We start from the raw sequence: 55207 nt of genomic DNA on the forward strand, positions 1-55207 counted from the left end.
CGGACGGCAGCGCACCGCCGGACCCGGGGCCGACCGATTCCGCGCCCGCGCTGCTCGCCGCGCGGCAGCTCGTCGCGGGGCACCGGCACCGGGGGCGCAACGCGGAGACGCTGCACGGGGTCACCCTCGACGTGCGACCCCGGGAGCGCATCGCGCTCGTAGGACGTTCCGGTAGCGGGAAGACGACGCTCGCGCGCTGCCTCGCGGGCCTGCACCCGCCGCGCAGCGGTTCGATCGCGCTCGACGGCGTGCGGCTCCCGGGCCTCTTCCGGCGACGGAGCGCGGAGCAGATCGCGGCCGTGCAGTACGTCTTCCAGGACGCGCGGGCCTCGTTCAACGAGTTCGTGACCGTTCGTGAACAGGTCGCCCGCACCGCGACCCGGCTTCGCGGGCTCGATGCGCGGCAGGCGGCTCTGCGGGCGGATGACTGGTTCGAGCGCGTCGGGCTCGATCGGGAGATCACTCACCGCCGCCCCGAATCGTTGTCCGGGGGCGAGCTCCAACGCGCCGCGCTCGTGCGGGCGCTGCTCGCCGAACCGCGGCTGCTCATCTGCGACGAGATCACCTCCGGCCTGGACACCATCACCCAGGCCGGGCTGCTCGCGCTGTTGCGACAACTCCAAGGCGATGCCGCGTGCGCACTGGTCCTGATCACGCACGACCTGGGCGTGGTGGCGGACCTGGCAGACCGGGTCGCGATCGTCGAGAACGGGCGCGTCGTCGAGCAGGGAGCGGTCGCGGAAGTGTTGCGCGCTCCGAAGCATCCGATGACGCGCGCGCTGCTGGAGGCCGCGACGGACCGGATCGGTCGGCCGTAGTCCGTTCGGTCCGAACCGGAGGTATCGGGTGGTGGCGTTCGGCGAGGTGACCATGAATCCATGCTCACCCCTCGAACGCTAGTTCGTCACCACTGGAACGGGTGGAGCTCACTTCGCTCGATTTCGCGCGATCTTTTCACCCCGCGTAGTCGGCGCTCGCGAGGGCGGCGCTCGTGGCGTCATCCCGGCCCGGGATCGGGATCTCGAAGTGGACGCTCGGGCTGTACCGGGAGTCCTCGCGCGCGTCGTAGATCTCCGTGGCCGCGCTGTGCCAGAACGGTGCCGCGCCCTCGACGGCCGGGTTCGTGTGCAGGTAGATCGTCGAGTACTCGGGGATGGTCGAGACGAAGTCGCACGCCAGCGAGACCAGGGCGCTCGCGAGGCCGTGCCTGCGGTGCTCGCGGTCCACGTACACGCGGAAAAACTGCGCCGTCCGCCCGTCGCCGTAGCGGGCCGCGAGCCACTCGGGGTGCGGAGGGCACCGGGGGCCGCCCGGGCGGATCGCCGTCGTCGCGGTCACCTGTTCGTCGCGAACCGCCACGAACAGGGCGTGCCGCGGCTGCGCAAGGTAGGTGCCCTCGATGTCGACCACGTCGGCGTGCCAGCGGGCGTGGTAGCCGTGGCCGAACTCCTTGTAGAAGGTGTCGAGCATGACCCTGCGGGCACCCTCGACGTCCTCGGGGCGGGCCCGGCGCACGACGTACTCGCCGACGCGGTGCTCTTCTCGATGATCCATGTGCTCTCCATCGGGCTCTCGCGCCTGCTCCGCGAGCGACGCGGGCGGAAACGCGTCTCGAGAACCTTACAATGACTCCCATTTTCAATAAGTGCCGGGTGAAGCGGTGCGTGATGCGAGGAAGGGAACCTTTCTGCCACCGGTGACAGAAAGGTTCCCTTGCTCCTGCGGCCGGGCGTGGGGTGCGAGTGTCGGGGGTCGGCGGGAGAGTGCGGTCATGGTGTGTCTGGTGACTGGTGCTAGCGGGTACGTCGGCGGGCGGCTCGTGCCGCGGCTGCTGGAGGACGGGCAGCAGGTTCGCTGCCTGGTGCGGAACCCGGAGAAGCTCCGGGACGTCCCCTGGAGGGACCGCGTGGAGGTGATGGCCGGCGACCTGCTCTCCGAGCGGGACGTCGCTGCCGCGTGCGAGGGAGTGGAGACCATCTACTACCTGGTGCACTCGATGGCCCAGGCCGGTTTCGCGGCGCTCGACCGCCGAGCCGCCCTGATCGTCTCGCAGGCCGCACGGGAGGCTTCGGTTCACCGCATCGTGTACCTGGGTGGTGTGCATCCACCGGATGCCGAGCTCTCGGAGCACATGGGCTCGCGGGCCGAGGTCGGCGAAATCCTGCTGCGCAGCGGAGTGCCGACGGTCGTGTTGCGGGCCGCGGTCATCATCGGTTCCGGCTCGGCGAGCTTCGAGATGCTGCGTTACCTGACCGAGCGGTTGCCGGTGATGGTGACCCCGCGCTGGGTGCGCAACCGGGTGCAGCCGATCGCGGTGCGCGACGTGCTGCACTACCTGGTCGCGGCCGCGCGGCTGCCGCGCGGGACTAATCGCACGTTCGACGTGGGGGGACCGGACGTGCTGACCTACGGCGAGATGATGCGGCGCTACGCCGCGGTCGCCGGGTTGTCGCGCCGGCGGATGCTCCCGGTGGGAGTGCTGAGCCTTTGGCTCAGCGCGCAGTGGATCAATGTGGTGACCCCGGTCCCGAAATCAGTCGGCAAACCTCTGATCGAGTCGTTGGTTCACGACGCGGTGTGCACGGAGCACGACATCGACCAGCTGGTGTCGCCGCCTCCCGGGGGGCTCACCGGTTACGACCGCGCGGTCGAGCTGGCGCTGCAGAAGATCCGCAACGGCGAGGTCGAGACGCGGTGGTCGGATGCCGCCCCCTCCGATGCCCCGTCCGATCCGCTGCCCTCGGATCCGTCCTGGTCCGGGGGAGCTGTCTACTCGGATGTGCGAGAGGGGCGCAGCGCGGCACCGCCGGAGCGGCTCTGGCACGTCGTCGAGGGCATGGGTGGCGAACGCGGCTGGTACTCCATTCCGCTGCTGTGGGCGGTGCGCGGAGCGTGGGACAAGCTCGTCGGCGGAGTGGGCCTGCGTCGCGGACGGCGGGACGCGCAGCGCCTGCGCGTGGGCGAAGCGCTCGACTGGTGGCGAGTGGAGGAGGTCATCGAGGGGCGTCTGCTGCGGTTGCGCGCGGAGATGCGGCTGCCGGGACGGGCGTGGCTGGAGTTCACCGTGACGCCTGATGAATCGGGTGGATCCCACTACCGTCAGCGTGCGGTGTTCCTGCCGCGCGGTTTGGCGGGGCACGCGTACTGGAGGTTGATCGCGCCGTTCCACGGCGCGGTTTTCGGCACGATGCAGCGCAACGTGCTGCGCGCCGCGTCCGAAGGCTGACGTCACCGGGGAAGGCCGGAAAAGCGAAGCGGGGCGAGAAACCTTTCGGTTTCTCGCCCCGTCCGTACGTTCCCGGATCGGCTGAACGACGTGGCCGATCGGATGGATGCTGCGGTGCGTGCCTCGAATGTGCCCCACGAGTGATCTTGCAGGGGCTCGGTAAGGCTGTGAGCTGGGCGCCCTCGGCAGGACTCGAACCTGCGACACCTGCCTCCGGAGGGCAGTGCTCTATCCGCTGAGCTACGAGGGCTTGCTGTTGTTGACGTAGTCAGCTTAGCGCACGTCTCAGCGTGATCCGGAGGGGGGTGAGGGGTGGGATGGGCGCACGGGGTGTACTCATGCGCATATCGCTATATATCATCGAGGGCATGTGGATGGGAGGTTCCTGATGGGCCACGGGCACGGCCACGGATCGGCGGCGGCGGTACCTGCCAGCGCCTCCGGTCGGTACTCGCGACGGTTGGCGATGGCGTTCGGCGTGCTGCTGGCGTTCTTCGTCCTGGAAGCCGTCGTCGGCTACCTCACGTCCTCGCTGGCGCTGCTGTCCGACGCGGGACACATGCTGACCGACGTGCTGGGGGTGGGCATGGCGCTGGCCGCGATCACCGCGGCGCGGCGTCCCGCTTCGGAGAAGCGCACCTTCGGCTGGTATCGCGTCGAGGTGCTCGCCGCGCTGGCCAACGCGGTGCTCCTGTTCGGGGTCGCCGCTTACATCCTCGTCGAGGCCGTGCGGCGCTTTCAGGATCCGCCCGAGGTGGCGGGCCTGCCGATGATGCTCACCGCCGCGGCGGGGCTGGCGGCGAACGTGGTGGCGTTCCTGCTGCTGCGCGAGGGGGCCGCGGAGAGCCTCAACCTGCGCGGGGCGTACCTGGAGGTCCTCGCCGACACCATCGGGTCGGTGGGCGTGCTCATCGGCGGAGCCCTGGCCTGGGCCTTCGGCTGGTACCTGGTCGACCCGCTCGTCGCCGTCGCGGTCGGGTTGTTCGTGCTGCCCCGGACCTGGAAGCTCGCCCGGCAGGCGCTGCGGATCCTGGTGCAGCAGGCACCGGAGGGCGTGGACGTGCCCGCGATGCGGGAGGACCTCGCCGCGCTGCCCGCGGTGCGGGAGGTGCACGACCTGCACGTGTGGACGTTGACCTCGGGCATGGAGGTCGCCTCGGCGCATCTGACCATCCTGGACGAGGCCGACCACGGCGACGTGCTCGTCGCCGCGCAGCGGTTGCTGGCCGAGCGGTACCAGATCGAGCACGCGACCTTGCAGGTCGAGCCGGCCGAGTGCGCCCGACGCTGCCGCGCGCTGACGTGGTGATGAAGGGAACCTTCCTGCCACCGGTGGCAGGAAGGTTCCCTTCATCGCATCGGAACCGGGTGCAGCAGAACGGCCCGCGCCCCGGGTGGGGTGCGGGCCGTTCAGCAGGCGGGGACGGTCAGTCGTCGTCCTTGCCGCCGGGGGTGTTCTTGGCGACCTGCATCAGGAACTCGATGTTGGTGCGCGACTTGCGCAGCCGGTCCTGCAGGAGCTCCAGCGACTGCTGGGCGTCGAGCGCGGAGAGCACCCGGCGCAGCTTGTGCGTGACGGCGAGCTCGTCGGGCGAGAGCAGGATCTCGTCCTTGCGCGTGCTGGAGGCGTCGACGTCGACAGCGGGGAACAACCGCTTGTCGGCGAGCTTGCGGTCCAGCTTGAGCTCGGCGTTGCCGGTGCCCTTGAACTCCTCGAAGATCACCGTGTCCATCGTGGAGCCGGTCTCGACCAGCGCCGTGGCGAAGATGGTGAGCGAGCCGCCGTTCTCGATGTTGCGGGCGGCGCCGAGGAAGCGCTTCGGCGGGTACAGCGCCGTGGAGTCGACACCACCGGAGAGGATCCGGCCGGACGCCGGGGCGGCCAGGTTGTAGGCGCGCCCGAGTCGGGTGATCGAGTCGAGCAGCACGACCACGTCGTGTCCCATCTCGACGAGCCGCTTGGCCCGCTCGATGGACAGCTCGGCCACCGTGGTGTGGTCCGACGGCGGGCGGTCGAAGGTGGAGGCGATGACCTCGCCCTTGACCGAGCGCTGCATGTCGGTGACCTCTTCGGGGCGCTCGTCGGCGAGCACCACCATGAGGTGGCATTCCGGGTTGTTCGTGGTGATCGCGTTGGCGATCGCCTGCAGCACCATCGTCTTGCCCGCCTTCGGCGGCGAGACGATCAGTGCGCGCTGCCCCTTGCCGACCGGCATGACGAGGTCGATGATCCGGCCGGTGAGGTTCTGCGGTTCGGTCTCCAGCCGCAGGCGCTCGTTCGGGTACAGCGGCGTCAGCTTGTGGAACTCCGAGCGGTTCTTCGCCGCCTCCGGCTCGAGGCCGTTGATGGCGTCCACGCGCACCATCGGGTTGAACTTCTGGCGCTGCTGCTCGTTGTCCCGGGGCTGGCGGATGGCGCCCTTGATCGCGTCACCGCGGCGCAGCCCGTACTTGCGGACCAGCGAGAGCGAGACGTAGACGTCGTTCGGGCCCGCGAGGTAACCGGAGGTGCGGACGAACGCGTAGTTCTCCAGCACGTCGAGGATGCCCGCGACGGGCAGCAGGACGTCGTCCTCGCGCACCTCGGGCTCGCTTCCGCCGCCGCCGCCCTCGCCGCGGCCGCGGTTGCGCCTGCGGTCGCGGAAGCGGCGTCCGCGCCTGCGGCCGCCGTCCTCGTCGGAGTCGTCCTGCGGCCGGTTGTCCTGCTTGTCCTGCTGCTGGCGGGAGTTCTGCCGGTCGCCCCGGTCCCGGTCGTTGCGGTCCTGACCGCCCCGCTCCCGGTCGCCGCGGTCCCCGCGGTCCCGGTCGTTGCGGTCCCGGTCGCCCCGGTTCCCGTCGCGGTTGTCCTGGCCGCGCTCCTCGCCTTGCTCCTGGCCACCGCCGGAGCGGTTGCCGGAGGAGCGGCGGCGGCGGTTGTTCCCGCGGCGGCCCTCGTCCTCCCCGCCCTGCTCGGCGGCCTGCTGGCGGCGGGAGCGCCCGCGGCCCGGCGCGGAGCCGTTGGAGCCCGCGTCGGTCCCGGTCGCCTCCTGCTGCTGGGGCGCGGCATCGGACTCGTCGAGCGAGGGCTGGTGGGCCTTGCCTCGGCTCGTCGAGGCGTCCTGGGCCGCACCACCCTCCTGGGCCGGCTGCTTGGCCGCGCGGGAACGGGTGGGCGCGCCGCCCTGCCGCTCCTTGATCGCGGCGATCAGGTCGCCCTTGCGCAGCCCGCTGGTGTCGATCCCCAGTTCTCCGGCGAGTTGCCGCAGCTCGGCGAGGACCATGCCGGACAGGCCGCCCCGACGGCGCGGAGCGCCGTTCTCGGTGCCCGCGGACGGCTGCTCAGACTCCTGCTGGCCAGCCTGGGAGACGCCGTTGGTCGTCTCGCTGCTCAACAGTTCGGTGTTGCTCACGAATGTCCTTCCTGACCGGACCGCGCCTCCTACGCGACCCAGCGGATTGCCCGCCCGCTCTTGTCAGCGGACGGCCTTTTTGTGCTACCAGCCCCATGCCGGTCGAGTTCAACACGCACGCGCGGCTCGATCGACTCAGGCGATCAGGCGGAACCAGCAGCACCGGGCGGTCGGAGGTGCCCGGTTCGTGTGCTCGTCCGAATGCCGTTGCGCGGTGCGGTTTTCACGCTTCTGCGCGTCAGAACCACGGTGCACGTGCGACGCATCCACTCCGATCCACACTCGCCGATGCACGCCCTGCTGCCGCCTCGTTCAGGCGTTGTCGTTCACGGGGAAAGCCGTGATTTCCGGCCTGTCCCGATGTGCCGCCGCGCGGAATCGGGACGACAGGAACCGGGGTGCGCCGAACCGGCATCGATCGCGTTTGGAGCGTGGCCATCACGGTCAGGCCCCCACGCAGCGTCGGCCGGGACTCACAGGTCGGCAGCCCCGCGCGAACCCCATTGAGTTGACAACTCCTGCCTCTGCCACCGCGACTGGGAACCCGCTGATCCTGATCTTCACCTGCGTGAGGTGGAGCCAATTCACTAGCGGGAGATGTGCCCCGGAGAACGATGCCCCGGCTACGGCACCGCCGCCCAAGCGCGCGGTGACTGATTGACCTTGAGGGTAGACGCCCCGCCATCGAGGTGCAACAACCTCCAGCGGCGCGGCCCGCCCTCATTCGATCACGGTGTCCGCGGAATCGGCCGTACCTCGGCACTTCGCCGAATCGGAACACCTGCCGGGCAGTACTCGCGTGCTGCCGACACGTCCTTTGTACCACCACGCCGCCCGGAATGGTCGGCGTGGTCCGCTCACCGGGGAGATGCGGGCTCGGACGTCACCTGAACGCCGCGCCGATCCACCGGAAGGCGCAGCGCGGTGAACCCCGCGGTGTCCACCACTTCGGGCAGCGCGCCGTCGGCGGGCAGCGCGAGCACCGTCGGTCCCGCCCCGGAGACGGCGGCGGGCACGCCCGCGTCGCGCAGCGCCCGCACCAGCTCCACGGTCCGCGGCCAGGCCGGCTCGCGGTAGTCCTGGTGCAACCGATCGTCCGTGGCGGCCAGCAGCAGCGCGGGATCGGAGGTGAGCGCGTGCACCGCCAGCGCGGCCCGTCCGGCCGCGAACGCGGCGTCGGCGTGCGGAACGGTCGCGGGCAGCAGGCCGCGCGTGGTGTGCGTGGCCGACTCGGAGGCGGGCACCAGCGCGATCGGGTGCAGGTCCTGGTGCGCGGGCAGCGCCGCCGCCCGGAACCGGCCCCGCTCGTGCCAGGCGATCACCAGGCCGCCGAGCAGGCTCGCCGCGACGTTGTCCGCGTGGCCCTCCCGGACGGCCGCCAGGTGCAGTGCCGCGTCCCGGTTCGCCGGCTCGTGCAGCGGGACCCCGGCGAGCTCGTGGGCGGCCGCGACGCCCGCGACGATGGCGGCGGCGGAGGAGCCCAGTCCCCGCGAGTGCGGGATGGCGTTGCGGCAGCTCAGCCGCACCGCTGGGGCGCTCGCGCCGAGCTCGGCCCAGGTCTGGTGCAACACCCGCACCACGAGGTGCTCGTGGTCGGTGGGCACCGCTCCAGCGCCCTCCCCGGAGACCTCGACCAGGGCGCTGCCCGGCGGCCCGTCGACGACCTCCACCAACACCTCGTCGTGCAGGCCGAGCGCCATGCCGAGGGCGTCGAAACCGGAACCGAGGTTGGCGGTGGAGGCGGGCACCACGACCCGCGCCCCACCGCCCGTGCGCAGCGTCACACCAGCTCCAGCGCGGTGGCCACGGCGCTGGGGTCGACGGGCAGCGGTTCGACCTCGACCATCCCGGACAGCGCGGTGTCCGGGTCCTTGAGTCCGTGCCCGGTGACGGTGCACACCACGCGGGAGCCGCGCGGCAGCCGCCCGTCCTCGGCGGTGGCCAGCAAACCGGCCACGCTGGAGGCGGAGGCGGGCTCCACGAACACGCCTTCCCGGGAGGAGAGCAGCCGGTAGGCGTGCAGGATCCGCTCGTCGGTGACCGCCGCGAACAGCCCGCCGGAGGCGTTCTTCGCAGCCTCGGCGAGGTGCCAGGAGGCGGGGCTGCCGACGCGGATCGCGGTGGCGATGGTCTCCGGGTCCGCGACGGGGGCGCCGTGCACCAGCGGCGCGGCACCGGCGGCCTGGAAGCCGAACATGCGCGGGGTGGCGGAGATGATGCCGTCCTCGGCGTACTCCGCGTAGCCCTTCCAGTAGGCGGTGATGTTGCCCGCGTTGCCCACCGGCAGGCAGTGCACGTCCGGCGCGGTGCCGAGCACGTCGCAGATCTCGAACGAGGCGGTCTTCTGCCCCTCCAGCCGCACCGGGTTCACCGAGTTGACCAAGGTCACCGGGTGTTCGGCGGAGGTCTTGCGGGCCAGTTCCAGGCAGTCGTCGAAGTTGCCCTGGACCTGCAGGATCTTCGCGCCGTGCGCCACCGCCTGCGCCAGCTTGCCCATCGCGATCTTGCCCTGCGGCACCAGCACCGCCGAGGTCAGCCCGGCGCGCGAGGCGTAGGCCGCCGCGGAGGCGGAGGTGTTGCCGGTGGAGGCGCAGATGACGGCCTTGCTGCCCGCGGCCAGCGCGTGCGTGATCGCGACCGTCATGCCGCGGTCCTTGAAGGAGCCGGTCGGGTTCGCGCCCTCGACCTTGAGGTGCACCTCGCAGCCGGTGAGCTCGGAGAGGTGGTGCGCGGGCACCAGCGGGGTGCCGCCCTCCTGCAGGGTGACCACGCGGGCGCCCTCCGGGATGGACACCCGGTCCCGGTACGCCTCGATGAGGCCGGGCCAACCCGCCCTCGCCCGCGCACCCTGGATGTTCGAAGTCACGACGGTTCACCTTCCACGCGCATCACGCTCACGACCTCGCGCACCGAGGCCAACCGGGCAATCTTGTCCACTGTGGACTTCAGGGCGGCGTCGGTGGCCGTGTGGGTGACGACGACGAGGCTGGCCTCCTCGCCGCGGCCCGCCTGGCGCACCACGGAAATGCTCACGTCGTTGTCCGTGAACGTCGCCGCGACCTGCGAGAGCACGCCCGGTTTGTCGTCCACGTCGAGGCTGATGTGGTACCGGGTCGGGGTGTCACCCATCGGGCGCGCGGGCAGCTGCGCGTGCGCCGACTCGCGCGGCCCCTTCCCGGACACCACCAGGTTGCGGGCCACCGCCACCAGGTCGCCCAGCACGGCGCTCGCGCTCGGCGCCCCGCCGGCGCCCTGGCCGTAGAACATCAGGCTCCCGGCCGCCTCGGCTTCCACGAACACGGCGTTGAACGCCCCGCCCACGCTCGCCAGCGGGTGATCGCGGGGAATCATCGCCGGGTGCACCCGGGCCGACACCGACTCGGTGCCGTCCTCGTCCACGACGCGCTCGCAGATCGCCAGCAGCTTCACCACGCGGTCCAGCGACTTCGCCGCCGCGATGTCCCCCGGGCTGACCGCCGAGATGCCCTCGCGGTGCACGTCGGTGGCCGCGACCCGGGTGTGGAACGCCAGGGAGGCCAGGATGGTCGCCTTCGCCGCCGCGTCGAAACCGTCCACGTCGGCCGTCGGATCCGCCTCGGCGTAACCGAGCCGGCCCGCCTCGTCCAGCGTCTCCGAGTAACCCGCGCCGGTCGCGTCCATCGCGGACAGGATGTAGTTCGTGGTGCCGTTGACGATGCCCATCACGCGGTTGATCCGGTCGCCCGCCAGCGACTCGCGCAGCGGGCGCAGCAGCGGGATGGCCCCGGCGACGGCGGCCTCGAAGTAGATGTCCACCCCGGCCTCGTCGGCCGCCGAGTACAGCTCGGAGCCGTGCTCGGCCAGCAGCGCCTTGTTGCCGGTCACCACCGACTTGCCCCCGCGCAGCGCGCGCAGCAGCAGCGACCGGGCGGGCTCGATGCCGCCGATGAGCTCCACGACCACGTCCACGTCGCCGTCGACCAGCGCGGCCGCGTCCGTGGTCAGCAGGTGCTCGGGCACCTCGGGATGCTTGTGCGGGCGCCGCACGGCGACCCCGGTGACCTCCACCGGGGCGCCCGTCCGCGCGGCGAACTCCTCGGGGCGCCCCCGCAGCAGGCGCAGTACCTCGGTACCGACCGTGCCGCAGCCCAGCAGCGCGACCCGGATCGGTTCACGGTCCTCGATCACACGGACACCTCCAGCCGGAGCAGGTCGTCCTCGGTCTCCCTGCGCAGCAGCAATCGGGGCCGGCCGTCGCGCACGGCGACCACCGGCGGCTTGGGAAGGCGGTTGTAGTTGCTCGCCATCACGTAGCAGTAGGCGCCGGTCGCGGCGACGGCCAGCAGGTCTCCCGGAGCGATGTCCTCCGGCAACCAGCAGTCTCGCACCACGACGTCGCCGGACTCACAGTGCTTGCCCACGATTCGGGACAGCACCGGGGCGGCCTCGGCGGCGCGGGAGACCAGCCGGCAGTCGTAGACCGCGTCGTAGAGCGAGGTGCGGATGTTGTCGCTCATCCCGCCGTCCACGCTGACGTAGCGCCGGGACACCCCGCCGTCGAGCTCGACGTCCTTGATGGTGCCGACCTCGTACACGGTCACCGTGCCGGGGCCGGCGATCGCGCGGCCCGGCTCGACCGCCACGCGGGGCGGCTCGAACCCGGCCAGGTCGCACTCCTTGCGGACCACGTCGTGCAGCCGGGTCGCCAGCTCCCGCACCGGCAGCGGATCGTCGTCGGGGGTGTAGGCGATGCCGAGACCGCCGCCGAGGTCCACCGTGGTCAGGCTCGCCAGCGCCTCCGCGCCGTGCTCGGCGCGCAGGTCCGCCAGCAGCGAGACGACGCGGTGCGCCGAGAGCCCGAAACCGTCGTCGTCGAAGATCTGCGAGCCGATGTGGCTGTGCAGGCCGACCAGCTCCAGGCCCTCGGCCTTGATCACCCGCCGCGCGGCCTCCGCGGCCTGGCCGGAGGCCAGCGAGAAGCCGAACTTCTGGTCCTCGTGCGCGGTGGCGATGAACTCGTGCGTGTGCGCCTCGACGCCCACCGTCACCCGGATCATCACCTGCTGCACCGCGCCGCGCTCCCGCGCGAGGTGGTCCAGCCGGGCGATCTCGTGGTACGAGTCCAGCACCACCGAGCCGACCCCGGCGTCGACCGCGGTGGCCAGCTCGGCGACGGACTTGTTGTTGCCGTGGAAGGTGATCCGCTCGGGCGGGAAACCGGCGCGCAGCGCGACCCGGAGCTCACCGCCGCTGCACACGTCCAGGCTCAGGCCCTCCTCGGCGACCCAGCGGGCCACCTCGGTGCACAGGAACGCCTTGGACGCGTAGTGCACCGAGGCCGGGTCGCCGAAGGCGGCGGCGTACTCGGCGCAGCGGGCCCGGAAGTCGGCCTCGTCGAGCACGAACAGCGGGGTGCCGTACTCGCGGGCGAGTTCGCGGACGTCGGTGCCCGCGAAGCTCACCGCGCCGTCGTCGTCGCGGTGCGAACCGCGCGGCCACACCGCCGCGTGCAGTTCGTCGAGCTCCGTCTCGTCTGCCGGGGGCGGCCCGGCGGTGCTGCCCGGCAACAGGACCTCGGCGTGCCGAGGTCCGGCGGGGTGGGCGCGCATGATCGCGGCTCCTCTGCGAAGTTGTCGTGCCGCGCCGGGAGGGTCCTGCCCGGTCGGCGCGGTCGGTCGGTCACATCTGCTCGGGTGCCGTGACCCCGAGCAGTTCGAGTCCGTTGGCGAGCACCTGGCGGGTCGCCTCGCACAGCTGCAGTCGCGCGATCGTGAGCGGGTTCGCCCCGTCGTCGCCCGGCTGCAGGACGCGGCAGGCGTCGTAGAACTTGTGGTAGGCGCTGGCCACGTCCTCCAGGTACCGCGCGACGCGGTGCGGTTCCCGCAGTTCGGCGGCCGAGAGCACCACGCGCGGGTACTCGCCCAGGGTGCGGATCAGGTCGCCCTCGCGTTCGTGGGCGAGCAGCGACAGGTCCGCGTCCCGCGCCGGCCCCCGGTCGATGCCGAGGGTCGCGGCGTTGCGCTGCAGCGAGGCGAGCCGGGCGTGCGCGTACTGCACGTAGTAGACCGGGTTCTCGTTGCTGCGCTTGCTGATCAGGTCCAGGTCGATGTCCACCGCGGAGTCCACCGAGGAGCGGGTCAGCGAGTACCGGGCGGCGTCCACGCCCACGGCCTCGACGAGGTCCTCCAGGGTGACCACGGTGCCCGCGCGCTTGCTCATCCGCACCGGTTTCCCGTCGCGCACCAGGTTCACCATCTGCCCGATGAGCACCTCGACCGCGTCCGGGTCGTCGTCGAAGGCCGCCGCGGCGGCCTTGAGCCGGGCCACGTAGCCGTGGTGGTCGGCGCCGAGCATGTAGAGGCACAGGTCGAACCCGCGGGCCCGCTTGTCCCGCAGGTACGCGACGTCCCCGGCGATGTAGGCGGTGCTGCCGTCGCTCTTGATGAGCACCCGGTCCTTGTCGTCGCCGAACTCGGTGGACCGCAGCCACCACGCCCCGTCGGCGAAGTACAGGTGCCCGGACTCCTTGAGCTGCTCCACGGCCTTGCCGACGGCCCCGGAGGCGTGCAGCGAGTCCTCGTGGAAGAACACGTCGAAGTCGGTGCCGAACTCGTGCAGGCTGCGCTTGATCTCCTCGAACATCAGGCCCACGCCGATGCCGCGGAACGTCTCGTGCCGCTGCTCGGCGGGCTGCTCCAGCGCACCCGGCTCGGCGTCGAGCACCTGCCGGGCGATGTCGGCGACGTAGTCGCCGCCGTAGCCGTCCTCCGGCGCGGGTTCGCCCTGCGCGGCCGCCAGCAGCGAGCGCACGAAGCGGTCGATCTGCGCGCCCGCGTCGTTGAAGTAGTACTCGCGGGTGACCTCGGCGCCCTGCGCGGCCAGCACGCGGCCCAGCGCGTCGCCGACGGCGGCCCAGCGGGTCCCGCCGAGGTGGATGGGGCCGGTGGGGTTCGCGGAGACGAACTCCAGGTTGATCCGCTGCCCCTGGTAGCGGTCGCCGCGGCCGAACTCGGATCCCCGGGAGAGGACCTCGCGGACCATGCCCGCCTGCGCGTCGGCGGCCAGCCGCAGGTTGAGGAAGCCGGGGCCGGCGACCGTGACCTCCGCGATGCCCTCACGCCCGGTGAGCGACTCGGCCAGCCAGCCCGCGAGGTCGCGCGGCGGGACTCCGGCCTTCTTGGCCACCTGCATCGCGACGTTCGTCGCGTAGTCGCCGTGCTCGGGATTGCGGGGTCGCTCCACCGTCACCGCCGCCGGGAGGACGGAAACGTCGAGGTCGTGCGAGGTGAGCACGTCGACGGCGGTGGTGCGGACGAGGTCGGCGAGCGCGTCAGGAGTCACCTGACGAAGTCTAAGGATGCGTCGTCGCTGTTCAGCGAACGGGTGCGCGGGCCCCGGCTGGGGTGCGCGGCGCGTCACCGGCCGGTGACCCGGGTGTGAGAGCGTGACGTCCGACGTGCGCGCCCACCGGCGGCCGCGGGATCTTTAGACTGGCGTGCCGGGTCACCTGGCGACCGATGGCGAGACGAGGTCCGAACAGCATGGCTAGCGGTAAGCAGAGCAAGGCGATGCGCAAGGCGCGCGGCTCGGTCGTGCAGCAGCGCTCGATCCCGTGGGCGACGTTGTCCGGAGTCGGGGTCGTGCTCCTCGTCGCCGTGGTCGTGTTCGGCTACGCCTACGTGCGCTACGCCGACCAGGCCGAGTCCCGGGAGGCGCAGGCGAAGGCGGAGGCCGCGGCGGCCCCGTTCAAGCCGAGCCAGGAGAACCCGGACCCGTCCAAGGGCATCCCCGGCGTCGAGTTCGCCGACTACCCCGGCCAGCAGCACGTCACCCCGCAGCAGCGGGTGGCCTACGACAAGACGCCGCCCTTCGGCGGGCCGCACGACGGCATCTGGGCCGACTGCACCGGCGTCGTCTACCCGAACCCGGTGCGGACCGAGAACATGGTCCACTCGCTGGAGCACGGTGCGATCTGGATCGCCTACGACCCGGCGCGGATCGACGAGGCCGGACGCGAGAAGCTCGCCCGCCGAGTCGACGGCACGAACTACTCGATGATGTCGCCGTACCCGGGGATGGACAGCCCGATCTCGGTGCAGTCCTGGGGCCACCGGCTCAAGCTCGACGACCCGGACGACCCGCGGATCGACCAGTTCTTCGCCGCGCTCAAGGAGAACCCGAACAACGTCTACCCGGAGGTCGGCGGCGCCTGCCAGGCGTACCCGGGCGCGTTCGACACCCAGAACCCGCCGCCGTTCGACGCCAGCCCGCCGCCCGCCGACGCGATCCCGATGAGCGGCGAGGGCTCCCAGGCCGCGCAGGGCGAGATGGGCGGCCGGTGAGCGCCGGGGACCCCGGCGCCGCCGGCACCTCCACGGCCGTGCGGGTCGTGATCGCCGTCGGCGCCGCGCTGGCCCTGCTGCTGCTCGGCGGCGCGTTGGGCTTGCTGCTGGCGACGCCGGGGCAGGACTCCCGGCCGGGTCCCAGCGCCGTGGACATCGGCTTCGCGCAGGACATGACGACGCACCACCAGCAGGCCGTGACGATGGCGACGCTGGCCAGGGAGCGCGGTGCGGACGTCGCGGTGCGGCAGCTCGCGTTCGACATCGAGACGAACCAGCGGGACCAGATCGGCCGGATGCGCGGCTGGCTGGGCCTGTGGGGCGAGCCGGGCAGCCCGAGCGGTCCGCCGATGGGGTGGATGCGCGAGAGCGGCCACCAGCACGGCGCGGCGCCCGGGACGGGGGCGAGCGCCACCATGCCCGGCATGGCCAGCACCGCCGAGCTGGATCGGCTGCGGGGACTCGAAGGGCCCGCGTTCGACAGCTACTTCCTGCAGCTGATGCTGCGCCACCACGAGGGCGGGGCGCCGATGGCGCGCTACGGGTCCGAGCACGCGGAGCTCGCCCCGGTGCGGGGGTTGGCGGCGAACATGCTCGGCTCCCAGGCCAGTGAGAGCCGGCTCATGCGCGGGATGCTCGGCGACCGCGGCGTCGCGCCCCTGCCGCTGGGCTGAATCAGCTCAGCAGGTGTCGCGGCGGGGCTGCCGACCCGCGATGAGCAGGAGCAGCAGGGCGAGAGCGGCGGCGCCGAAGGTGAGCGCGGGCAGCAGCGGCAGCCGGATCCGGTCGAAGGCCAGCGCGCAGCCGAACAGGGCGGCGGGGTAGGCGAAGCGCAAGCCGCGCCGCTGCCAGTCGCGGGTCCAGCGCACCCGGCCGCCGCTGAGCAGCGCCAGGGCCGCGGCGAACCCCAGCAGCACCGGCGCCGAGACCTCCAGGGCCTGCCCGGGGGAGATCGCCCAGCCCAGCACCGCGGCGATCCCCGTGCTCCCGCCGAGGAACAGCGGTGGCAGCACGAGCCACCGCGGCACGGTGAGGTCGAGCAGGACGGGGCACAGCGGCACCGCTCAATGATGATCTCCCGCTGCTCCGCGCGCACCGCCGCGGCGCCGCCGGTCGGCGGACGGTCGCCGCGCCGCGCCGGGCGGTCGAGCGGTCCAGCTGACCGGGAATTCCGCCAGGCCCTCCTGCGTTCCAGGTCAACGCACCCGATCTGGCAGAATGGCAGGTCGAGTCGGCTCCGGTTCACCTCGCGGCGATCGGCGACGAGGACCCGGCGGCCCCGAACAGGAGGACACGCGTTGAAGGCGGACATTCACCCCCAGTACGTCACCACCCAGGTGAGCTGCGGCTGCGGGAACAGCTTCACCACCCGGAGCACCAAGGCCGGCAACCTGACGGTCGAGGTCTGCTCCAACTGCCACCCGTTCTACACGGGCAAGCAGAAGATCCTGGACACCGGCGGCCGGGTGGCTCGCTTCGAGGCCCGCTACGGCCGCCGCAACAAGGACGGCGCCAAGAAGTAGCCAGGCCGACGGCGCCCGTCTCCGCGCATCGCGCGGGGCGGGCGCCGTCTTCGTATCGGGGTCCGCCGGGCCCCGCCAGGTCCGCCACCTCGCTGCGCCAGGAATAGAGGGTTCCCGTGGAAACGTCGAAGCTCGATGAGTTGCTCGCGGAGCACGCGGAGCTGGAGCGGCGCCTGGCCGAACCGGACGTGCACGCCGACCAGGCGACCGCGCGGAAGCTCGGCCGCCGCTACGCCGAGCTGACCCCGGTCGCCAAGGCCGCGCGGGAGTGGGAGCAGACCCGTTCCGACCTGTCCACCGCGCAGGAGTTCGCGGCGGAGGACGAGGGCTTCGCGGCCGAGGCCGAGTCGCTGGCCGCGGCGCTGCCCGGGCTGGAGACCCGGCTCACCGAGCTCCTGCTGCCCCGCGACCCGCACGACTCCTCCGACGTCCTGCTCGAGGTCAAGTCCGGTGAGGGCGGCGAGGAGTCGGCGCTGTTCGCCGGGGATCTGCTGCGGATGTACCTGCGCTTCGCCGAGCGGCAGGGCTGGCGCGCGGAGGTCCTCGACGCCACCGAATCCGACCTGGGCGGCTACAAGGACGTGACGGTCGCGGTGAAGGCGAAGGCGGGTGACACCGGCCCGGACGGGGTCTGGGCGAAGCTCAAGTTCGAAGGCGGGGTGCACCGGGTGCAGCGGGTGCCCGTCACCGAATCCCAGGGCCGCATCCACACCTCGGCCGCCGGGGTGCTGGTGTACCCGGAGACCGAGGAAGTCGAGATCGAGGTCGACGAGAAGGACCTCCGCATCGACGTCTACCGCTCGTCCGGGCCCGGCGGGCAGAGCGTGAACACCACCGACTCGGCGGTGCGCATCACCCACCTGCCGACGGGGACCGTGGTGTCCTGCCAGAACGAGAAGTCGCAGCTGCAGAACAAGGTGCGCGCCATCCAGGTGCTGCGCGCCCGGTTGCAGGCGCTGGCCGAGGAGGAAGCGGAGAAGGAGGCCGCCGAGACCCGGCGCAGCCAGGTCCGCACCGTTGACCGCTCCGAGCGCGTGCGCACCTACAACTTCGCGGAGAACCGGATCTCCGACCACCGGGTCAACTACAAGGCCTACAACCTGGACCACGTGCTCGACGGCGATCTCGACGGGGTGCTCGGCGCGCTCGTCGCCGCCGACCGGGAGGAGCGTCTTGCCGCGAGCTCGTGATCCCCGGGCCGCTGCCCTGCGGTTCCCCGAGGTCGATCGCCGGTGCGTCCGCCGTGCCAGGGCGCCTCGCGCCACCCCGGGGTGTCGCCTGAACGGGAGCGCGGAGCACGCGCTCTAAGCTTGCCCCCGTGACTCGACAGCCACTGCGCCTGGCCATCCTCGAAGCGGAACGAGTGCTGTCCGCGGCAGGCGTGGCGAGCCCCCGCACGGACGCCGAACTGCTGGCCGCGCACCTGCTCGGGGTGGAGCGGACGAAACTGATGATGGTGCCCCTGGTCGACCCGCCGGTCGTGGAGGCCCTGCAAGCGCTCGTGCGGCAGCGCGCCGATCGGATTCCGCTGCAGCACCTGGTGGGCACCGCCCACCTCGGCACCATCTCGCTGAGCGTCGGCCCCGGCGTGTTCGTGCCCCGCCCGGAGACCGAGCTGCTGCTCGCCTGGGGCCTGGGCGTCCTGGACGGGGTGGACCGCCCCGTCGTGGTCGATCTGTGCACCGGGACCGGGGCGCTCGCGCTGGCCGTGGCGAACGCCCGCCCGGACGCGCAGGTGCACGCGGTCGAGCTGGACCAGCAAGCCCTGGCCTGGGCCCGGCACAACATCGATCAGCGGGCCGCCGCCGGGGACACCCCGGTGCGGCTCCACGCGGGCGACGTGTCCGATCCGACGCTGCTCATGGAACTGGAGGGGCTGGTCGACCTCGTGCTGTGCAACCCGCCGTACGTCCCGGCGGGGACGCCGGTGCCGCCGGAGGTGCGCGATCACGATCCGCACGTCGCGGTGTTCGGCGGGCGCGACGGCCTCGACGTGGTGCGCCAGGTCGTCGGCTGCGCGGCGCGGCTGCTGCGGCCCGGCGGGGGAGCGGCCATCGAGCACGACGACACCCACGGCGGTTCCGTGCCCGCGCTGCTCAAGGCGCGGCGGGTGCTCGACGACGTGCAGGACCACCCCGACCTCGCCGGCCGCCCCCGCTTCGCCACCGCCCGCCGAGCGGCTCCGGAGCTCTGAGCACCGCACCCGCGGGCCCGGGAGCGGCCGGGCGGGCCGGAACCCGCACGTTCGAGAAGGCCCGGGCGCGACGAATCCGGCCAGGGCTGGGAGCCCTGGCCGGATTCAGGTCGGTGGGACGCGCGCGGGTCAGCGGCGGGGCCGCGAACCCTGCTCCGCTGGTTCGCCCTTGCCTGCGGTGCCGGGCTGCCCGGGCTGACTTCCGGATGCGCCGGGGACGGGCAGCTGGATGCGGCGGGTCGGCTGATCGTGCGGGTTCTGCTGCTGCCCCGGCTTGCCACCCGGCAGGTTCCGCTTCTGGATCTTCTCGGTCGGGCCGTCCCCGGGGGAGCTGCGCTGGTCCTGCTGCGGCGGGGCCTCCTGGGAGCGGTCCTCGGCGACGGCGGCCTCGGCGAGCTTGCGAGCCTGCTCGCGGGCCTCCGCGGCCGCCTCCCGCAGCGCGGCCTCCTCCTCGTCCTCCTGCGAGAGCCGGGACAGCAGCGGCGTCGTCTGCCCGAGCAGCTCCGCGGCGTCCCGCAGCTTGCCCGCGACGGTGTCGCGCAGCTCGGTCAGCGAATGCACCTGCTGGTCGGCCTTGGTCAGCCTGCGCTGGCACTCCTCGCTGGTCTCGCCGAGGCGGCGCTCGGCGTCCTTGCGCGCCTCCCGGATCAGCCGCTCCCGCTCGCGCGTGCCCTCCTGGACCAGGCGGGTCGCCTCGTCGGTGGTCTCGCGGATCATGCGCTCGGACTTCTCCGTGGCCTCCGCGATGCGCCGCTCGGCCTCCTGCACGCTCTCCTGCTCGCGCCGCTGGGCCGCCTCGACGCTCTCCTGCTCGCGCTTCGCGGCGGCCTGGGTGCTCTCCTTCTCCAAGCGCTGCGCGGCCTCGGTGCTCTCGCGCTGCAGCTTCTCCGCGGCCTGCGTGGACTCGGTGTTCAGGCGGGTGGCCTCGTCGGTGGCCTCGCGGACCCGGCGGTGCGCCTCGTTGGTGCCCTCGCGCAGCCTGCGGTTCGCTTCCTCGGTGGCCTCTCGGACGCGGCGCTGCGCGTCGGCCTTGCTCGTGGCCTCCTGCTCGGTGAGGGTCTTCATCGACTCGGTCCGGCGCGCGGCCATCGCGATCTCGAAGTCCTCCTCGACCTGCAGGCGCCGCGCCTCCGACTCCTCGTCGGCGCGCGTGCGGGCCTGCTCGGCCTCGGTGGTGATCCGCTGGGCCTCGGCGTTGGCCTTGTCCATCACCGAGCGGTGTTCCTGCTCCATCTCGGTGCGGCGGGTGTCGGCCTCGGCGATGAGCTTCTCGTACCGGGTCCGCAGCGCGCCCGCCTCGGCCTCGGAGCGGGAGCGGGTCTCGGCGGCGTCCTTCTCCGCGCGGGCCCGGATGTCGTTGGCCTCGTCCTGCGCCAGCCGCAGCATCCGCTGCAACCGCTCGCTGAGCCCCTCCAACGTGGTCGGCGGCTTGGACAACCGCTCCACCTGGCCGCGCAGGTTCTCGATCTCCGAGCGGGACGACTCCAACTGCTTGGACAGGTCCCGGGCCTGGGAGACCGCCGCGTCGCGATCGGAGGTGATGATGCGCAGATCCGCGTCGACGCGCTCGAGGTGCTCGTCGACCTGGGCCCGGTCGTACCCGTTCTTGCGAACGAGGTCGAAGCCCGATCCCAGCGGGAGAAGATCACGGTCGTCTGCGAGGCCCATGGTTCAACGCTACCTGGAAGGCAACGGCGTTGTGGGAGGTGTGGGCGGGATGACCGCAGAATTGCCGGACCGGGGGCGCGGGGTCCGCGCGATCGGGTCCAAAGCCCCTTGCCGCCGCCCACCGCGGTCGCGAACGGTGAGGCTGTCGACCGATCGTGCCGGAGGTGATCGATGTGGCCACCAGGGCCAACGAGCAGCAGCGGATCACACCGTGGAGCCGGTGGCAGGACTGGGTCGCGCTGGTGCTCGGTGCCTACTCGATCCTCGCGACGATGTGGACGTGGACGAACGGCCGCGCGCTCTCGGCGATGATCGTGCTCGGCGGCCTGCTGGTGCTGGCCGCGTTGTGGTCGCTGGCCATGCCCGGCTCGATGACCAGCGAGTACGCGCACATGCTGCTCGGTGTCCTGCTGTTCCTCTCGCCCTGGGTGCTGGGCTTCGCCGGGTACGCCGGAGCGGCCTGGACCTGCTGGGTGGTGGGCGTGCTGGCGATCGTGGTCGGCGCGGCCGCGCTGCCGGAGGCCCACGGCCGGGGCACCGCCGAGCGGCGCTAGCTTCCGGTCACCCCGCCGGCTCGACCAGTTCCACCAGGACGCCGCCCGCGTCCTTCGGGTGCACGAAGTTGATCCTGCTGTCCGAGGTGCCGCGCCGCGGGCTGTCGTAGAGCAACCGGAGTCCCTTGGCACGGAGTGCCGCGCTGGCCGCCTCGACGTCGGTCACGCGGAGGGCGAGCTGCTGCAGCCCGGGGTTGTTGCGTTCGAGGAACTTCGCGATCGCCGAGTCCGGCCGGAGCGGGGCGAGCAGCTGGATCTGGGTGGAGCCGGTGCTGTCGCCCGGCGCGCGCAGCATCGCTTCGCGCACGCCCTGCTCCTCGTTCTCCTCGGTGTGCGTGACCTCCAGCCCGAAGGTCGTGCGCTGGAACTCGATCGCCTCGTCGAGATCGGTGACCGCGATGCCGACGTGATCGATCGCGGTGACCAGTCCGCTCAGTTCGCTGTGCATGGCGCGCAGCCTAGCTCCCGGCGAGGACGCGCAGCCCCCGCTCGGGTGTGCCGCGCGGCACCCGCCGGCCTCGCCGACCACCGGTGCGGTCGTGCGAGGAAGGGAACCTTTCTGCCACCGGTGGCAGAAAGGTTCCCTTCCTCGCATCCGCGTGATCGGTGGGCGGGGGTGTGCGATGGTGGCACCGGGTGCCGTCGCGGGGCTGGTCCGGGTGGTGCGGCGCGGCGCATGATGGGGCCGTGCGCGCCGGCCCCAGCGGTGCGCGGCGTAGTCGATGAGGATCAGCCGGGAGGCGACTGTGAGCACGTCTGTGATCGTTTCGGGGGCCCGCACTCCGATGGGGCGCCTGCTGGGCTCGTTGAAGGGCTTCTCGGGCGCGCAGCTCGGCGGCGTCGCGATCAAGGCGGCGCTCGAACGCGGCGGCGTCGCCCCGGAGCAGGTGCAGTACACGATCATGGGCCAGGTGCTGACCGCCGGCGCCGGGCAGATCCCCGCCCGTCAGGCGGCGGTCGCGGCCGGGATCTCGATGGACGTCCCCGCCCTGACCATCAACAAGGTCTGCCTGTCCGGTCTGGACGCGATCGCGCTGGCGGACCAGCTGATCCGCGCGGGCGAGTTCGACGTGGTCGTCGCGGGTGGCCAGGAGTCGATGACGCAGGCCCCGCACCTGCTGTCCGGGTCCCGCGAGGGCACCAAGTTCGGCGACGCCGCGCTGGTGGACCACATGTCCTTCGACGGCCTGACCTGCGCCTTCGACGAGATCGCGATGGGTGCCTCGACGGAGAAGCACAACGCGCGGCACGGCCTCACCCGCCAGGAGCAGGACGAGTTCGCCGCCCGCTCGCACCAGCGGGCCGGGGCGGCCGCGCAGCGCGGCGTGTTCGCCGAGGAGATCGCCCCGGTGCGGGTGCCGCAGCGCAAGGGCGACCCGCTGGTGGTCGACGCCGACGAGGGCGTGCGCCCGGACACGACGGCGGAGGCCCTCGGGAAGCTGCGCCCGGCGTTCGCCGCCGACGGCACGATCACGCCCGGCTCGGCCTCGCAGATCTCCGATGGCGCCGCCGCGGTCGTGGTGATGCGCAAGGAGAAGGCCGAGGAGCTCGGGCTCAGCTGGCTGGCCGAGATCGGCGCCCACGGCGTCGTCGCCGGACCGGACGCCAGCCTGCACGAGCAGCCCTCGAACGCGATCAAGGCCGCCTGCGCGAAGGAGCGGGTGGACGCGGCCGAACTCGACCTGGTGGAGATCAACGAGGCGTTCGCCGCGGTGGGCATCGTCTCCACCCGCGCGCTGGGCCTCTCCGAGGAGGTCGTCAACGTGAACGGCGGTGCGATCGCGCTGGGCCACCCGCTCGGCATGTCCGGGGCGCGGCTGGTGCTGCACCTGGCCCTGGAGCTGCGTCGCCGCGGCGGCGGCACGGGTGCGGCTGGGCTGTGCGGCGGCGGTGGCCAGGGCGATGCGCTGATCCTGCGCGTGCCCCGCGGCTGAGCGGCTCGGGATCGTCGCCCTGCTCCCGCTGCTCCGGGCGGCCCCGGGGTACCCGGATTTCACCCCGATGCCGTCCCGGATTTTCGCCACCGACCGTGATCACTGAGCGTGCCCGCCGCTACCCTGGCGGGCATGAAGTGGCTTCCAGGTGGATGGCAACGTGCTGACCGATCGCAGCGCGAGTGGGCGACCTCCCCGCACCGCGTGAGCGGTCAGGACGGGGTCACCGCACGGCTCGGCTCCGATCGCGGTGCCCAGCACACCCGGGTCTACGGCAATCAGGACCGCCCTGCCGAACCGGCTGGTCCGGTCGGGCTCGGCGTGGAAGCTCGCGACGTCGACGTGTCCGCGAGCAGCTTCCGGATGCTGCTGCTCGGTGGCGGGATCAGCGGTTTCGGCACCGTGCTCTGCGCGGCCACGCTGGTCAACCAGGGCGGCAGCGTCAGCGTGTGGATCTGGCAGCTCGTGTTCGGTGTCATCTTCCTGGGCTTCGCGATGTCCTCGCGCGGCATGCTCAACAGCCGCGGTTTCCTGGTGGACCGCAGCGGCTTCTACGCCCGCACCCTCGGCGAGATCTACGGGGTGGCGTGGAGCGAGATCTCGGCGATCGGCATCGGGAGCCTGCCGTGGATCGAGCAGAAGCGCCCCGTGCACCCGGAGCGCAGGGTGGCGCTGGAGTTCTACCCGGCCGATCCCGGTTTCGGCAGCAGGCACCCGGAGCTGGAGCGCTGGCGGGTGGAGGAGGAGCCGTCCATTCCGGGCACGCCCTCGGTGCGCTACCGCTTCCACCTCCCGCCGTTCACCCGGATCCCGAAGGCCGTGGAGAGCGCGGTGCAGACCGCGGCCCCGCGCAAGTGGGTGGGCCACTACCGCAGGCATCTGCCCGTCGTGTCGTTCCCCGACTCGACCCGGCTCTGACCGGTCTCACCAGCCCAGGCTGTCCAGCGGATCGGCCGGGGCGAGCGCCGGATCGTCCTGCCGGAAGGTGCGGGCGCGGCCCCGGCCGGTGATCGCGGTCTCGAACCGGACCGTGACCCGCCCCAGCCCGGCGCCCTGCACCCAGCCGTGCCCTTCCGCTTCGTGGACCACGTCGTCCCCGGCGCGCCACGCGTGCCGCGCCGGGGCGGGCGCGGGCGGCGGGTCTTCCTCGGCCGCGGGCGGTTCCGCGGCCTCGCCGCGCTGGACGGGATCCTCGAACAGCGCTTCCTGCTCCGAGGTCGCCAGCCCCGAGTAGGAGACCCCGACCAGCCGGATCGGCGTCCCCGGCGGTACCGCCACCGCGATCAGCCGCCGAGCCGCCGCGGTCAGCGGGACCAGGTCCGAGGTGGCGGCGGCGAAGGTCTCCGCACGGCTGATCGTGGTGAAGTCGGCGTCCCGGACCTTCACCGTCACCGTCCGCGCGGCCCTGCCGGAGGCGATCAGCCTGCGGTGCGCGTGCTCGGCCATGCCGTCCACCTCGACGGCCAGCGCACCCGGGCCGGTGATGTCCACGTCGAACGTCGTCTCCGCGCTGACCTGCTTCGACTCCGCGCGCTCCGCGACCGGATGGTCGTCGACGCCGTGCGCCAGGCGGTGCAGCTCCGCGCCGTGCGCCTGGCCGAGCAGCGTGGTCACGTCCGCGAGGTGCAGCTCGGCGAGCTCGCCGACGCTGTGCACACCGATCCGGTGCAGCTTCGACTCGGTGACCGGCCCCACGCCCCACAGCTTCCGCACGGGAAGGCCAGTGAGCAGTTCCCGCTCCTGATCGGGCGGTACCACCAGCGCCCCGTCCGGCTTCGCCAGCCCGGAGGCGATCTTCGCGAGCTGCTTGCCGGAGCCCGCGCCGACCGAGGCGGGCACGCCGACCTCCGCGCTGATCCGTTCGCGCAGCCGGGCCGCGAAGCGCTCCACCGCCCCGGCGGTCGCTCCCGCCAGTTCCACCGGTTCGAGGAACGCCTCGTCGATCGAGACCTGGCCGACCACGTCGGACACGTCGCGGACGATCTCGAAAACCCGCTCGCTGACCGCCTTGTAGACCCGGCCGCGCGGGGGGAGCACCACCGCCACCGGGCAACGGCGGCGGGCTTCGGCCATCGGCATCGCGGAGCGGGCGCCGTAGGCGCGGGCCTGGTAGCTGGCCCCGGCCACGGTGCCGCGCGGGCCCAGGCCGCCGACCAGCACCGCGCGATCGGCGACGGTGGGACGGGTGAGCTGCTCGACGGACGCGAAGAACGCGTCCATGTCCACGTGCAGCACCCATCTGCGCATGGGGACATTGAACGAGATGCCACCGACAACCACCACGGCCCGGTGGCGCCCGGTCAGTCCTCGTCGTCGGCGGTGGGACCGGGGGCGGTGCCGGGGTCCGCGGGCTCGCGGTGCGGCGGGGCCAGGAACACCACGCCGCGGTCGAGATCGAGCGGTCCACCCGGATCGTGCTCGCGGCCCGGCGCGCCCTGATCACCCTCGTGCCGGAGCTTGCGGCCCGGGAACAGTTCGCCGTAGGAAGCCATGCCCCCAGCGTAGGACGCCGCGCACCCCGGCGGCGCCCGTCGATGCGAGGAAGGGAACCTTCCTGTCACGGGCGTGAGGAAGGGAACCTTTCTGTCACGGATGCGAGGAAGGGAACCTTTCTGTCACCGGCGGCTCGGGGCGGGAACGCCGGACGGCCGCCACCGCGGGGAGCGGTGACGGCCGTCGGCGTGCTGCGCGGGGGCCCGGGATCAGAACAGGGCGCTGGCCAGCGCCCGGCGCCCGGCGATGACCTGGGGGTCGTCGGCGGGGAAGAGCTCGAACATGTCGATCAGGTGCTGCCGGACTCGGTTGCGGTCCTCACCCGAGGTGCGCTTGACGGCGCGGACGAGCCGGTCGAAGGCGGCCTCGACCCGCTGCGCGGCGAGCTCCGCGTCGGAGGCGGCCAGCTGCGCGTCGACGTCGTCGGGAGCGGCGTCGGCGCGCTCCACCGCGGCCGGGTCCGCGTTCTCGGCACGAGCGGCGAACCGCACCTGGGCGAGAGCGGCCTTGGCCTGCTCGTTGCCCGGCTCGGCCTCCAGGATCTGCTGGTAGGCGGCCTCGGCGGCGGCGAAGTCTCCGCTCTCCAGCGCGTCCTCCGCGGCGGTGAAGCGCGGGTCCTCGGGCTCCTCCTCGACCGCGTCCCCGGCGCCCTGCTCGGCGGCGCGGATGCCGGGGAGCTGCTCGCGCAGCGCGTCGAGCAGCGCGGTGATCCACTGCCGGATCTGCGGCTCGGGCTGGGCTCCGGCGAAGGCCTCGACCGGCTGGCCGCCCGCGATCGCGATCACGGTGGGGATCGACTGGACCTGGAACAGCTGCGCGATCCGCGGGTTGGCGTCCACGTCGACCTTGGCGAGCACCCAGCTGCCGCCCCCTTCCTGCGCGAGGCGCTCCAAGACGGGGGAGAGCTGCTTGCAGGGGCCGCACCACTCGGCCCACAGGTCGACGACCACCGGGACCTGCATGGAGCGGTCCACGACCTCGGCTTGGAAGGTCGCCTCGGTGACGTCGATGACCACCGGCGTCCCGTCGGCCGGCTCGCCGTCGGGGGAGCCGCCGGGAGCCGGGGCGCGGTTCGCGGTGTCCGCCTTGTTCTTCAGCGCGGACAGGTCGACAGCGCCCGCCATCGCGGCGGACATGGCTGCGTTCTGGCGTGGATCGGGCCTCGTCACCTCTCCATCCTGACACGGCGCACGAGGTGCCTGGTGCGTGGGCGACGGTTCGCCGGACGGCGGGGTGAGAGCGACCCAGTGCTGGTGACGGTCCGCTCGCCGGACCGCCGAAGGCCACCTGAACGAGTGTGGATGATCACTCTAAAGACTGAGGTTTGCTGGATAGCCCTCAGGTTTTCCCGGAGTGATCGCCGAAGGAGCTGCTGTGCCTGCGCGGGATCTTGTTCCGATGCGGGACGACGGGGAGTCCCGGGGAAAGATCCGGGGTGGAACTCCTCACCCGGAAGTTCTAAGAGAGGTTCTGAACGTGCGTATTGCAACCCGCGTCGCCGGCGCCGCCGGCATCGCCGCCCTCGGCATGGTGTCCCTCGGCTCGACCGCGTTCGCGGACACCGCGGGCAACGAGGGCGTCAACCTGGTTGACGACAACAACATCAGCGCCGTGCCGGTCCAGGCCTGCGGCAACAACGTCGGCGCCGTCATCGGCGTCGTGGTGCCGGTCCTGTCGCCGCAGACCAGCGACTGCACCAACGCCCCGGTCGTCGACCACCCCTCCATCAAGGGCTGAACGACCTGATGCGAACGCGGCCGGCCGGAGCGTCCCTCGGGGGCTCCGGCCGGCCGCGTGCTTCGGCTACTCCTCGGCGGCCAGCCGCTCCTCGACCCGCCGCACCTTCGCCTGCAGCTGTCCGGTGTGGCCGGGCCGGATGTCGGCCTTGAGCACCAGGCTGGTTCGCGGCGATCGGGACGAGACCGCCTCGGTGGCCCGCTTCACCACGTCCATCACCTCGTCCCACTCGCCTTCGATCGTCGTGAACATCGAGGTCGTCTCGTGCGGCAGTCCGGATTCGCGGACCACCCGCACCGCCGCCGCGACCGCCGCGCTGACCCCGTCGTCCTCGCCGGAGCCGGACGGGGCCACGCTGAACGCCACCAACATGCGATCTTCCTCCTGCGCTGCTCGGGTACCGCACGATCATGCGCGACGCGGACCGGATCCCGCCTCCCGGCAGGTGGGTCATGGCTGATGGTCATTCGTGCTCGCGAGGCCCGCTGCTAGCGTCGGCATCATGAGCGCCCGGAGTCCGCTGCCCTTCGATCCCATCGCACGCGCTGCCGAGCTGTGGTCGGAGCGGGTCGGCCCGTCGACGACGATGGCCGCGGTGACCAGCGTGATGCGTGTCCAGCAGATCTTGCAGTCCGCTGTGGACACCGCGCTGCGCCCGCACAACCTCACCTTCGCCCGGTACGAGGCCCTCGTGCTGCTCACGTTCTCCAGCCGCGGGAGCCTGCCGATGCGGGTCATGGGCGACCGGCTCCAGCTGCACCCCACCAGCGTCACCAACATCGTCGACCGGCTGGAGCACGACTCGCTGGTCCGCCGGGTGCCGCACCCCACGGATCGGCGGACCACCCTCGTGGAGATCACGGACGAGGGACGGGACCTGATGAAGCGCGCCACCGCCTCCGTGACCGAGATCGAGTTCGGGCTGGCCGGGGTCACCGAGCGGCAGACCCAGCAGCTCACCGAACTGCTCGGCAAGGTCCGGCACGCCGCGGGCGACTTCTGAGCCGACGCGCGGCGCCTCAGCCCAGGGTGCGCAGCACGTGCCGGACGCGGCCCCAGAAGGTCGGCTCCGCCGAGTCGCGCCAGGTGAGCAAGCCCCTGGCGTTCGCCCAGCGCTCGAACCCGATCGAGGCCAGCGGCGGGATCGAGGCCACCAGCGCCAGCACGAGCACCCCGAACGACCAGCGCAGCGGGCTGAACACCACCAGGCAGGCCACGACGTACGCGGTGAACACGAGGCCGTGCACCCAGCCGAGCACGGTCACGCCGAGCGGCATGTCGAGCCCGTACTTGAACCCCATCGCGACGAGCAGCCCGCCCCAGGAGCAGGCCTCGGCGATCGCGACGAGGCGGAACCAGCCCGCGTAGGTACGGAGCACTCCCGGACCGCCTTCCGGACGCGGTGCCGCCGGTCGGCACCCTGATGTCCGAGTGTGCCCGGTGCGCCGGATCACACGACCACCCGGTGCGCGATTCCGCCCTGGAATTCGCCGTCGGCCCGGATTCCGGGTGAACCGATGCGGGAATCGGCTGATTGCGCCGTTCGGCCGCAATTCCGCGGCCGTCGGCACGCAGGAACGATGCCGGGCATTGACACCGGTGATGCCGGGGGGTGGAATCCGCCGAACATGACAACGTTGTCGGATTCCGGGAATGCCCGGCGAGCCACCATGAACGACGTGGCCCGCCTCGCCGGGGTGAGCATCAAGACGGTGTCCCGGGTCGTCAACGGCGAGAGCGGGGTGCGCTCGGGCACGGAGCACCGGGTCCGGGCCGCGATCGACCAGCTCGGATTCCGCCGCAACCTGGGCGCCCGCAACCTCCGGCGCGGAACTGAGACCGGCATCATCGGCCTCGTCCTCGAGGACGTGGCGAACCCCTTCTACTCGATGCTGACCCGCGCGGTCGAAGAGGTCGCCAGGGCACAGGGCGCCCAGGTGCTCACCGGCTCCTCCGGGGAGGACCCCGGCCTGGAGCGCGAGCTGGTCCTGGAGTTCCTCTCCCGCCGGGTGGACGGTCTGCTCGTGGTGCCCGCCGGTGACCGGCACGGCTACCTGGCGCGGGAGATCACGACCGGAACCCCCGTGGTGTTCGTGGACCGCCCGCCGGGCGGGATCGACGCGGACACGGTGCTGGTCGACAACGTCGGCGGCACCGCGCTGGCCACCCGGCACCTCGCCGCCCGGGGGCACCGACGCATCGCGTTCCTCGGCGATTCGCCGGGCATCAGCACCGCGGCCGAGCGGCTGCGCGGATTCCGGGAGGGCTGCGCTCAGTCCGGGATCCCGGTGGAGCCCGAGCTGGTGCGGATGGGGCCGCACACCGGCGAGTCGGTGGCCGCGGCGCTCGCCGGGCCGATGCGGAGCGCGACTGCGCTGGTCACCGGGAACAACCGGATCACCGTGCACGCGCTGCGCGCGCTGTCCGGCCGCGCCCGGCGCCCGGCGCTGGTGGGCTTCGACGACTTCGAGCTCGCTGACCTGCTGGTCCCACCGATCACGGTGATCACCTACGACGTGCGGGAGCTGGGCGCCTCGGCGGCGCGGGCGCTCTACGCGCGGCTGGCGGGGGACGCCTCGCCGCCGCGGCGGCTGGTGCTGCCCACCCGCCTGCTGGTGCGGGGCTCCGGGGAGGTCCCGGCGTGATCCCCGCCCGATCCCGACCCCCGGTACTCCGAGCCCCAGGGAAGGTCTGATGTCCGAACCGCTGCTGGAAGCGCGCGCACTCACCAAGAGGTACGGCGGCGTGGAGGCGTTGCGCGGTGCCTCGTTCACCGTGCACCCCGGCGAAGTCGTCGCCCTCATCGGCGACAACGGGGCCGGCAAGTCCACCCTCGTCAAGTGCCTGTCCGGGGTGGAGCAGCCCGATTCCGGAGAGGTCCTGGTGGCCGGGCAGCCGGTGCGGCTGGACTCCCCGAGCGCCGCGCGGGCGCACGGGATCGAGACCGCCTACCAGGATCTCGCCGTCGCCCCGGACCTCGATCCGGCGGCGAACCTGTACCTGGGGCGCGAGCTCCGCCGACCTGGCCTGCTGGGCAAGCTCGGGATGCTGGACAAGGCCGCGATGCGCGCTCGCGCCGCCGAGCAGTTCGCCACCTTCGGCGTCTCGCTGCCCGACTTGGACGTGCCGATCGGCGCGCTCTCCGGGGGGCAGCGGCAGAGCGTCGCGGTGGCCCGCTCCGTGGCCTGGGCCGACAAGCTGGTGTTCCTCGACGAGCCCACCGCCGCGCTCGGCGTGGTGCAGCGGGAACGGGTGCTCGACGTGGTGCGCCGGGTCCGCGACACCGGCATCTCGGTGGTGCTGATCAGCCACAACATGCCCGAGGTGCGCTCGGTCGCCGACCGCGTCGAAGTGCTGCGGCTGGGCCGCCGCGTCGCCCGCTTCCGCGGGGCCGAGGTGACGCTGGAAGAGCTCGTGGGCGCCATGACCGGGGCGCTGACCCAGGAGGACGAGAACTGATGTCGGTACCGCAACGCTCCGCCGGGGACGAGATCGTCGACGGCCCCGGGCCGACGCCCGGCAAGACCCTCCGCGCCCGCCTGGCCGCCGCCCCGACGCTGTGGACGGGGCTGGTGCTCGTCGTGCTGTGCGTGCTGTTCAGCGCGGTGCGCCCGGACGCCTTCCCGACGCTGTTCAACCTGCAGACGCTGCTGGTGCAGGCGGCGCCGCTGCTGATGCTCGCCGTCGGCATGACCTTCGTGATCATCACGTCCGGGATCGACCTGTCCGTCGGCTCCGTGCTGGTGTTCGCCGGGGTGGTCTCGGCGCAGACGATGGAGGCGCTCAGCGGCGGCGATGCCACCGGTGCGGGCTGGGGTGTGATCGCCGTCGGGCTGCTCGCGGCGCTCGTGGGCGGCGCGGTGTGGGGCGTGCTCAACGGGTTGCTGGTCGCGGTGGCGAAGGTGCCCGCGCTGATCGTCACGCTCGGTTCGTTCGGCGCGGCGCTCGGGGCGGCGCAGCTGCTCACCAACGGCGTCGACGTGCGCACCGTGCCCGCCGCGCTGCGGGAGACCCTCGGCACCGGAACCTCGCTGGGCGTGGTGCCGAACCTGGTGATCCTCGCCGCGATCGTCACCGCGCTGGCCGGCTGGGCGCTGCACACCACCGCCTTCGGCAGGCGCACCTACGCGATCGGTTCCAACGCGGAGGCCGCGCGCCGCTCCGGCATCGACGTCGCCCGGCACCTGGTCTCCGTCTACGCGCTGACCGGCGTGCTGGCGGGGCTGGCCGGGTTCATGTCGCTGGCCTACTTCGGCACCACCACGATCAGCGGCCACAGCAACGACAACCTCAACGCGATCGCCTCCGTCGTGCTCGGCGGCACCAGCCTGTTCGGCGGCGTCGGCACGGTCCTCGGCAGCGTCATCGGCGTGTTCATCCCCGCCGTCCTCGACGCCGGGTTCGTCATGGCCGGGGTCCGGCCGTTCTGGCAGCCGATCGCCGTCGGCGCCGTCCTCGTCGCCGCGGTCTGGCTGGACCAGCGGCGCAGGCGCGCCCGCAACAGCCGCTGAGCCCACCCGGCCCACCGGTTCCAGTCCCAACGATCAGCTTTCCGGCACAACGGTGTGTGGAGGACGAAGTGAGAATCAGGCAGAAGATGATGGTCGTGCTGGCGGCGGGGACGCTGCTCGCCGGCTGCGGATCCGGGCAGATCGGGGACAGCGGTGGCGCGACCACCGATCCGGGCAACAAGAACCTCGCGCTGCTGACCGGGATGCGCGGTGAGCCGTTCTACGTGTCCATCGAATGCGCGGCGAAGGAGGAGGCCGCGGCGGCCGGCTACCAGCTCAACGCGCAGGCCCCGGAGAAGTTCGAGCAGGCCGAGCAGACCCAGCTGCTCAACGGGATCGTCAGCTCCCGTCCCGGAGCCGTGATCATCGCGCCGACCGACGACCAGGCGCTGATCACGCCGCTCCGGCAGGCCAAGGACAACGGGGTCCAGGTCGTCGAGGTGGACACCGCGCTGGAGGACGAGTCGGTCGCGGTGAGCTCGCTGTCCTCCGACAACCACGCGGGCGGTGTGCTCGCCGGGCGGACCCTCGCGCAGCTCGTGGGCGGCCGGCCGGGCTCGGTGCTCGCGCTGAACACGAAGGCGGGCACCTCCACGACCGATGAGCGCGCGAAGGGCTTCGAGGAGGAGATCGCCAAGCACCCCAACCTGAAGCTGCTGCCGACCCAGTACACGGAGAACGAGCCCGCCACGGCGGCGCAGATCGTCTCGGCGACCCTGGCGGCCAATCCCGACCTGGTCGGCGTGTTCGGCACCAACCTCAACACCGGGGAGGGCGCCGGGACCGCGCTGGCCAACGCCGGACGCTCCGGGCAGGTGCAGCTGGTCGGGTTCGACGCGAGCCCCAAGCAGGTCGACGACCTCCGCAACGGCCGGGTGCAGGCGCTCATCGCGCAGGATCCCGCCGAGATCGGCCGCGAGGGCGTCCGGCGCGCCATCGCCGCGATCAAGGGCGAACCCGTCGAGCGGGAGACCAAGACGGACATGATCGCCCTCACCCGCGACTCCATGCAGTCGCAGCAGCAGTACTTCTACCGAGCCACCTGCTGACGGCGGTTCCTGGAGGAAGGGAACTTTCCTGTCACCGGTGACAGGAAAGTTCCCTTCCTCGCACCGAAGTGCTCGGGGGCGGGTGGCGGGGCGCTGCCAGGCGGGCCGCTCGATCGGGGGAGGGGTCAGCCGATCCGGTCAGCGGAGCGGGCGTTGACGAACTCGCGGAGCAGTGCGTTGAACTCGTTGGCCTTCTCCCGGTTCGGCCAGTGGCCCGCACCGGGGATGACGTGCAGCTGGGCGCCGGAGATGGCGGTGGCGGCCTGCCGCGACGATTCGACGGGCACGACGGTGTCCCGGTCGCCGTGGACGAACATCACGGGGCAGCGGAGCTGGTCCAGGCGCGGTCCGTGGTTGACGCGCATGGCGCGGCGGCCGACGGAGTCGCGCTGCCAGTCGGCGAACACCGACTCCCGCCGCCCGGCCTCGGCACCGACCTCCGCGACGATCTCCTCCAGGTCCGGGACGGGCTGGTCGCCGGTGAACAACCGCCTGGTGAGCATCCTGCGCACGAGGCCCGGCCGGCGGGCGAGCAGCTTCGCGCCGAGGGTCCCGAGGAACTCGATCCGGGTGGCCAGGTAGCCCGTCAGGTGATGGTCGAGCCGCGGGACGAGCCCGCCGGAGCCGACCAGCACCAGCCCCCGGACCCGCCGCGGGTGCCGCAGCGTGAAACCGGTGGCGATGCTGCCGCCCATCGACAACCCGACGATCATCGTGTCGCGCACCTGCCAGGAGTCCAGCAGCCAGCGCAGCACCTCCTCGAAGGTGCGCTGGTTGGCCCGCCCGTGCCAGGGCATGCTGCCGCCCTGCCCGGGGAGGTCGGGCACGTAGACGCGGTGGTCGGCCGCGAGCACCGGGATGGTGTGCCGCCAGCTGAGCATCGCGTTGTCGAGACCGCCGCCGTGCAGCAGCACGATCGCGGGCCCCGAGGAGCCCGCGCGGTAGTAGCGGATCTTGCCGGCAGGGAATTCGACGTGGTCGACCTCGACACCCTGGGGCGGGGCGGTCATCTGTACTCCTTGTTCGAGAGCTGGCGGGCGAAGCGCGGTGGCGGACCGGTGGCCGTCGGGGAGACGTGCGGCGGGTCCGTCGCGTTGCCGCGCCGGATCGTGACGAGGGCGACGACTCCGCCGGGGAACGGGCGCACCTGTTCGATCTCGCGGTGGGACGCCGGTGTTACTGGGCGAGGATAGGCCCGCGCTCCGCCGGGCGGGCACCACCCGCCGGGGGCGCGGCCCGGCGTGCCAGGATGCGGAGCGTGAGCACCGCGTATGACTGCACCCGCCCGGACGGCCGGGACTCCGGTCTCGCCGCCGCCGCCAACACCGTCCGCGCAGGCGGCCTGGTCGTGTTGCCTACCGACACCGTGTACGGGATCGGCGCCGACGCGTTCGACGCCGATGCCGTGGGCGCCCTGCTGTCGGCCAAGGGCCGCGGCCGGGACATGCCGGTCCCGGTGCTGGTCGGTTCCTGGTCGACGATCGACGGCCTGGTGCAGTCGGTCTCCCAGCAGGCCCGGTCGCTGGTGGAGGCGTTCTGGCCCGGCGGCCTGTCGCTGGTGCTGCCGCAGGCGCCCTCGCTGGCCTGGGACCTGGGCAACACCCGGGGCACCGTGAACCTGCGGATGCCGCTGCACCCGGTGGCGCTGGACCTGCTGCGCGAGGTCGGTCCGATGGCGGTCTCCAGCGCGAACCGCACCGGGCACCCGCCCGCCGCCACGGCGCAGCAGGCGCGGGACCAGCTCGGCGACTCCGTGTCGGTCTACCTCGACGGCGGGCCCGCCGGGGACCCGGTGGCCTCGACGATCGTGGATCTCACCCAGCCGCATCCCCGGGTGCTGCGGGAGGGCGCGGTGAGCCTGGCCGAGTTGTCCGAGGTGCTGGGCGTCGAGGTCGAAGCCACCCCCTGAGCCGGGGCCGGGCCGGGGCCCGATCACGCGACCGGACGATCTTCGCTGATGCGGACCGGTGGTCGTGCTGCGGCCGATGGCCGATAGCGTTAGCGCCGGATGCGCAACGTGGACAGCGATGAGGAGCGCCGAGCTTGAAGACGCCGTTCTGGGGGCTGAACCTCGACCTCGCGCCGGCCGTCGGCCGGCGGGGGTAGCGCCGCCGCCATGGACAACGCACCCCTGTGGGCTCCCGCGGGCCTCCCGGCTCGGGAATACCTGCTCGTCCTGCTCACCGCGGCGGCGGTGACCTTCCTGCTGACCGGTCTCGTCCGGTTGCTCGCGATCCGGGTCGGGGCGGTCGCCTACCCGCGCAAGCGCGATGTGCACGTCACCCCGATCCCGCGGATGGGCGGGGTGGCGATGTTCGGCGGGGTGCTCGCCGCGATGTTCCTGGCGAGCAACCTGCCCGCGCTGTCGCGGGGCTTCGACTTCTCCAACGACGCGGTGGCCGCCCTCGTGGCCGGCGGGCTGATCGTGCTCGTCGGTGCGCTGGACGACCGCTTCGAGCTGGATTCGCTGACGAAGCTCGCCGGCCAGGTGACCGCGGCCGGGATCCTGGTGCTGTTCGGCGTGCAGTGGTTCGGCTTCTGGGTGCCGTGGGGCGGCGACGAGGGGCACCTCGGGCAGCTGATGGTGCTCAACAGCAACCAGGGGCAGCTGCTGACGGTGCTGCTGGTCGTGACCATGATCAACGCGATGAACTTCGTGGACGGCCTGGACGGGCTGGCCTCGGGGATCGGGCTGATCGCGGCGAGCGCGACGTGCGCGTTCTGCCTGAGCCTGCTCCAGCAGCACGGCGGTGACGTGACCGCCTACCCGCCGGCGCTGATCGCGGCCTCCATCGCGGGCGCGTGCATGGGCTTCCTGCCGTACAACTTCCAGCCGGCCCGGATCTTCATGGGTGATTCGGGTTCGATGCTGATCGGGCTGATGCTGGCGACGGCGAGCACCTCGGCCTCCGGGAAGGCGGACTACGCGGGCTTCGGCGGCAAGGACCTGCTCGCGCTGTTCTCCCCGCTGCTGGTGCTGGCGGCCGTCCTGTTCGTCCCCCTGCTGGACCTGATCATGGCGGTGGTGCGCCGCACCGCGGCGGGCAAGAGCCCCTTCCACGCGGACAAGATGCACCTGCACCACCGGCTGCTGGAGATCGGGCATTCGCAGCGCCGCGCGGTGCTGCTCATCTACCTCTGGGCGGGGGTGCTGGCGTTCGGCGCGGTGTCGTTGACGCTGTTCAGCGCGGCCGCCGTCGGCTGGGTCGTGGGACTGGGCGTGGTGGCGGCAGCTATCATTTCGCTCATTCCGCGACTGGCCGGGCGGTGGCGATCCGATCGAGGGGCCTGAATGAGCGACACGAGCGAGCGGTCCGCCGAGGAGACCGCGGAGAACCCGCACGCGGCGACCGTGCGGAAGCTGGCCGACGCGATGCTGCGCACCGCGTTGTGGCCGGGGCTCGTGACGGTGCTGGCCGGGATCGCGGTCTCCGCGGCGCTGGTCGGGGCGTCGGGCGCGTTCGGCGCGGCGGTCGGCGGGGCGGTGGCCTTCGGGTCCTCGCTGTTGACGATCTTCCTGATGCGCTGGACCGGCGGCCTGAACCCGATGTTCGTGATGGCGGTCGCGCTCGGCGGCTACGTGGGCAAGATGTTGGTGTTACTGATCGTGATGACCTTGCTCGGCGGGGTCTCCGCGTTGCATCCCACCGCGTTGGCGGTCACGATGCTGGCTACGATCATGGTCTGGGCCGGGGCGGAGGTCGTCGCGTTCCGGAAGACCAAGCTGCCGACGATCATCCCTGGTCAGTGAGGGTGTTGGCGAGCAGGATCGGGTAGATTCCCGAGACTTGTTACCCGCTGGTATTGTCCGCTTCGACCCGGGTCGCCCATCCGTGTGGCGACCGTCCACCGCTCACCGAACGTGGATGCGCTCACTTGGGTGGGGTCGGCGAACTTGCCGGATCGCGTATCGGGTACGTTACGTGCAAATCATGACGATTCCCCCGGCGGTGTGAACCTCGGGAGAACCGGAAGGAGCCCAGTTGGGCGCGCTGGTGCTGGCCCAAGGCGGACAGTTCGTACCGCCGGGTGCCGATGCTTTTGACCTCCCGCCGATCTTCGGCGGCGTAACCAAGCCGATGGTGCTGATCGCGCTCTCGGTGGTGATCGTCGGCGCGTACTTCGTGATGGCGACCCGCAACCTGAAGTTGGTACCGGGCAAGTCCCAGTTCGTCGCGGAGTTCCTCTACGAGTTCAGCCGCAACAACATCGCCCGGGAGCAGATCGGGGCGAAGGACTTCCGCAAGTTCGTCCCGCTGATCTTCGCGATGTTCACGTTCGTGCTGGTGAACAACATCTTCGGGATCATCCCGCTGATCCAGTTCCCCACGATGTCGCGGATCGGCTTCCCGGTCGCGCTGTTCCTCGTCGCGTACGTGGTGATCCACTCGGTCGGATTCGCCAAGCACGGATTCCTCGGCTACTTCAAGCACGTCATGTTCCCCCCGGGCGTGCCGAAGCCGATCTACGTGCTGCTCGCGCCGATCGAGTTCTTCCAGAAGTTCATCGCTCAGCCGGTCGCGCTGGCGATCCGGGTGTTCGCCGCGATGTTCGCCGGACACCTCATTCTCCTGGTGTTCACCCTGGGCGGGGAGTTCCTGCTCGTGGAGGCGAGCGCGGGGCTGAAGCCGGTCTCCATCGTCGCGTTCGCCTTCTCCATTGCCTTGACGTTCGTCGAAGCCCTGATCCAGGTGCTCCAGGCCTACATCTTCGCGCTGCTGACGGCCAACTTCATCGGCAGTGCGCTGTCCTCGGAGCACTGAGAGCAAGACCAAGACCTCCGATCCGCGCGGATTGCGCGGACCGAGTTGAAAGGTAGTGAAAGTGAGCAACATCGTTCTTGCGCAGGCCGCTGAAACCGCTGGGAACATCAACCCCGGTCTGGCCGCGATCGGCTACGGCCTCGGCGCCATCGGCCCCGGCGTGGGTGTCGGTCTGATCTGGGCCGCCGTCATCAACGGCACCGCCCGTCAGCCGGAGGCCCAGGGCCAGCTGCAGGGCATCGCCTGGATCTCGTTCGTCCTGGTCGAGGTGCTCGCCCTGATCGGCCTGGTCGTCTACTTCATCGCCTCCGCCGGCTGATCTTGTTCACAGCTGGAACGCGTTGGGAGACGTCGTGGTGAAGACACAGATGCTGTTGGCCGCGGAAGGCGGGCACAACCCCGTCATCCCCGAGCCTGCCGAGATCGTCGTCGGCCTGATCGCCTTCCTCATCCTGCTGTTCGTACTGTGGAAGTACGCGGTGCCGCGCTTCGAGAAGATCTACGCGGAGCGCAGCGAGCGGATCGAGGGCGGCATCGCCCGCGCCGAGCAGGCCCAGGCCGAGGCGCAGCGGACGCTGGAGCAGTACAAGTCGCAGCTGGCCGAGGCGCGCGCCGAGGCGGCGCGGATCCGGGACGACGCGCGGGCCGAGGGCCAGCAGATCGTCGAGGAGATGCGCACCCAGGCGCAGACCGAGTCGGAGCGCATCGTCGCGCAGGGCCAGAACCAGCTGGCCGCGCAGCGCGCGCAGATCGTCGCGGAACTGCGGGCCGACCTCGGTCGGCAGGCAGTGGACCTGGCCGGCCGCATCGTCGGGGAGTCCCTGGAGGACGAGACCCGTCGCCGCGGCACCGTGGACCGGTTCCTGTCGGAGCTGGAGTCCACGTCGGCACCGTCCGGGTCCGGCAGGTCCTGACGGCGCCGGTGCGATGGACACGCACATGATGTGGTCACCGAAGGTTCCCCCAGAACGAAAGGCCCTGGAGAGTTGAGCACCCTCGTGAACGCCGCGAGCCGCGACGCGCTGGCAGCCACCGAGCTGCAGCTGTTGCAGGCCACCGACGGGGCCGGGGCTCCGGAGATCACCGGCCTCGCCGACGAGCTGTTCGGCGTGGCCGCCCTGCTGGGTCGCGAGCCGGCCCTGCGGCGGGCGCTGGCGGACGCCTCCACCGAACCCCGTTCGCGGGAGGAGCTGGCGCAGCGGCTGCTGGCCGGCAAGCTCGGCGCGCGGGCGCTACCCGTCGTCGTCGAGGCCGTCCGGGCCCGCTGGTCCAGCGCGAAGGACCTGGTCGGAGGACTGGAGCGGCTGGGCCGCGTCGCCCTGCTGGTGCAGGCGGAGCGGGCGGGCAGGCTGGACTCGGTCGAGGACGAGCTGTTCCGCCTCGGCCGCATCATCGGTGCCGAGCTGCGGTTGGAGCGGCTGCTCGCCGACCCGACCGCGGACGCCGAGGGCAAGGCCGCGCTGGTCGACCAGCTGCTCGGCGGCAAGGTCGAACCGGTGACGCAGGCGCTGGTCCGCCAGCTGGTGACGCACTCGCACGGCGGGCGCGTCAGCGAAGGGCTGGAGGAGCTCGCGGAGCTCTCGGCCAAGCGCCGCGAGCGTTCGGTGGCGCACGTGCGGTCCGCCATCGACCTGACCGAGCAGCAGCAGCAGCGGCTCGCGGCCACGTTGCAGCGGATCTACTCGCGGCCCATCGCGGTCCACCTGGAAGTGGATCCTGCGGTCGGCGGCGGCCTGCTGATCAAGGTCGGTGACGAGATCATCGACGGTACGACCGCGGGACGCCTGCAGTCCCTCCGGCGCGATCTCGCCGACTGATGCGGCGAGGGCGCTGCCCGGACACGAACTTCCTTCCAGAACGAACCGAGAGCAGGAACGAGACATGGCGGAGCTGACGATCTCGTCGGACGAGATCCGCAGTGCGATCGAGAAGTACGTCTCCAGCTACTCCCCGGAGGTCAGCCGCGAGGAGGTCGGCGTCGTCACCGATACCGGTGACGGCATCGCCCATGTCGAGGGCCTGCCTTCGGTGATGACCGAGGAGCTGCTGGAGTTCCCCGGCGGCGTCTACGGCGTGGCCATGAACCTGGAGGCTCAGGAGATCGGCGCGGTCATCCTGGGCGAGTCGGCCGGCATCGAAGAGGGCCAGGAGGTCAAGCGGACCGGGAAGGTCATGTCCGTCCCGGTCGGCGACGCCTTCCTCGGCCGCGTGATCGACCCGCTGGGCGAGCCGATCGACGGCCTCGGCGAGGTCAAGGCCGAGGCGCAGCGCGCGCTGGAGCTCCAGGCCGCCACGGTCGTGCAGCGCCAGGGCGTCGGCGAGCCGATGCAGACCGGCATCAAGGCCATCGACTCGATGACCCCGATCGGCCGCGGCCAGCGCCAGCTGCTGATCGGCGACCGCAAGACCGGCAAGACCACGGTCGCGGTCGACACGATCATCAACCAGAAGGGCAACTGGGACAGCGGGGATCCCACCAAGCAGGTGCACTGCATCTACGTCGCGATCGGCCAGAAGGGCTCCACGATCGCCGGCGTGAAGCGGTCCCTGGAAGAAGCGGGCGCGATGGAGTACACGACCATCGTCGCGGCCCCCGCCTCGGACTCCCCCGGCCTGAAGTGGCTGGCCCCCTACGCGGGTTCCGCGCTGGGCCAGCACTGGATGTACCAGGGCAAGCACGTCCTGATCGTCTTCGACGACCTCACCAAGCAGGCCGAGGCCTACCGCGCGATCTCGCTGCTGCTGCGTCGTCCGCCGGGCCGCGAGGCCTACCCGGGTGACGTCTTCTACCTGCACTCCCGCCTGCTGGAGCGCTGCGCGAAGCTCTCGGACGAGATGGGCGCCGGGTCGATGACGGGTCTGCCGATCATCGAGACCAAGGCGAACGACGTGTCGGCCTACATCCCGACGAACGTCATCTCCATCACCGACGGCCAGTGCTTCCTGCAGTCGGACCTGTTCAACTCGGGTCAGCGCCCCGCCATCGACGTCGGCATCTCGGTGTCCCGCGTCGGCGGTTCCGCGCAGATCAAGGCGATGAAGTCGGTCACCGGCTCGCTGAAGATCGACCTGGCCCAGTTCCGCGAGCTGGAGGCGTTCTCCGCGTTCGCGTCCGACCTGGACGCGGCGTCGAAGTCGCAGCTGGACCGCGGTGCTCGCCTGATGGAGCTGCTCAAGCAGGGCGCGGGCGACCCGCTGCCGGTCGAGGAAGAGGTCGTCTCGCTGTTCCTCGGCACGAAGGGCCACGTCGACACCGTTCCGGTCAGCGACGTGCGGCGCTTCGAGGCCGAGTTCCTGGCGTACCTGCGCCGGACCCACGAGTCGGTGCTCAAGGACATCGTCGAGAACAAGAAGCTCTCCGACGACGGCCAGCAGATCATCGTGGAGTCGGTCGAGGAGTTCAAGAAGCAGTTCACGACCTCCGACGGCTCCTCGCTGGTGCAGGAGGCCGAGGCCGAGGCGATGGACGCCGCCGCGGTCGGCCAGGAGACGGTCCAGGTCAACAAGCCCGCTCCGAAGAAGTGACCGGGTAAGCCATGGCCAATCTTCGAGAGCTGCGAGACCGCATCCGGTCGGTCAAGTCGATCCGGAAGATCACCAAGGCGCAGGAACTCATCGCGACCTCGCGCATCATGAAGGCCCGGACCAGGGTGGAGGCGTCCCGGCCGTACGCGGCCGAGATCACCAAGTCCCTGTCCGAGCTGGCCGGTGCGAGCACGCTGGACCACCCGCTGCTGGTGGAGCGCGACAACCCCAAGCGGGCCGCGGTCCTCGTGGTGACCAGCGACGGCGGCCAGTGCGGTGGCTACAACGCCAACGTGCTGCGCGCCGCCGAGGAGCTGCAGAGCCTGCTGCGCGAACAAGGCAAGACGCCGGTGCTGTACGTGATCGGCCGCAAGGGCGACGCGTACTACCGGTTCCGCCAGCGCCCGGTCGCCGCCAGCTGGACCGGTTTCGCCGAGAAGCCCGGCTACGCCGATGCCGCCGAAGTGGGGGAGACCCTGGTCAAGGCGTTCCTCGCGGGCGCCGACGACTACCTCGACGACGGTGGCGAGGACGGTACGCTGGGTGTGGACGAGCTGCACGTGGTGCACACCGAGTTCGTGTCCATGCTCACCCAGCGGCCGACCGTCACGCGGATCGCCCCGCTGGAGGTGGAGTACTCCGACGAGCCGAAGAAGCCGCGGTCGGTGTACGACTTCGAGCCGGACGCGGACACGTTGTTCAAGGCGCTGCTGCCGAAGTACATCAACACCCGGATCTTCGCCGGGTTGCTGGACTCGGCGGCCTCGGTCTTCGCCGCGCGTCGTACCGCGATGAAGGCCGCCACGGACAACGCGGACGAACTGATCCGCAACCTCAGCCGTGAGGCCAACCAGGCCCGCCAGGCCCAGATCACCCAGGAAATCAGCGAGATCGTCGGTGGTGTCGAGGCGCTCTCGTCAGCAGGAAGTGAGTGACATGACTGCGACTGCCACTAGCACGGCTACTGGCACCGGCCGCGTCGTCCGGGTTCTCGGCCCGGTCGTGGACGTCGAGTTCCCGCGCGACCAGGTGCCCGACCTCAACAACTCCCTCTCCGTGGAGATCACCGCGGAGGCGATGGCGAAGACCCTGACGCTGGAGGTCGCCCAGCACCTCGGCGACAGCGTCGTGCGCTGCGTCTCGATGCAGCCGACCCAGGGCCTCGTCCGGGGCGTCGAGGTGACCGACTCCGGCTCGGCGATCTCGGTGCCGGTGGGCGACGTGGTCAAGGGCCACGTGTTCAACGCCCTCGGGCACTGCCTGGACGAGCCGGGCTACGCCTCGGACGCCGAGCGCTGGTCGATCCACCGCAAGGCGCCGGCCTTCGACCAGCTCGAGGGCAAGACCGAGGTGCTGGAGACCGGCATCAAGGTGATCGACCTGCTCACCCCGTACGTGCAGGGTGGCAAGATCGGCCTGTTCGGCGGTGCCGGTGTCGGCAAGACGGTGCTCATCCAGGAGATGATCCGCCGCGTCGCCAAGAACTTCGGTGGTACCTCGGTGTTCGCCGGCGTCGGTGAGCGCACCCGTGAGGGCAACGACCTCTGGGTCGAGATGGCGGAGTCCGGCGTGCTCGCCGACACCGCGCTCGTGTTCGGGCAGATGGACGAGCCGCCGGGCACCCGCATGCGGGTCGCCCTGTCGGCGCTGACCATGGCGGAGTACTTCCGCGACGTCCAGAACCAGGACGTGCTGCTGTTCATCGACAACATCTTCCGGTTCACCCAGGCCGGCCAGGAGGTGTCCACCCTGCTGGGCCGGATGCCCTCGGCGGTGGGTTACCAGCCCACGCTGGCCGACGAGATGGGCGAGCTGCAGGAGCGGATCACCTCGACCCGAGGCAACTCGATCACCTCGATGCAGGCGATCTACGTGCCCGCGGACGACTACACCGACCCGGCTCCGGCGACCACGTTCGCGCACCTGGACGCCACCACCGAGCTGTCCCGTCCGATCTCCCAGATGGGCATCTACCCGGCGGTGGACCCGCTGACCTCCAGCTCCACCATCCTCGACCCCGCGATCATCGGGGACGAGCACTACCGGGTGGCCCAGGAGGTCAAGCGGATCCTGCAGAAGTACAAGGAGCTGCAGGACATCATCGCCATCCTCGGCATGGACGAGCTGTCCGAAGAGGACAAGGTGACGGTGCAGCGGGCCCGGCGCATCCAGCGCTACCTGTCGCAGAACTTCTTCGTGGCCAAGCAGTTCACCGGCCAGGAGGGCTCCTTCGTTCCGGTGAAGGAGACCATCGAGGCCTTCGACAAGCTCTGCAAGGGCGACTTCGACCACTACCCGGAGCAGGCGTTCCTCTCCATCGGTGGTCTGGAGGACCTGGAGCAGGCCTACAAGAAGCTCACCGAGAAGTGAGTTCCGGTCTTCGCCGCGGTGCGCCGCGCCGCGGCGAAGACCCACCGGCAGCGGGTCGGGGTCCTTCGCGGATCCCGGCCTCTTTTTTCGCCCTTCCGCGAGGAAGGGAACCTTCCTGTCACGGATGACAGGAAGGTTCCCTTCCTCGCGTTACCCCTCCGGATGTGACGAGGCCCGGGTCGGCCCGTCATCAGCCCCCGCCTGGCGTTGGCTAGACTGCGGGATGAACACCCGACAAAGGAGACGCGCGTGGCCAACATGTCCGTCCAGCTGGTCGCTGTGGAGCGCCGCCTGTGGTCTGGTGAGGCGACCACCGTCGTGGCCCAGACGACCGAAGGCGAGATCGGCATCCTGCCGGGGCACGAGCCGCTGCTCGGCCAGCTCGTCGAGGGTGGCGTCGTGAAGATCGCGACCGTCGACGGGGACACCGTGACCGCGGCGGTGCAGGGCGGTTTCCTGTCCGTCACCGCGGACGGGGTCAGCGTGCTCGCCGAGACGGCGGAGCTCGCCCAGGAGATCGACGTGGCTCGGGCCCGCGAAGAGGCCAAGAGCGACGACGAAGAAGCCAGGACGAGGGCTCTGAGTCGACTTCGGGCGGCCGGACAGTCCGTCTGACGGGCCGCGCACATGGGCTCCGCGGGCGTGTGGTCGATCATCGGTGCCGGACTGGTGCTGGTCCTGGCGGGTACGGCCCTGGGCGTCGTGCTGGCCGCTCGGCGGCGGTTGCGGCAGCTTCGCGCGGGCGGGATCGACGTCGCGCTGCGCCTGCGAACCGATGTCGGTGGCCGCGGCTGGCACCTCGGGGTCGCGCACTTCCGGGGCGAGGAGTTCACCTGGTACCGGGTGCTGAGCTTGCGTTCCGGCCCGAACTGGGTGATCGATCGCCGGAACGTGGAGATCGCGAACCGCCGGGAGCCCTCCAGTGCCGAGGTGTACGCGTTACCGCAGGCGTCGACCGTGCTGCACCTGACCGGATGCGGTGATCACCTGGAGGTCGCGATGGGCGCGGACGCCCTCACCGGTTTCCTGTCCTGGCTGGAGTCGGCCCCGCCCGGCCGCTCCGTCCCGTGGGCTTCCTGAACGGCCTTCCCCAGCGCAGAACGCGCCCCCTCCCGAGGGGGCGCGTTTTTCGTGGTCGGGGTGGGAGCAAGGGAACCTTCCTGTCACCGGTGACAGGAAGGTTCCCTTGCTCCCACTCGTCAGGCGGTGGTGCCGCCGTGGTCGGTGCAGGTCTGGCGGAGCAGGTCGAGGAAGACGGTGGTGAGCGCGGCGGGGGAGCCGGTGGGCAGCGCGGCGTGGATCCGGCGGAACGGGGCGGGTGGGGCGAGGGGGCGGGTGACGGTGCCGGGGACCTCGCCGATGGCGAGCCGAGGCAGGAACGCCACGGCGACCCCGGCGGAGACGACGGCCTGCGCGACCGCGTAGGACTCGGATTCGAACGGGACGCGCGGCGTGAAGCCCGCGGCGCGGGCGAGGTTGTCGAGCTGGCGGCGGTTGGGCAGGTCCGGGGGCGCGCAGGCCCAGGCATCGCCGGCGAAGTTCCGGAACGTGCACCGCTTGCCCGCGACGGCGAAGTGCCGCTCGGGCAGCACCGCCAGGATCGGGTCGTCGAGCAGCGGGATCAGCCGCACCCCGGTGGGCGCGTGCAGCGGCTCGTCGTACTCGGCGACCAGCGCGAGGTCGAGTTCGCCGTCGGCGACGAGGGCGCTGCCCTCGGTCGGCCCGAGGTCGACCACGGACACCTCGCTGGAGGGGTGTCGCCGGTTGAGCGCCGCGAGCGCTTCGGGCAGCAGTCGCACTCCGGCGGTGGGGAAAGAACCGAGGCGCAGCCGGGTGCGGTGCAGGTCGAGGTGGCGGGCGCGGTCTTCCTCGGCGTCGCGCAGCACTTGGGCGAGCCGGTCGGCGTGCGCGGCGAGGCGTTCGCCGAGCGGGGTGAGCCGCACGCCGTGCGGGAGGCGTTCGACGAGCCCGGCGCCGACCTCTCGTTCGAGCTTGGCGAGTTGCTGGGAGACGGCGGGCGGGGTGCGGCCGGTGAGGTCGGCGGCGCGGGTGATGCTGCCGCTTTCCCGGAGGGAGACGAGAAGCAGCAGGCGGACGGGGTCCATGAAGCAGAACTTTAACCGGGCCAAGCGTCGGTAACTGGCGATGAACGCGGCCGGGGGAAAGACTGCGGTCATGGCGCAGGCATCACCCGACAGCGGGCAGTTCACCATCGTTCCCGAGCCGATCACCGGTGCGGATGCGGCCGTGGTGCTGGAGCGGTACGTCGCCGAGCTGGCGGAGCTGTTCCCGGCCGGTTTCGACCCGCGTCGCGCCGCGCCGCCGGAGCCGGGTGACTTCAGCCCGCCGCGCGGCTACTTCCTGCTGGTCCGGGACGGGAGCGGGAGCGCGGCCGGCTGCGGGGCGGTGCGGGTGCTCGAACCGGGGATCGCGGAGATCCGCCGGATGTGGATCTCACCGGTGCTGCGCGGGCAGGGCGCGGGGCGGGCGCTGCTGGGGGACCTGGAGCTGCACGCCCGCAAGCTGGGTTGTTCGGCGGTGCGGTTGGACACGGCCGGGGAGCTGGGCGCGGCCCGTGCGCTCTACGGCTCGGCGGGCTACGCCGAGATCCCCGCCTACAACGACAACGAGTACGCGCGGCACTGGTTCGAGAAGGTGCTGCCCTGACGGCTCCTAGGCTGGGCCCATGCGCATCGAGGTTGCCGGGCTCGACCGGCCGGACGTCCAGGACCTGATCGCCGAGGTCCAGCTGGAGTACGTGGCCCGCTACGGGCGCCGGGACGAGACGCCGATCGATTCCGCGCAGTTCAGCGCCCCGAACGGCACGTTCCTGGTCGGGTACCTCGACGCCGGGCCGGTCGCGATGGGGGGCTGGCGCCGCTACGACCCGGCGGAGCCGGAGTTCGAGGACGGCGACGTCGAGGTGAAGCGGATGTTCGTGGTGCCGAGCGCGCGGGGGCGCGGGTTGTCCCGGCGGATGCTCGCGGAGCTGGAGCGACGGGCCGCGGCGGCGGGGCACCGGCGGATCCTGCTGGAGACCGGCGACCGGCAGCCGGAGGCGATCGGGCTCTACCGATCAGCGGGGTACGCCGACATCCCGAGGTTCGGCCCGTACCGCCGCGATCCCGCGTCGGTGTGCTTCGCCAAGGCGCTCTGAGCCCGTCAGGCCCCGCCGCCCGGTCGCCACAGCACGTCGCCTTCCGGATTCGCGACGCGGGCGAGGATGAACAGCAGGTCGGAGAGCCGGTTGAGGTACTTGGCGGCGAGGGCGTTGCTGCGGTCGGCTTCGGCTTCCAGCAGCGCCCACGCGGAGCGTTCCGCGCGCCGAGCCACGCAGCGCCCCTGGTGCAGCAGGGCGGCGCCGGGTGTGCCGCCGGGGAGGATGAAGGAGTTCAGCTTCGGCACCCGCGCGTTGTACTCGTCGCACCAGCCCTCGAGCCGGTCGACGTAGGCCTGGGTGACGCGCAGCGGCGGGAACTCGGGGTTCTCGACGACGGGGGTGGACAGGTCGGCGCCGACGTCGAACAGGTCGTTCTGCACCGCGCGCAGCACCTCGACGATCTCCGCGTCGAAGGTGGCGGTGGCCAGCGCCACGCCGAGCACCGAGTTCGTCTCGTCCACGTCGGCGTAGGCGACCAGGCGCACATCGGTCTTGCTGATCACCGAGTTGTCCGAGAGCCGGGTGGTGCCACCGTCACCGGTCCGCGTGTAGATCTTCGTCAGGTGTACCGCCATGCCCGCCAGCCTAGGGCAGCGGTGCCCTCCGGCGGCTCCTCCGTCGGCGGGGCACCCGCCCCGGGCGGGGCGGTCCCCGGGCCGTAACCTGCTGTTCGTGAGTGAGCACTTCCGCGTGCACGGCGGGGCACGTCTCGTCGGCGAAGTCGATGTGGTCGGCGCGAAGAACAGCGTGCTGAAGCTGATGGCCGCCGCGCTGCTGGCCGAGGGCACGACTACGATCACGAATTGCCCGGAGATCCTGGACGTCCCGCTGATGGGCGACGTGCTGCGCAGCTTGGGCTGCGAGGTCGTCATCGAGGGCCGGACCGCGTACATCACCACGCCCGCGAAGATCAGCCACGAGGCGGTCTCGCCGTCGATGGGCAAGCTGCGCGCGTCGGTGTGCGTGCTGGGGCCGCTGGTGGCGCGCTGCCGCCGCGCGGTGGTGACCCTCCCGGGCGGGGACGCGATCGGGTCGCGGCCGCTGGACATGCACCAGAGCGGGCTGCGCCAGCTCGGCGCGACGAGCCACATCGAGCACGGTGCCGTGGTGGCCGAGGCGGAGGACCTGCGCGGCGCCCAGATCTGGCTGGACTTCCCGAGTGTCGGGGCCACCGAGAACATCCTGATGGCCGCCGTGCTGGCCGAGGGCACCACGGTGATCGACAACGCGGCGCGCGAGCCGGAGATCGTCGATCTGTGCGTGATGTTGCAGCAGATGGGCGCCGAGATCGAGGGTGCGGGCACCTCGACGCTGACGGTCCACGGGGTGAGCACGCTCAAGGCCGTGGAGCATCGGGTGATCGGTGACCGGATCGTGGGGGCGACCTGGGCGTTCGCCGCGGTGGCCACGCAGGGCGACATCACGGTGCGCGGGGTGGATCCGCAGCACGTGAACCTGGTGCTGGAGAAGCTGCGCAGCGCGGGCGCCGAGATCGTGGTGGGCGACGAGGAGTTCCGGGTGGTCGCGGACCGGCGCCCGGTGGCGGTGGACTACGTGACGCTGCCGTTCCCGGGGTTCGCGACGGACCTGCAGCCGATGGCGCTGGCGCTGTCGGCGGTGGCCGACGGCACCTCCATGATCACCGAGAACCTGTTCGAGTCCCGGTTCCGGTTCATCGAGGAGCTGGTGCGGATGGGCGCGGACGCGCGCACCGACGGGCACCACGCGGTCGTGCGCGGGCAGGAGCGGCTCTCCAGCGCGCCGGTGTGGGCCTCGGACATCCGCGCCGGGGTCGGGCTCGTGCTGGCCGGCTTGTGCGCGGACGGCGTCACCGAGGTGTGGGACGTGTTCCACATCGACCGGGGTTACCCGAACTTCGTGGAGAACCTGCGCGGGCTCGGCGCCTACATCGAGCGCGTCGTGGAGTGACGGGCGGTCAGCCGCTCTCGAACGCGACCCGGAGGCCGAGGCCGATCATCACGGTCCCGGTGATCCGTTCGAGCGCGAGCCGGACCTGCTGCCTGCGCAGCAGGCCCCGCAGACCGCCGACCAGCCAGGACGCCAGCCGCCAGTAGACGAGGGCGACGCCGAGGAACGCCAGGACCAGGATCGTCGAGGTGAGCGCGCGCGGCTCGCCCGGCGAGATGAACTGCGGCAGCAGCGTCAGGAACAGCAGGATGATCTTCGGGTTGAGCAGGTTGCTGACCAGGCCCTGCTGGAAGGCCGCGCGCCGGGTCAGCGCCGCCGCGGGGAGCGGGTCCTCCTCCGGCGGCAGTGCGGGGGGCAGCTTCCGGTCGCGGACGCTCTTCCACAGCGTCGTGACGCCCAGCCAGACCAGGTAGGCGGCCCCGCCGAGCTTGAGCGCGGTGTAGGCGACGGCGGAGGCGGCGAGCAGCGCGGACAGCCCGGCGACGGAGAGCGCCGCGTGCACCAGCAGCCCCGCGCAGCAGCCGAGGCCGGTCCACCACATCCCGGTGGTCCCGCCGCGGATGCTGTTGCGGAGGCCGAGCGCGGTGTCCGGCCCGGGGGCGAGGGTCACCACGATCACGAACAGCACGAACGGCACGAGTTGAGCGGGCACCAGCGAAGGATAAGGATGCCGGGCCCGCTGCGTCATCGGGATATCTCCGGCAGCGACGACCGTCACGATCCCCTCGTCGCGGCGACCGCGCTCCGGCTCCACCGGTTCCGAGCCGTGCGGCGGTGCGGTGGAGCTGCCCGGCCGCGTCGTGCCAGGGGCGCCGTCGGTCGGCGGTCCGGGTGCGAGGCGTCGCTCAGGCGGCCTTCTCGTGCAGGCAGAGCAGCTGGTAGGCGGCTATCGACTGGGCATCGGTGATCTCGCGGTCGCGGATCATCCGCTCGAACTCCGCCCGGTCGAACCAGCCCGCCCGCATGTCCTGCTCCTCCGGCTCCCGCTCGGGGCGCCCGGCGGTGAGCCCGGTGGCCAGGAACACCCGGCCGCGCTGGCTGGACATCCCCGGGGCCACGTCCAGCAGTCCCAGGTCGACGAGCCGCTCCGCGCGCAGGCCGGTCTCCTCGCGCAGCTCGCGGGCGGCGAGCTCGGCGGCGGGCAGCTCGGCCCTCTCCGGTGCCGTGCCCTGCGGGAACTCCCAGCGCCGCAGCCCCAGCGGGTAGCGGAACTGCTCGACGAGGTGCACCCGGTCCCCGTCCAGCGGGATCACCAGGGCGTAGTCCGGCTTGTCCACCACGCCGTAGATCCCGTCCGACCCGTCCTGGCGGGCGATGCCGTCCTCGCGGACCGCCATCCAGGAGTTCGCGTACACCTCGCGGCTGCTCGTCGTGCGCATCCGCCCATCCTGCCCCGGCCGGCCGCGGGGGAGGAGGGCGGCTCAGCCGTTGAGCTTGGAGCGGCGCTGGCCGTAGCCGAGGTAGACCGCGAGCCCGACCAGCGTCCAGAGCGCGAAGACCGCCCAGGTCAGCCAGCCCAGCCCGGCGACCAGGTAGGCGCACAGCGCGACCCCGAGCAGCGGCACCCACGGCATCAGCGGGGTGCGGAACGAGCGCTCCAGGTCCGGCTTGCGCCTGCGCAGCACGATGACGCCGATGTTGACGATGCCGAAGGCGACCAGGGTTCCGATGCTCGTGGCGTCGGCGAGGCTGCTCAGCGGGACCACTCCCGCCAGCACCGCGACGACGGCGCCGACCACGAGGGTGTTGTGCGCGGGCACGGCGCGGCGGTTCACCTGCGAGAACCGGGCCGGCATCAGCCCGTCGCGGGACATCGCCACCAGGATCCGGGTCTGCCCGTACAGCACCGTCAGCACGACGGAGGCGATGGCGATGACCGCGCCCAGGGCCAGCAGCACCGCCGGCCAGCCCTGCCCGGTGACCAGTTCCAGGGCCGTCGCCAGCGAGGCGTCCGAGCCGCCGAGCACGTCGGTGCCGACCGCGCCGACGGCGGCGAAGGCGACCACCACGTAGACCAGGGTGACCAGGCCCAGGGAGAGCATGATCGCCCGCGGCAGGTCCCGCTTCGGGTTCCGCGCTTCCTCCCCCGCGGTGGAGGCCGCGTCGAACCCGATGAAGGAGAAGAACACCGCGGAGGCCCCGGCCGAGATCCCCGCGATCCCCTGCGGCGCGAACGGGGCCAGGTTCTCCGAGCGGAACGCGGTCAGCGCCACGCAGACGAAGAACACCAGCACCGCGATCTTGAGCAGGGTGGTGGCGGTGGTGACCGCCGCGCTCTCCCGCACGCCGCGCAGGAGCACGGCCGTGGCCAGCAGCACCACGACCATGGCGGGCACGTTGACCGCGCCGCCTTCGCCCGGCGGCGCGGACAGCGCTTCGGGGATGGTCGCGCCGAGGGTGCCGCGGAGGAATTCGTTGAGGTAGCCGCCCCAGCCGACCGCGACCGCGGCCACCGACACGCCGTACTCCAGCAGCAGGCACCACCCGCAGATCCAGGCGACGAGCTCGCCCAGGGTGGCGTAGGCGTAGGAGTACGCCGAACCGGAGACCGGGACGCTGCCCGCGAGCTCGGCGTAGGACAGCGCCGAGCACAGCGCGGCGAGGCCGGCGAGCACGAAGGACACGACGACGGCCGGGCCGGCGGTGGGCGCGGCCTCGGCCAGCACCACGAAGATGCCGGTGCCGAGGGTGGCGCCGACGGAGATCGCCACCAGCGGTAGCAGCCCGAGGCGGCGGCTCAGGTTGGTGCGCGAGCCGTCGTCGGCGAGACTCTCGACCGGTTTGACTCGGGAGAACAGCTGGGCGTACGACACGGGGAGGCACGGTAGCCGCCCCGCGACTGGTGATCTTCCGGAGGTTTCGCGGCAGCGACCGGCCTGGGTGCTCGACATCGTGATCGTCGCCCGTACCCTGTGCCGGGTGCGCCTCGTCATCGCTCGCTGCAAGGTCGACTACGTCGGCCGACTCACCGCCCACCTGCCCATGGCCCAGCGCCTGCTGCTGGTGAAGGCCGACGGGTCGGTCTCGGTGCACTCCGACGACCGCGCCTACAAGCCGCTGAACTGGATGAGCCCGCCGTGCTGGCTGATCGAGGATCCGGGCGTGTGGACGGTGCAGAACAAGGCGGGCGAGAAGCTCGTGATCAGCCTGGACGAGGTCATGCACGACTCCAAGCACGAGCTGGGGCCGGAGCCGGGCCTGGTCAAGGACGGCGTCGAGTCGCACCTGCAGGAGCTGCTGGCCGCGCACGTGACGACGCTCGGCGACGGGTGGTCGCTGGTGCGCCGGGAGTTCCCGACCGCGATCGGTCCGGTGGACCTGATGTGCCGGGACGCCGAGGGCGCCAGCGTGGCCGTGGAGATCAAGCGCCGCGGCGAGATCGACGGCGTGGAGCAGCTGACCCGCTACCTGGATCTGCTGAACCGGGATCCGCTGCTCTCGCCGGTGGCCGGGGTGTTCGCCGCGCAGCAGATCAAGCCGCAGGCCAGGACGCTGGCCGAGGACCGCGGCATCCGCTGCGTGACGCTGGACTACGACCAGCTGCGCGGGATCGAACCGGACGAGTTCCGGTTGTTCTGAGCCAGGTCGGGCCGACGCGCCCGGTCCGGTGTGGAGGAGGTTCGCTCTCGTCGAACACCTGTTCACCCTGCGGTGTGATGATTCGCGCGATGCGACGCGGAACACTGGGTTCATGACCAGTTCCCCGGTGCTGCCCGGTTCGTCCTCCGTCGCTGCTCTCCCCGGTGACGCGCCTCGCGTGCGTCGCCCTTCCCGCGGTCGCGACGGGCCCTGCCGCGGCGCGGATGCAGCCGCGCCCCCGGGTGCGCGTCCGCTCGCGAGGGCGGGTCCGGTGGTCCCGGCCGCCGGGTCGCGCGGGTCGGGTTGATTCTCGTTCTCTCCTGTGGACTGGTTCGGCGATCCGTGTCGGATTGCGCATCCGCGTTCGGTTCGCGTCCGTTCGCGGTGGTTCCGGGGTGCTCCCGGCCACGTCTGACTGTCCGTGATGTTTCCGCTGCTCGGAGCAGTGTCGGTTCGTCCGCAAGGTGACAACCAACGAATTGGTATCGGTCCAGTGTGAGCGGTCGCACCGTGCTGTAGTGTCCGTCTGCCGCCGATCGGGTGGTGATTATCGTTGGACTTTGTTGGGTCTGGAGGTGGGGTAGCCGTGGACGTGCTAGCCCAAGAAGAGTTGCGGCTCGATGCCAGTGCGGTCGACTACGTGCTGCTCGCGCTGTACTTCGCGTTCGTGCTCGGAATCGGCTATCTCGCTCGGCGCTCGGTCTCCACAAGCCTGGACTTCTTCTTGTCCGGGCGGGCGCTGCCGGCGTGGGTGACGGGCCTGGCCTTTATCGCGGCCAACCTGGGCGCGATCGAGATCATCGGCATGTCGGCGAACGGCGCCGAGTACGGCATGCCGACCATGCACTACTTCTGGGTGGGCGCGGTCCCGGCGATGCTGTTCCTCGGCATCGTGATGATGCCGTTCTACTACGGCTCGAAGGTCCGCAGCGTTCCCGAGTTCATGCTGCGGCGGTTCGGCAAGCCGGCGCACCTGGTGAACGGCATCAGCTTCGCCGTGGCGCAGGTGCTCATCGCGGGCGTCAACCTGTACCTGCTGGCCAGCATCGTGAACGTGCTGCTGGGCTGGCCGCTGTGGGTCTCCGTGCTGGTCGCGGCGGCGATCGTGCTCACCTACACCGCGCTCGGCGGGTTGTCGGCGGCGATCTACAACGAGGTGCTCCAGTTCTTCGTGATCGTGGCCGCGCTGCTGCCGCTGACGCTGGTCGGCCTGCACAAGGTCGGCGGCTGGCAGGGCCTGGTCGACAAGGTCAGCGCCAGCCCCGGTGGCGCCGAGCAGCTCTCGGCCTGGCCGGGCACCGAGCTCACCGGCTTCACCAACAGCTTCCTGAGCGTGCTGGGCATCGTGTTCGGCCTCGGCTTCGTGCTCGCGTTCGGCTACTGGACGACGAACTTCGTCGAGGTGCAGCGGGCGATGGCGTCCAAGAGCATGTCCGCCGCGCAGCGCACGCCGATCATCGGTGCGTTCCCGAAGCTGCTGATCCCGTTCATCGTCATCATCCCCGGCATGATCGCCGGTGTGGCGGTGCAGGAGCTGGTGGCCTACAAGGCGACCGAGACCGGCAACGTCGACTACAACGACGCGATCCTGCTGCTGATGCGCGACCTGCTGCCGAACGGCATCCTCGGCGTCGCCCTGGCGGGTCTGCTCGCCTCGTTCATGGCGGGCATGGCGGCGAACCTGAGCTCCTTCAACACGGTGTTCACCTATGACATCTGGCAGGCCTACATCGCGAAGGACCGGCCGGACCAGTACTACCTGAAGATGGGTCGCTGGGTGACCGTCGGCGCCACCGTGGTCGCGGTGGGCACCGCGTTCATCGCCTCCGGTTACTCGAACCTGATGGACTACCTGCAGCAGCTGTTCTCGTTCTTCAACGCGCCGCTGTTCGCCACGTTCATCCTCGGCATGTTCTGGAAGCGGATGACCCCGACCGCGGGCTGGGTCGGTCTGGTGCTGGGTACCGTTTCGGCGGTCGCGGTGTTCGCGATGGCCGAGGTCGGGGTGCTGGACCTGCCGGGCCAGGGCGCCAGCTTCGTCGGTGCCGGTGCGGCCTTCGTGGTGGACATCGTGGCCAGCGTCCTGATCAGCCTCGCGACCAAGCCCAAGCCGGACGAGGAACTGGTGGGACTGGTCTACTCGTTGACGCCGCGGGCGAAGCGGCAGGCCTCCACCTCCGGGGAGGACGCGGGCTGGTACCGCAAGCCAGGCCTGATGGCGGGCATCGTCCTGGTGATCACCATCGCGCTCAACATCATCTTCGGCTGACCGGAGGGACTTCATGGCTACTCAAACACCCAAGCGCACCGCGGGTGCCTTCGACATCCGGTTGATCATCGCCGTGCTGTTCTTCCTCTACGGGCTGGTGCTCACGGTGCTCGGTGCGACCGCGAGCGACGCGGACGTGGCGAAGGCCGCCGGGCTCAACATCAACCTGTGGAGCGGCGTCGGAATGCTCGTGTTCGCAGTGCTGTTCGCCCTCTGGGTGCGGCTGCGGCCGATCGCCGTGCCCGAGCACGTCGACACCGAGAACTGACCCGCACCCGCTCCGGCGGACGCCGCACGGCGCCGTCGGCCACGGCTTCGGCCTGGCCGGCGGCGCCGTGCCGCGCGCGGGGGAGGAATTCGGCGGCCCGCCGCTGGCGGTTGGCCGAAACCGGCCACCGCGCGCCCACCGCTGGCTACTGTGATCGCGTGTCCCGACTCGTGGCCTCGACGGCCGCCCTGCTCGCCCCGCTCGTGCTCGCCGGTTGCGCCACCGGCACGGCCCGGGAGGTCTCGCAGCGCGAGACCGTGCCGGTCGCCGAATTCGACGTGGCGTCCGGAGCCATCTTCGACGACGCGTTCGAGCCCGCCCGGCTGCGGGCGATCGACCCGTGCGCGGCGTTGCGCTCGGCCGGGTTGGAGAGCTACGGCGAACCCGCCTCGGACATCCCCGGTGAGCCGGGGTCCTGCTCGAACTTCATGAAGGACCACGCCGGCGAGCAGTTCAACGTCACGCTGTACCTGGACAACGAGGTCTACGAGACGCCGCACCGCATCGGTGGCCTGCCGGCCGAGGTGCTCCCCGAGGACGACACCTGCTTCGTGCGCGCCGCCTACCAGGGTTCGGGCACCGATGCCCTCGGCACCAAGTTCGGCATGCAGGTGCAGTTGCTCAGCGAGGGCGTCGCCGACCCGTGCTCCCCGGCGGTGCGGATCCTCACCTCGGTCGCCGAGATCATCCGCACCGATCCGCCGATCGGATCCACTCCGGGTTCGATCGCCTCCTACGACCCGTG

58 protein-coding genes and 1 tRNA gene (2 of these 59 only partly in view) are annotated in these 55207 nt (G+C 71.6%); 36 read left to right on the forward strand and 23 right to left on the reverse strand.

The annotated features are described in order from the left end of the window. On the forward strand, positions 1-818 hold the 3' portion of the coding sequence (locus ACL03H_RS10215) for an ABC transporter ATP-binding protein (protein ID WP_412810905.1). Its footprint begins 754 nt before the window's first position; only the last 818 of its 1572 coding nucleotides appear in the window; its start codon lies beyond the left edge, outside the window; it ends in the stop codon at positions 816-818. A 136-nt stretch (positions 819-954) separates the two neighbouring features. On the opposite strand, the gene ACL03H_RS10220 is transcribed toward ACL03H_RS10215, so the two are convergent. Beyond that, the gene (locus tag ACL03H_RS10220; RefSeq protein ID WP_412810906.1) at positions 955-1554 is read right to left on the reverse strand and encodes a GNAT family N-acetyltransferase; all 600 of its coding nucleotides are present in this window, start codon (positions 1552-1554) and stop codon (positions 955-957) included. 217 nt (positions 1555-1771) lie between these two features. On the opposite strand from ACL03H_RS10220, the gene ACL03H_RS10225 reads away from it, so the two are divergent. After that, the gene (locus ACL03H_RS10225; protein ID WP_412810907.1) at positions 1772-3226 is read left to right on the forward strand and encodes an SDR family oxidoreductase; all 1455 of its coding nucleotides are present in this window, start codon (positions 1772-1774) and stop codon (positions 3224-3226) included. Between the two features lie 177 nt (positions 3227-3403). On the opposite strand, the gene ACL03H_RS10230 is transcribed toward ACL03H_RS10225, so the two are convergent. Next, positions 3404-3476: transfer RNA gene (locus ACL03H_RS10230), tRNA-Arg, on the reverse strand. Between the two features lie 138 nt (positions 3477-3614). On the opposite strand from ACL03H_RS10230, the gene ACL03H_RS10235 reads away from it, so the two are divergent. Continuing rightward, complete coding sequence (locus ACL03H_RS10235) at positions 3615-4535, forward strand: cation diffusion facilitator family transporter (protein ID WP_412810908.1); 921 nt, start codon at positions 3615-3617, stop codon at positions 4533-4535. Between the two features lie 118 nt (positions 4536-4653). Here the strand turns inward: ACL03H_RS10235 and rho are convergent, their stop codons facing one another. From rho to argS, 6 genes are all read right to left on the reverse strand, one after another. After that, positions 4654-6615 carry a transcription termination factor Rho gene (gene rho / locus ACL03H_RS10240; RefSeq protein WP_412810909.1) on the reverse strand — a complete coding sequence of 654 codons (1962 nt, stop codon included), beginning with the start codon at positions 6613-6615 and terminating at the stop codon, positions 4654-4656. An 857-nt stretch (positions 6616-7472) separates the two neighbouring features. Beyond that, on the reverse strand, positions 7473-8399 hold the full coding sequence (thrB, locus tag ACL03H_RS10245) for a homoserine kinase (RefSeq protein ID WP_412810910.1): 927 nt from the start codon (positions 8397-8399) through the stop codon (positions 7473-7475). Continuing rightward, the gene (gene thrC, locus ACL03H_RS10250; protein WP_412810911.1) at positions 8396-9481 is read right to left on the reverse strand and encodes a threonine synthase; all 1086 of its coding nucleotides are present in this window, start codon (positions 9479-9481) and stop codon (positions 8396-8398) included. Before thrC ends, thrB begins: the two co-directional genes overlap by 4 nt. After that, positions 9478-10782: a homoserine dehydrogenase gene (locus ACL03H_RS10255; protein WP_412810912.1), complete on the reverse strand. Its 1305-nt coding sequence runs from the start codon at positions 10780-10782 to the stop codon at positions 9478-9480. The genes thrC and ACL03H_RS10255 overlap by 4 nt, the downstream gene beginning before the upstream one ends. Further along, on the reverse strand, positions 10779-12203 hold the full coding sequence (gene lysA / locus ACL03H_RS10260) for a diaminopimelate decarboxylase (RefSeq protein ID WP_412810913.1): 1425 nt from the start codon (positions 12201-12203) through the stop codon (positions 10779-10781). Before lysA ends, ACL03H_RS10255 begins: the two co-directional genes overlap by 4 nt. A gap of 70 nt (positions 12204-12273) precedes the next feature. Continuing rightward, entirely contained in the window at positions 12274-13935 is a 1662-nt protein-coding gene (gene argS / locus ACL03H_RS10265) for an arginine--tRNA ligase (protein WP_412810914.1), read from the reverse strand. A gap of 200 nt (positions 13936-14135) precedes the next feature. Between argS and ACL03H_RS10270 the strand changes: the two genes are divergently transcribed. Both ACL03H_RS10270 and ACL03H_RS10275 read left to right on the forward strand, forming a co-directional pair. Further along, the gene (locus ACL03H_RS10270; protein ID WP_412810915.1) at positions 14136-14936 is read left to right on the forward strand and encodes a DUF3105 domain-containing protein; all 801 of its coding nucleotides are present in this window, start codon (positions 14136-14138) and stop codon (positions 14934-14936) included. Continuing rightward, a complete protein-coding gene (locus ACL03H_RS10275) occupies positions 14933-15610 on the forward strand; it encodes a DUF305 domain-containing protein (protein ID WP_412810916.1) in 678 nt (225 codons plus the stop codon). Before ACL03H_RS10270 ends, ACL03H_RS10275 begins: the two co-directional genes overlap by 4 nt. 6 nt (positions 15611-15616) lie before the next feature. Here the strand turns inward: ACL03H_RS10275 and ACL03H_RS10280 are convergent, their stop codons facing one another. After that, a complete protein-coding gene (locus ACL03H_RS10280; protein ID WP_412810917.1) occupies positions 15617-15997 on the reverse strand; it encodes a hypothetical protein in 381 nt (126 codons plus the stop codon). A gap of 237 nt (positions 15998-16234) precedes the next feature. On the opposite strand from ACL03H_RS10280, the gene rpmE reads away from it, so the two are divergent. The 3 genes from rpmE (at position 16235) to prmC (ending at position 18653) form a co-directional block, all read left to right on the forward strand. Further along, positions 16235-16459, forward strand: a complete 225-nt coding sequence (gene rpmE, locus ACL03H_RS10285) for a 50S ribosomal protein L31 (RefSeq protein WP_412810918.1) — start codon at positions 16235-16237, stop codon at positions 16457-16459. A gap of 116 nt (positions 16460-16575) precedes the next feature. Continuing rightward, positions 16576-17649: a peptide chain release factor 1 gene (gene prfA / locus ACL03H_RS10290; protein ID WP_412810919.1), complete on the forward strand. Its 1074-nt coding sequence runs from the start codon at positions 16576-16578 to the stop codon at positions 17647-17649. A gap of 128 nt (positions 17650-17777) precedes the next feature. Further along, entirely contained in the window at positions 17778-18653 is an 876-nt protein-coding gene (gene prmC / locus ACL03H_RS10295) for a peptide chain release factor N(5)-glutamine methyltransferase (RefSeq protein WP_412810920.1), read from the forward strand. A 129-nt stretch (positions 18654-18782) separates the two neighbouring features. Here the strand turns inward: prmC and ACL03H_RS10300 are convergent, their stop codons facing one another. After that, positions 18783-20321, reverse strand: coding sequence for a M protein (locus ACL03H_RS10300; protein ID WP_412810921.1), 1539 nt, complete (start codon positions 20319-20321; stop codon positions 18783-18785). A 164-nt stretch (positions 20322-20485) separates the two neighbouring features. Between ACL03H_RS10300 and ACL03H_RS10305 the strand changes: the two genes are divergently transcribed. Beyond that, entirely contained in the window at positions 20486-20875 is a 390-nt protein-coding gene (locus ACL03H_RS10305) for an SPW repeat protein (RefSeq protein WP_412810922.1), read from the forward strand. Between the two features lie 7 nt (positions 20876-20882). On the opposite strand, the gene mce is transcribed toward ACL03H_RS10305, so the two are convergent. Further along, a complete protein-coding gene (mce, locus tag ACL03H_RS10310) occupies positions 20883-21323 on the reverse strand; it encodes a methylmalonyl-CoA epimerase (RefSeq protein WP_412810923.1) in 441 nt (146 codons plus the stop codon). Positions 21324-21621: 298 nt separating this feature from the next. Here mce and ACL03H_RS10315 point away from each other — a divergent pair, with 298 nt between their 5' ends. Then, a complete protein-coding gene (locus ACL03H_RS10315; protein WP_412810924.1) occupies positions 21622-22809 on the forward strand; it encodes an acetyl-CoA C-acetyltransferase in 1188 nt (395 codons plus the stop codon). A gap of 132 nt (positions 22810-22941) precedes the next feature. Beyond that, positions 22942-23727 carry a hypothetical protein gene (locus ACL03H_RS10320; protein ID WP_412810925.1) on the forward strand — a complete coding sequence of 262 codons (786 nt, stop codon included), beginning with the start codon at positions 22942-22944 and terminating at the stop codon, positions 23725-23727. Positions 23728-23733: 6 nt separating this feature from the next. Here ACL03H_RS10320 and ACL03H_RS10325 read toward each other — a convergent pair whose 3' ends face one another. From ACL03H_RS10325 to trxA, 3 genes are all read right to left on the reverse strand, one after another. Beyond that, the gene (locus ACL03H_RS10325) at positions 23734-25056 is read right to left on the reverse strand and encodes a DNA polymerase IV (protein ID WP_412810926.1); all 1323 of its coding nucleotides are present in this window, start codon (positions 25054-25056) and stop codon (positions 23734-23736) included. Between the two features lie 53 nt (positions 25057-25109). Continuing rightward, positions 25110-25301, reverse strand: a complete 192-nt coding sequence (locus tag ACL03H_RS10330; protein WP_412810927.1) for a hypothetical protein — start codon at positions 25299-25301, stop codon at positions 25110-25112. A 210-nt stretch (positions 25302-25511) separates the two neighbouring features. Beyond that, a complete protein-coding gene (gene trxA, locus ACL03H_RS10335; RefSeq protein WP_412810928.1) occupies positions 25512-26438 on the reverse strand; it encodes a thioredoxin in 927 nt (308 codons plus the stop codon). 340 nt (positions 26439-26778) lie between these two features. Between trxA and ACL03H_RS10340 the strand changes: the two genes are divergently transcribed. Further along, on the forward strand, positions 26779-27039 hold the full coding sequence (locus ACL03H_RS10340) for a hypothetical protein (RefSeq protein WP_412810929.1): 261 nt from the start codon (positions 26779-26781) through the stop codon (positions 27037-27039). Positions 27040-27105: 66 nt separating this feature from the next. Here ACL03H_RS10340 and ACL03H_RS10345 read toward each other — a convergent pair whose 3' ends face one another. Beyond that, complete coding sequence (locus tag ACL03H_RS10345) at positions 27106-27411, reverse strand: MTH1187 family thiamine-binding protein (protein ID WP_412810930.1); 306 nt, start codon at positions 27409-27411, stop codon at positions 27106-27108. Between the two features lie 130 nt (positions 27412-27541). Here ACL03H_RS10345 and ACL03H_RS10350 point away from each other — a divergent pair, with 130 nt between their 5' ends. Continuing rightward, positions 27542-28042, forward strand: a complete 501-nt coding sequence (locus ACL03H_RS10350; RefSeq protein WP_412810931.1) for a MarR family winged helix-turn-helix transcriptional regulator — start codon at positions 27542-27544, stop codon at positions 28040-28042. A 16-nt stretch (positions 28043-28058) separates the two neighbouring features. On the opposite strand, the gene ACL03H_RS10355 is transcribed toward ACL03H_RS10350, so the two are convergent. Next, positions 28059-28418 carry a DUF3817 domain-containing protein gene (locus tag ACL03H_RS10355; RefSeq protein WP_412810932.1) on the reverse strand — a complete coding sequence of 120 codons (360 nt, stop codon included), beginning with the start codon at positions 28416-28418 and terminating at the stop codon, positions 28059-28061. A 291-nt stretch (positions 28419-28709) separates the two neighbouring features. Here ACL03H_RS10355 and ACL03H_RS10360 point away from each other — a divergent pair, with 291 nt between their 5' ends. The 4 genes from ACL03H_RS10360 (at position 28710) to ACL03H_RS10375 (ending at position 32599) form a co-directional block, all read left to right on the forward strand. Continuing rightward, positions 28710-29684, forward strand: coding sequence for a LacI family DNA-binding transcriptional regulator (locus ACL03H_RS10360; protein WP_412810933.1), 975 nt, complete (start codon positions 28710-28712; stop codon positions 29682-29684). 49 nt (positions 29685-29733) lie between these two features. Continuing rightward, positions 29734-30498 (forward strand): ATP-binding cassette domain-containing protein, encoded by a 765-nt coding sequence (locus ACL03H_RS10365; protein WP_412810934.1) that lies wholly within the window; start codon positions 29734-29736, stop codon positions 30496-30498. Beyond that, positions 30498-31550: an ABC transporter permease gene (locus ACL03H_RS10370; RefSeq protein WP_412810935.1), complete on the forward strand. Its 1053-nt coding sequence runs from the start codon at positions 30498-30500 to the stop codon at positions 31548-31550. Before ACL03H_RS10365 ends, ACL03H_RS10370 begins: the two co-directional genes overlap by 1 nt. Positions 31551-31639: 89 nt before the next feature. Continuing rightward, positions 31640-32599 (forward strand): ABC transporter substrate-binding protein, encoded by a 960-nt coding sequence (locus tag ACL03H_RS10375; protein ID WP_412811040.1) that lies wholly within the window; start codon positions 31640-31642, stop codon positions 32597-32599. A gap of 125 nt (positions 32600-32724) precedes the next feature. On the opposite strand, the gene ACL03H_RS10380 is transcribed toward ACL03H_RS10375, so the two are convergent. Together ACL03H_RS10380 and ACL03H_RS10385 are read right to left on the reverse strand one after the other, a co-directional pair. Continuing rightward, a complete protein-coding gene (locus tag ACL03H_RS10380; RefSeq protein ID WP_412810936.1) occupies positions 32725-33609 on the reverse strand; it encodes an alpha/beta fold hydrolase in 885 nt (294 codons plus the stop codon). Then, positions 33606-33746 (reverse strand): hypothetical protein, encoded by a 141-nt coding sequence (locus ACL03H_RS10385; protein WP_412810937.1) that lies wholly within the window; start codon positions 33744-33746, stop codon positions 33606-33608. Before ACL03H_RS10385 ends, ACL03H_RS10380 begins: the two co-directional genes overlap by 4 nt. Positions 33747-33857: 111 nt before the next feature. Between ACL03H_RS10385 and ACL03H_RS10390 the strand changes: the two genes are divergently transcribed. The 12 genes from ACL03H_RS10390 (at position 33858) to ACL03H_RS10445 (ending at position 44337) form a co-directional block, all read left to right on the forward strand. Continuing rightward, positions 33858-34508: an L-threonylcarbamoyladenylate synthase gene (locus ACL03H_RS10390; protein WP_412810938.1), complete on the forward strand. Its 651-nt coding sequence runs from the start codon at positions 33858-33860 to the stop codon at positions 34506-34508. Positions 34509-34715: 207 nt separating this feature from the next. Beyond that, the gene (locus tag ACL03H_RS10395) at positions 34716-35891 is read left to right on the forward strand and encodes a glycosyltransferase family 4 protein (RefSeq protein WP_412810939.1); all 1176 of its coding nucleotides are present in this window, start codon (positions 34716-34718) and stop codon (positions 35889-35891) included. Then, positions 35892-36350, forward strand: coding sequence for a hypothetical protein (locus ACL03H_RS10400; protein ID WP_412810940.1), 459 nt, complete (start codon positions 35892-35894; stop codon positions 36348-36350). A gap of 232 nt (positions 36351-36582) precedes the next feature. After that, on the forward strand, positions 36583-37362 hold the full coding sequence (gene atpB / locus ACL03H_RS10405) for a F0F1 ATP synthase subunit A (RefSeq protein WP_412810941.1): 780 nt from the start codon (positions 36583-36585) through the stop codon (positions 37360-37362). A 61-nt stretch (positions 37363-37423) separates the two neighbouring features. Further along, positions 37424-37681, forward strand: coding sequence for an ATP synthase subunit c family protein (locus ACL03H_RS10410; RefSeq protein ID WP_412810942.1), 258 nt, complete (start codon positions 37424-37426; stop codon positions 37679-37681). A gap of 34 nt (positions 37682-37715) precedes the next feature. Then, positions 37716-38276, forward strand: a complete 561-nt coding sequence (locus ACL03H_RS10415; protein ID WP_412810943.1) for a F0F1 ATP synthase subunit B — start codon at positions 37716-37718, stop codon at positions 38274-38276. A 72-nt stretch (positions 38277-38348) separates the two neighbouring features. Then, positions 38349-39179, forward strand: coding sequence for a F0F1 ATP synthase subunit delta (locus tag ACL03H_RS10420; RefSeq protein ID WP_412810944.1), 831 nt, complete (start codon positions 38349-38351; stop codon positions 39177-39179). A gap of 64 nt (positions 39180-39243) precedes the next feature. Continuing rightward, positions 39244-40887: a F0F1 ATP synthase subunit alpha gene (gene atpA, locus ACL03H_RS10425; protein ID WP_412810945.1), complete on the forward strand. Its 1644-nt coding sequence runs from the start codon at positions 39244-39246 to the stop codon at positions 40885-40887. An 11-nt stretch (positions 40888-40898) separates the two neighbouring features. Further along, positions 40899-41822, forward strand: a complete 924-nt coding sequence (locus ACL03H_RS10430; RefSeq protein WP_412810946.1) for a F0F1 ATP synthase subunit gamma — start codon at positions 40899-40901, stop codon at positions 41820-41822. Between the two features lies 1 nt (position 41823). Next, positions 41824-43257 (forward strand): F0F1 ATP synthase subunit beta, encoded by a 1434-nt coding sequence (gene atpD / locus ACL03H_RS10435; RefSeq protein ID WP_412810947.1) that lies wholly within the window; start codon positions 41824-41826, stop codon positions 43255-43257. Between the two features lie 249 nt (positions 43258-43506). Further along, positions 43507-43872, forward strand: a complete 366-nt coding sequence (locus ACL03H_RS10440; RefSeq protein ID WP_412810948.1) for a F0F1 ATP synthase subunit epsilon — start codon at positions 43507-43509, stop codon at positions 43870-43872. Positions 43873-43884: 12 nt separating this feature from the next. Continuing rightward, positions 43885-44337 carry a DUF2550 domain-containing protein gene (locus ACL03H_RS10445; RefSeq protein WP_412810949.1) on the forward strand — a complete coding sequence of 151 codons (453 nt, stop codon included), beginning with the start codon at positions 43885-43887 and terminating at the stop codon, positions 44335-44337. A gap of 119 nt (positions 44338-44456) precedes the next feature. Here the strand turns inward: ACL03H_RS10445 and ACL03H_RS10450 are convergent, their stop codons facing one another. Further along, the gene (locus ACL03H_RS10450; RefSeq protein ID WP_412810950.1) at positions 44457-45362 is read right to left on the reverse strand and encodes a LysR family transcriptional regulator; all 906 of its coding nucleotides are present in this window, start codon (positions 45360-45362) and stop codon (positions 44457-44459) included. Between the two features lie 70 nt (positions 45363-45432). Between ACL03H_RS10450 and ACL03H_RS10455 the strand changes: the two genes are divergently transcribed. Together ACL03H_RS10455 and ACL03H_RS10460 are read left to right on the forward strand one after the other, a co-directional pair. After that, on the forward strand, positions 45433-45924 hold the full coding sequence (locus ACL03H_RS10455) for a GNAT family N-acetyltransferase (protein WP_412810951.1): 492 nt from the start codon (positions 45433-45435) through the stop codon (positions 45922-45924). 19 nt (positions 45925-45943) lie between these two features. Beyond that, entirely contained in the window at positions 45944-46414 is a 471-nt protein-coding gene (locus tag ACL03H_RS10460; protein ID WP_412810952.1) for a GNAT family N-acetyltransferase, read from the forward strand. A 5-nt stretch (positions 46415-46419) separates the two neighbouring features. Here the strand turns inward: ACL03H_RS10460 and ACL03H_RS10465 are convergent, their stop codons facing one another. Further along, positions 46420-46992 (reverse strand): cob(I)yrinic acid a,c-diamide adenosyltransferase, encoded by a 573-nt coding sequence (locus ACL03H_RS10465; RefSeq protein ID WP_412810953.1) that lies wholly within the window; start codon positions 46990-46992, stop codon positions 46420-46422. Between the two features lie 97 nt (positions 46993-47089). On the opposite strand from ACL03H_RS10465, the gene murA reads away from it, so the two are divergent. Beyond that, the gene (murA, locus tag ACL03H_RS10470; protein ID WP_412810954.1) at positions 47090-48346 is read left to right on the forward strand and encodes a UDP-N-acetylglucosamine 1-carboxyvinyltransferase; all 1257 of its coding nucleotides are present in this window, start codon (positions 47090-47092) and stop codon (positions 48344-48346) included. A gap of 7 nt (positions 48347-48353) precedes the next feature. Here the strand turns inward: murA and ACL03H_RS10475 are convergent, their stop codons facing one another. The 3 genes from ACL03H_RS10475 to ACL03H_RS10485 form a co-directional block, all read right to left on the reverse strand. Then, positions 48354-48998 carry a LysE family translocator gene (locus tag ACL03H_RS10475; RefSeq protein WP_412810955.1) on the reverse strand — a complete coding sequence of 215 codons (645 nt, stop codon included), beginning with the start codon at positions 48996-48998 and terminating at the stop codon, positions 48354-48356. 193 nt (positions 48999-49191) lie between these two features. After that, positions 49192-49725, reverse strand: coding sequence for an NUDIX domain-containing protein (locus tag ACL03H_RS10480; protein WP_412810956.1), 534 nt, complete (start codon positions 49723-49725; stop codon positions 49192-49194). Positions 49726-49767: 42 nt separating this feature from the next. Then, positions 49768-51159: an amino acid permease gene (locus ACL03H_RS10485; RefSeq protein WP_412810957.1), complete on the reverse strand. Its 1392-nt coding sequence runs from the start codon at positions 51157-51159 to the stop codon at positions 49768-49770. A gap of 106 nt (positions 51160-51265) precedes the next feature. On the opposite strand from ACL03H_RS10485, the gene nucS reads away from it, so the two are divergent. The 4 genes from nucS to ACL03H_RS10505 all read left to right on the forward strand — a co-directional run. Beyond that, entirely contained in the window at positions 51266-51925 is a 660-nt protein-coding gene (gene nucS, locus ACL03H_RS10490; protein WP_412810958.1) for an endonuclease NucS, read from the forward strand. A gap of 586 nt (positions 51926-52511) precedes the next feature. Continuing rightward, on the forward strand, positions 52512-54194 hold the full coding sequence (locus tag ACL03H_RS10495) for a sodium:solute symporter family protein (RefSeq protein WP_412810959.1): 1683 nt from the start codon (positions 52512-52514) through the stop codon (positions 54192-54194). A gap of 13 nt (positions 54195-54207) precedes the next feature. Next, entirely contained in the window at positions 54208-54462 is a 255-nt protein-coding gene (locus tag ACL03H_RS10500; protein WP_412810960.1) for a hypothetical protein, read from the forward strand. A 158-nt stretch (positions 54463-54620) separates the two neighbouring features. Then, positions 54621-55207 carry the 5' portion of a hypothetical protein gene (locus tag ACL03H_RS10505; protein WP_412810961.1) on the forward strand. Its footprint extends 376 nt past the window's final position, so 587 of the gene's 963 nt are visible here — the first part of the coding sequence; the start codon lies at positions 54621-54623; its stop codon lies off the right edge, out of view.

The sequence above is a fragment of the Saccharopolyspora antibiotica genome (assembly GCF_047200635.1).
Taxonomy (GTDB): Bacteria; Actinomycetota; Actinomycetes; order Mycobacteriales; family Pseudonocardiaceae; genus Saccharopolyspora_C.

Excerpts from the sequence above, each read along its gene's own strand:
- ACL03H_RS10460 (WP_412810952.1), top strand. The coding sequence starts at position 45,944 with ATGCGCATCGAGGTTGCCGGGCTCGACCGGCCGGACGTCCAGGACCTG.
- ACL03H_RS10270 (WP_412810915.1), top strand. The coding sequence starts at position 14,136 with ATGGCTAGCGGTAAGCAGAGCAAGGCGATGCGCAAGGCGCGCGGCTCG.
- lysA (WP_412810913.1), bottom strand. The coding sequence starts at position 12,203 with ATGCGCGCCCACCCCGCCGGACCTCGGCACGCCGAGGTCCTGTTGCCG.
- ACL03H_RS10395 (WP_412810939.1), top strand. The coding sequence starts at position 34,716 with ATGGACAACGCACCCCTGTGGGCTCCCGCGGGCCTCCCGGCTCGGGAA.
- ACL03H_RS10370 (WP_412810935.1), top strand. The coding sequence starts at position 30,498 with ATGTCGGTACCGCAACGCTCCGCCGGGGACGAGATCGTCGACGGCCCC.
- ACL03H_RS10480 (WP_412810956.1), bottom strand. The coding sequence starts at position 49,725 with ATGCGCACGACGAGCAGCCGCGAGGTGTACGCGAACTCCTGGATGGCG.
- mce (WP_412810923.1), bottom strand. The coding sequence starts at position 21,323 with ATGCACAGCGAACTGAGCGGACTGGTCACCGCGATCGATCACGTCGGC.
- ACL03H_RS10400 (WP_412810940.1), top strand. The coding sequence starts at position 35,892 with ATGAGCGACACGAGCGAGCGGTCCGCCGAGGAGACCGCGGAGAACCCG.
- ACL03H_RS10450 (WP_412810950.1), bottom strand. The coding sequence starts at position 45,362 with ATGGACCCCGTCCGCCTGCTGCTTCTCGTCTCCCTCCGGGAAAGCGGC.
- ACL03H_RS10455 (WP_412810951.1), top strand. The coding sequence starts at position 45,433 with ATGGCGCAGGCATCACCCGACAGCGGGCAGTTCACCATCGTTCCCGAG.
- ACL03H_RS10380 (WP_412810936.1), bottom strand. The coding sequence starts at position 33,609 with ATGACCGCCCCGCCCCAGGGTGTCGAGGTCGACCACGTCGAATTCCCT.
- ACL03H_RS10465 (WP_412810953.1), bottom strand. The coding sequence starts at position 46,992 with ATGGCGGTACACCTGACGAAGATCTACACGCGGACCGGTGACGGTGGC.
- ACL03H_RS10225 (WP_412810907.1), top strand. The coding sequence starts at position 1,772 with ATGGTGTGTCTGGTGACTGGTGCTAGCGGGTACGTCGGCGGGCGGCTC.
- ACL03H_RS10325 (WP_412810926.1), bottom strand. The coding sequence starts at position 25,056 with ATGCGCAGATGGGTGCTGCACGTGGACATGGACGCGTTCTTCGCGTCC.
- ACL03H_RS10320 (WP_412810925.1), top strand. The coding sequence starts at position 22,942 with ATGAAGTGGCTTCCAGGTGGATGGCAACGTGCTGACCGATCGCAGCGC.
- atpA (WP_412810945.1), top strand. The coding sequence starts at position 39,244 with ATGGCGGAGCTGACGATCTCGTCGGACGAGATCCGCAGTGCGATCGAG.
- ACL03H_RS10360 (WP_412810933.1), top strand. The coding sequence starts at position 28,710 with ATGAACGACGTGGCCCGCCTCGCCGGGGTGAGCATCAAGACGGTGTCC.
- ACL03H_RS10330 (WP_412810927.1), bottom strand. The coding sequence starts at position 25,301 with ATGGCTTCCTACGGCGAACTGTTCCCGGGCCGCAAGCTCCGGCACGAG.
- ACL03H_RS10220 (WP_412810906.1), bottom strand. The coding sequence starts at position 1,554 with ATGGATCATCGAGAAGAGCACCGCGTCGGCGAGTACGTCGTGCGCCGG.
- ACL03H_RS10300 (WP_412810921.1), bottom strand. The coding sequence starts at position 20,321 with ATGGGCCTCGCAGACGACCGTGATCTTCTCCCGCTGGGATCGGGCTTC.
- ACL03H_RS10500 (WP_412810960.1), top strand. The coding sequence starts at position 54,208 with ATGGCTACTCAAACACCCAAGCGCACCGCGGGTGCCTTCGACATCCGG.
- ACL03H_RS10430 (WP_412810946.1), top strand. The coding sequence starts at position 40,899 with ATGGCCAATCTTCGAGAGCTGCGAGACCGCATCCGGTCGGTCAAGTCG.
- ACL03H_RS10375 (WP_412811040.1), top strand. The coding sequence starts at position 31,640 with ATGGTCGTGCTGGCGGCGGGGACGCTGCTCGCCGGCTGCGGATCCGGG.
- ACL03H_RS10445 (WP_412810949.1), top strand. The coding sequence starts at position 43,885 with ATGGGCTCCGCGGGCGTGTGGTCGATCATCGGTGCCGGACTGGTGCTG.
- atpD (WP_412810947.1), top strand. The coding sequence starts at position 41,824 with ATGACTGCGACTGCCACTAGCACGGCTACTGGCACCGGCCGCGTCGTC.
- ACL03H_RS10235 (WP_412810908.1), top strand. The coding sequence starts at position 3,615 with ATGGGCCACGGGCACGGCCACGGATCGGCGGCGGCGGTACCTGCCAGC.
- trxA (WP_412810928.1), bottom strand. The coding sequence starts at position 26,438 with ATGTCCGCCGCGATGGCGGGCGCTGTCGACCTGTCCGCGCTGAAGAAC.
- ACL03H_RS10350 (WP_412810931.1), top strand. The coding sequence starts at position 27,542 with ATGAGCGCCCGGAGTCCGCTGCCCTTCGATCCCATCGCACGCGCTGCC.
- ACL03H_RS10345 (WP_412810930.1), bottom strand. The coding sequence starts at position 27,411 with ATGTTGGTGGCGTTCAGCGTGGCCCCGTCCGGCTCCGGCGAGGACGAC.
- ACL03H_RS10365 (WP_412810934.1), top strand. The coding sequence starts at position 29,734 with ATGTCCGAACCGCTGCTGGAAGCGCGCGCACTCACCAAGAGGTACGGC.